The organism is Legionella hackeliae, from assembly GCF_000953655.1.
In the GTDB taxonomy this organism is placed as follows: domain Bacteria; phylum Pseudomonadota; class Gammaproteobacteria; order Legionellales; family Legionellaceae; genus Tatlockia; species Tatlockia hackeliae.
This window is the reverse complement of the sequence record NZ_LN681225.1, coordinates 2,286,371-2,344,041: the sequence shown is the minus strand read 5'-3', so window position 1 is coordinate 2,344,041 and position 57,671 is coordinate 2,286,371. Positions and strand designations below refer to the sequence as shown.

Genomic DNA, 57,671 nt, shown 5'->3' with positions numbered 1-57,671 from the left:
GCCGCTGCTACTTATGAGCGCCTTGGTTCGCCTGAAGGCGAGCTTGCCCTGGCACAGGCAGTTATTTATATGGCTGTTGCTCCTAAAAGCAATGCTGGTTATAAAGCATATAACGAAGCGATGGCTTTTATAAAAAAAGATAAATCACGTGAAGTTCCAATTCATTTGCGTAATGCACCTACACGTTTAATGAAGCAACTTGGTTATGGGCATGAGTATCGTTATGCACATGATGAACCCCACGCCTATGCTGCAGGTGAAACTTATCTTCCTGAAGGTATGAAAGAGCCTGGATGGTATGAACCGGTTTCTAGAGGGTTGGAAATGAAGATTGCTGAAAAATTAGCATTTTTAAGAACTTTAGATAAAGAAACTAAAAAGAAATAATCCAGAGAAATCGGGCAATTTAACAGTATTTTCAAAAGGAATTGTTATGCAACCTGCAATTACCGCGATAGGCATTGCCAATCCTCCCTATAAACGCTCTCAACAAGAAATCGCGGCATTAATTTGTGATGGATTCAATTTGAAAGGGGCTCAGAAGCGCTTGGTAAAAGCGATATATAAAGCTTCTGGGATTGAGCAACGATACAGTGTAATCAATGACTATTGCAAATCACCTGGTGAATTCGATTTCTTTCCAAATGAACCAGATGCACCTTTACCCTCAACAGCAAAGCGCATGCAACTTTATAAAGAACATGCTTTAAAATTGGCGTTACAAGCAATAAACGATTGTTTATCAGGCTTAGCGTTTAATAAAATAGAGATAACACATCTAATTACAGTCAGTTGTACAGGAATGTATGCGCCTGGCTTGGATATAGAGCTCGTCCAGCATCTTGAATTGCAGTCTACTACAAAACGAACAGCTATTAATTTTATGGGATGCTATGGTGCCTTTAACGGGATAAAGATTGCTGACACAATTTGTCGAGCCGACCCACATGCGAATGTATTAGTTGTTTGTGTAGAACTATGCACCATCCATTTTCAACGCGCACAGTCCATGGAAAATGTGATTTCAAATGCTATTTTTGCTGATGGGGCAGCAGCAGTACTAATTCAAGGAAAGAAAACTAATCCAATTTATCTGAGTTTGGAATCGTTTCATTGTGATTTAGTACCGCAAACGAGCCAGGAAATGGCATGGCAAATCGCTGATTATGGATTTGATATTGTTTTAAGCTCTTATGTGCCCCAAGCAATAAAGTCTGGTATTACCCAATTTTCTGAAAAGCTCCTGCAGACAGTCAATTGGTCATTTAAGGATATTGATTATTTCGCAATTCATCCAGGAGGGCTTAAAATTTTACAAGCTTGCGAAGAGGCATTAAGCATTTCTTATGAAGACAACAAGCATTCCTACGAAGTTTTGAGCAAATTTGGCAATATGTCGTCAGCGACTATTCTTTTTGTATTGAAAAAAATTTGGAATAGCCTGGAAAAACAGGATCATGGCAAGAATATATTTAGTTGTGCTTTTGGACCGGGTCTTACTTTAGAATCGATGTTACTTAAAACAGGTTATCTCGCTTAATCGATAGGGTACAGCTGCTTTATAAAATGCAGCTGTACCAAGACTAGATTACATAGTATTGAGCGGAGCTGAAACTTCTTCTACGGGTTTTTTACTGAAGAGTTGTCCAAATGCCTGAAAGCCATTTTTAATAGCAAACCCAATACCTTGTAAAATATCGAGGAAACTGCCTTGTTTATAACCATAAATTTTGAAATAGAGTCTTGCTTCTTCCTGGTTGAGATGATGCTCCATGAAGCTTAAGTCCTGTTTAGCCTCTTGAGATTTCTCGATATAAGCATTTTCAATATTATCAGAGATAAATAAGCGTAATTGGGCTTCATTAGTTAGAGGGTATAAGGTGTTCATCATGTTGTTAATTGCAGAATTCTCTTTAATAACTTTCGCATCACGATTTGAAACATCTCCTAATGCCCAATGGCAACATCTGGCCAAATTCTCAAGTGCACTCGTGTATTCAGCATAGGCTGCTTTACGTTGACCTAACTGATAGGCACCATAAGCATAACAAATGCCAGCCAATGTACCAAAAGGAGCCAGGAGGACAGAAACGCCTAAGGCGAAAGTACCCACAGTAAAACTGGTTGCAATTTGTGAGTCGATAGAATGTAACGCTTTCAGTTTGGTAGTAACTAAATTGGTGGAGTCTTCAAGTAATTTAGTATGAGTGGGATTTTTAGGATCAAAGGTTACTTTCTCTTCTTGATAGCGGGCTAAATCAAAAGCTTGTTCAAAAACATTTTTTGCAGTGGTAAAAAAAGAAAACGACATGACTACCTCCTATTTAAAAAGAGGATACTGTAGTCCCTAATTTATTCATAGACAATGATTTTTGGTGTTATTGGGGATTTTGTTACAAATCTATATAAATAAAACTCTCAATGAAAATTTAAAAAACATAGAATTTTGGCCTGTGGGACGTTCAATTCCACGGATTCGTTTAAATAATGAATCATATATTTTTGGTATGGCGGCATTGATCTTTTTTATATTGGTGTTTGGTTTGTTGCAGTTTTTTTAGTCAGTGCAACACGCTGGGCCTTCAGTTATTACACCCTGAAAAAACAACTTTATTGGCATAATCAAGAGAAATTACAAATCATCTTTGTTTTGTTAACGGCAGTAATGGGAACTATTTGGGGAGTGAGCTATTTTCTATTTTTTTTCCTACTTAAGTCAGTTACACGAGATAATTATTATTCTCCTTTTGGGAGGGATGGCTTCAGGAGCTTTGGCATCACTATCAATCTATTTGCCTGCGTATTATGCTTATTTACTACCTATGTTTCTTCCTGTCATTGTTTATAACTTTTATGTTATGGACTCCGAGCGCATTATTCTTGGGACAACGTTTGTTTTATTTATAATTATGTTGATTATTACCGCCAAAATAACCTCAGAGTTGCTTCAGGAAAGCGTGTCGCTAACAAAAGAAAGGATAATTTGATTCATAAATTAAAGAAATTGAATCAAAAACAACAAAAAGCGCTGGAAATTATTAGAAAACTATCAGCGACGGATTCACTTACTGGGCTTTATAACAGAAGATATTTTGAGATTAAATTAAAAGATGAATCTAGTCGTGCTAAAAAGAATAAACACCCTTTGAATCTGGTATTTATCGATGTTGATAACTTTAAAAGTATTAATGATAATTTTGGACACCCTTGTGGTGATGTCTTTTTAAAAGATTTAGCGGGAGTCATTAAGAATTCCCAACGTGTTAATGACTCAGTATTTCGCATACGTGGTGACGAATTTGCTGCTATTTTTGCTGATACTTCCCTGGAAGAAACAATCCAAATTTGCTCAGGAATAAAAGAACAATTTAAGAAGAATAATAAACAAAGAGAGGTCACTATCAGCATGGGTATATTATGTGTTCCTCCCGCTTCTTTAGATGATTTAGAGGAAATAGTGTCGGCTGCGGATAAAATTCTATACAAAGCAAAAAAAACAGGAAAAAATAAAATTGTTTCTCAACAATTATCCTAATTATTCTAAAATATCTAATTCATTGCCACTGCACTGGATGCCTCGGACAAGCCGAGGCACGTGGAGTTAGCGGGGACCTGCAGTCCTTCGTGCCGTGGCTTCCAAGAAGCTATCTGATGCAGTCGCTTAGGTGCCTTGGCTTCCAAGAAGCTATCTGATGCAGTCGCTTAGGTGCCTTGGCTTCCAAGAAGCTATCTAATACAGTCGCCTACGTGCCTCGGCTTGTCCGAGGCATCCAGGAATGCTGATTAAGTACAAATTTTCCTTTTAAGTATGATCTATAGTGTACACATACCACATGCCAACTGAGACTCAAAGTGAGTAAGGGCTTTAGGTTACTCTTTAACTTTTTGATAGACAGGAAACAATTTTCGGTAAAGAAAGGTTACTATTGGTGGTAGAAGTGAAAGAACAATGATGCCATAAATGACCAAGGTAAAATTTTCTCTCACAATAGGTAATGCTCCAACAAAATATCCGAGTCCAATCAAACTTCCTATCCAAAGTGTTGCGCTAATCAAATTATAAAGGAAAAAATGGGAATGGTTCATGTAACCTATTCCTGCAACGAAGGGGGCGAAAGTTCTAATAATAGGAATAAAACGAGCCATAATGATGGTTTTTCCACCGTGTTTCTCATAAAAACTATGGGTTTTTTGCAAATGCTTTTTATTCAGGAATCGTGAGTTATTGTTCGTAAATACTTGCGGTCCTATTTTTCTTCCAATGAGATAATTAAGTTGATTACCCACTATAGAAGCGACAACCAATAAAACAAACAATAAAAAAATATTTAAAGAAGAGTCAGTTTGTGCTGCAACACTGCCGCTGGCAAAAAGTAGAGAGTCTCCAGGAAGAAAAGGCAGTATCACTAAACCCGTCTCACAAAAAATAATGGTGAACAAAACAAGGTAAGTCCATGTTCCATAGTTGGAGACGAAAGAAAAGAGATAAGTGTCAATGTGTAAAAGGTAATTTAATAACTGCTGTAGGTATTCCATAGTGCTCTTCTTCGTGTTGTCACTTGATGTACTGTCAATCTTGGCGATTACAATATCATGAGTACAAACTATTGTTACAAATTATGAATATACAACTCAAAAAATGCAAAATTAAATATCATTAAATTGAGGTTAATTAATATTTGATCTCATTGTTCGTAAATATAACATACTTCGTCTCTTGCTTTATTGTTAATTCCATGATTTTTAGTTACATTTTTATTTTGTTATAAATTTTGTTAAAGTCGTAAGTAGAAAAAACTATCAACCAGTGGGTACATGGTGATAAAAGAGTCCTTATGCCGAGAAGAGTTTATTGATATACCAGCGCAAGATATTCTGGCTAGTCTGCCTTGCGGTCTTTTGGTACTGAATGCGAATGGCAAAATTATTTGGCTAAATACAGCTGCTGAGGCCTTATTAGGAGCGAATTTACGGGGTGCATCGTGGCGTGAAGTTATCCAGCAAGCGTTTGCTCCACGAGAAGATGATGGGCACGAAGTCTCTTTAGTGGATGGTCGCAGAGTACGTGTAGCTATTTCTTCTCTGGATAATTTGCCAGGACAGTTGGTTATTTTAACTGACTTAACAGCCACTCGAGTTTATGAACAAGCCAAGGCTAATCAGCATCGACTAATGTCTATAGGTAGAATGACAGCGCAATTGGCACATCAAATAAGAACTCCATTGTCCTCTGCAATCCTGTATTCAGAACATTTAGCAGCCCATCCGGAGATGGATAGTCGTTGTTTGCAATGGATTTTAAGATTACAAGAGTGTCATGCAAGCATTGAGCAACAAATTCAAGACTTGTTATTATTTGCACGGGGTGAAACTATTGAACTTTCACCAGTTCGTATACAAGACTGGTTAAATCAACTCATGGAAAGAGCACAACCCTTGATAGAGGCTCAATCTGCAAAGTTAAGTATCAATAATACGTTAATGGGGAATAAAGAGGTATTATTACATATTGAATCTTTGACCGGTGCTTTATTGAATTTGATTATTAATGCCTTGCAGGCAAAAGCAAGTTTTATTACGGTAGATATTTTAGAACCTGAAAAAAGCAAGGTACAAATCAAAGTAACAGATAATGGCATGGGAATGTCAGACGAGGTTAAATCACAAGCCTTTGCTCCATTTTTTACAACAAAGGCGCAGGGAACAGGCTTAGGGCTAGCTGTCGTGAATGCGGTAGTAAATGCCCATGACGGAGAGGTGGTACTAGATTCTTCGTCAGGGCAAGGGAGTTGTATAACGATTAATCTACCAGGATAATGGTACTTTAAACAAAGGATTTTACCCATGAGCGATGTGTTGATTGTTGAAGATGATCCTGTTTTGCGAGAGGCGCTTGCAGAAACGATGAATTTAGCAGGACATTCCTATTTATCAGCCAAAGATGGTAAAGAAGCACTAGCGATGCTTGAGCGTCATAGTCCCGCTATCGTTCTTAGCGACATTCGCATGGATAAATTGGATGGCCAACAATTACTTGCTGAAATTCAACGCCGAAACCCAGGGGTTCCGGTTATTCTAATGACAGCGCATGGTTCCGTTGAGGACGCTGTTGATGCGATGCGTCATGGGGCTGTTGATTATCTACAAAAACCCTTTAGCGCACACGCTCTTACTGAAAAAATTAACCGCTACATTAAACCACTATCAACGGATGATGATAGTCAACCCGTTGCTCAAGATCCAAAAAGCCAGGCGTTATTATCGATGGCTTTGCGTGTGGCACAATCCGATGTTGGTGTCATGATTAGTGGCGAGAGTGGCACGGGCAAAGAAGTATTAGCTCATTTTATTCATGATCATTCGCCTCGTAAACAGCACCCTTTTATTGCAATTAATTGTGCAGCAATTCCTGAGCAAATGTTGGAAGCAACGTTATTTGGCTATGAAAAAGGTGCTTTTACTGGAGCCTATAAATCGACCCCAGGTAAATTCGAACAAGCCCAAGGGGGGACCTTACTTCTTGATGAAGTGAGTGAGATGAGTTTGAGCCTTCAAGCCAAATTATTACGAGTGCTTCAAGAAAAAGAAGTAGAGCGTATTGGTGCAAATAAACTAATTCAGCTTGATGTAAGGGTATTAGCGACTAGTAATAGAAAATTATTGGATGAAGTAAAAGCGGGGCGCTTTCGCGAAGATTTATATTACCGATTAAATGTCTTTCCCTTACACTGGTTGCCACTAAGAGAAAGAGTCTGTGACATTATTCCTTTGGCAAATTATTTGATTCGTCGCCATTGCCAAAATAACCAACCTGTCATACCAGTGTTAAGTGAAGAGGCTAAAAAGGCACTTTTGGAATATAGCTGGCCTGGTAATGCCCGCGAATTGGATAACGTAGTGCAACGAGCTTTAGTGTTACAAACTCACGGTACTATCGAAGTTCCACATCTGCAGCTACCTCAACAAATTGAAGAAGTCGTGGAAAATACTGAAATAAAGAAAACAGAAGGGAAAAGTCTGCAAAATCATGAATTTGAATTGATACTGCGCACATTAAAGGAGCACAATGGGAATCGTCAGCAAGTTGCGACCATTTTAGGAGTTAGTGAGCGTACTTTACGTTATAAATTGGCTAAAATGCGTGAGGAAGGGTACTCTGTTTAAATTAGGAAATTACAAGATGTAATTACCAAAAGCAATATCATGCAATTAAGTAAAGTGTGTAATTGCTTGGGTCTTAGGAGGGCGAGTATGAGTGAGATCAATGCAGTGTCTTTATTAAACCAGTTGCGAGCAATGGCGGCAAAAGCCGAGGGTGGAACTGTTGAAGTGGGTGCACCAGCCCTACCGTTTGGTTCTGTATTACAGAACGCATTGGATGCTACGAATAATTTGCAACAAAATGCCGATGCACTAAAAGCTCGTTTTGAAACAGGCGATCCTAAAGTAGGTATCGGTGAAGTAATGGTAGCCAGCCAAAAATCAAACTTAGCGTTTGAAGCTACCTTGCGCGTCAGAAATAAGTTAGTACAAGCATACCAAGACGTCATGAATATGCCTGTTTAACAGGAGTTGAGAAAGAAGTTGATTTCTTATTAAAGGGACAGGAGTAAGGGTCATGGCATTGGCGGATAATGCTTCAACTGCGGCTGCAAGATTTGCGAGTTTATCTATTCCCCGGCAGGTAGGATTGATGCTAGGGCTTGCTGCCAGTGTCGCAATTGGTGTAGCTGTCGTTTTATGGTCAAGAGAACCAAGCTACATGCCTTTATACAACGAGATTAGTACACGAGATGCGGCCGACATCGTTGACTCGTTGCAACGTAATGGCATCCCATTTAAAGTGGATCAAAATCAAGGGACTATATTAGTACCAACCGATGAAGCACAAAATGCTCGTTTAAAACTAGCTGCAGATGGATTACCACGTGGAAGTGGTGCAGGTTATGAACTTTTTGCTGATAAAAGCACCTTCAACACCAGCCAATTTATGGAAAATGCACGCTATAAACAAGCTTTGGAGACTGAGCTTGCTCGTACTATTAGCCAATTTCATGATGTTAAATCTGCACGAGTCCATCTTGCTATTCCCCGTGAGTCAGCCTTTGTAAGAGATAATCGTGAACCAAGTGCATCAGTTTTTATTGATGTTTACCCGGGTGTGGAAATTAAAAAGCAAACCATTGCTTCCATTATTAATTTGGTTGCATCAAGTATTCCAAGCCTTTCTGCCAGTAAAGTAACGGTGGTTGATCAAAACGGACAGTTATTAAGCGAGGGTGGAGGACAAACGTTATTTACAAATACCGAACGGTATATGGAATATCGACAAACGCTTGAACAACAGTATGTACAAAAAATTCAAGATATTCTCACACCTCTTTTAGGGTTTGGACGGGTTAAAGCAAAAGTTTCAGCGGATATTGATTTTACTAACTTTGAACAAACTCAAGAAACCTATAATCCAGAATCTCAGTCGCTGCGAAGTGAACAGAAGATGGAAGAAAAACACAATGTAGATGCAACAGCCACTGGGGTTCCCGGTGCTCTATCTAACACGCCGCCTGCTAACGCTGCTTTAAAACAAAACAAGGACAATAAGAACAACAATAATAACAATAAGCAAATAACGAACGCGACTGAGACGGCTCAAGGCAATGATTACCGAGCGCAGACTACAAAAAATTTCGAATTAGATAAAACGATTAGTCACACTAAAAACCAGCCAGGCACAGTCAAACGTTTAACAGTAGCGGTTTTGGTGGATGACCGAAACGTTTTGAATCCAAAAACCAAACAAATGGAAGCCAAACCGTTGACACAAGCTGAAGTCGAGCAAATTAAAATATTAGTGGCGAATGCAATAGGCCTTAATCCCAAGCGTGGGGACAGTATTAATGTCGTGAATAGTCATTTTGTTAAACCAGAGCCAATTGATCCAATTCCTGATCTTCATTTTTGGCAAAAAGATTCATTTTGGTCAATAATAAAACAGGTTGGTGCTGCTATTTTTATATTAGCGTTAGTCTTTGGACTCTTTAGACCATTATTTAAATCCTTGATAGGGCAAAAAAGGGAAGAGGAAGAACAACCCGAGCAGGCTGAATTGACCTATCAGGCACAACAAAATTTATTACCTCATGCTAATGATTATGAGTCACAGCTAGCACTACTACGCCAAGTAGTCGATAAAGAACCCAAGCGGGTAGCACAAGTCGTAAAAACCTGGGTTGAGCGGGGATAACATGGATGGAATAGAACGGGCTGCAATTTTGCTTTTAGGTATGGGTGAGAAAAATGCTGCTGAAGTCCTAAAGCATCTTGAACCGAGACAAGTACAAAAAGTAGGGATGGCTATCTCTACTATGAGCAGTGTCAGCAAAGCCAAGATGCAAGGGGTACTGGGTGAGTTTTTAAATGCCATCGAAGATCAGACCAGTTTAACGGTGGATGCAGAAAATTATCTTAGAACAATTTTAATAAATGCCTTAGGTGAAGAGAATGCAATCCCATTTATCGACAGAATCTTAGTTTCCGACAAAGACAGTGGTCTTAATCGTCTTAAATGGTTAGATGCACGTTTAATCGCCGATGTTATTCGTAATGAGCACCCTCAGATTATTGCAACTATTTTAATCCACTTAGACAGCGAACAATCCGCAGAGGTCGTTGGCTATTTCTCCTCGGAGAAGCGAGCAGAGGTTTTGTTGCGTATGTGCACTATTGATACAGTAAAGCCAGAAGCCATTTCAGAACTGGGCCATGTCATCGAAAGGCAGCTTAGTGGACAAAAAGTAGGAAAGGCAGCGTCTGCTGGTGGCATTAAAAGTGTTGCGGATGTGATTAACTTTCTTGAAGGCTCTGTGGAAACCGATGTGTTGGACAGGATTCAAGAATGGGATACGGAGCTTTGCGATAAAATTAAAGATAAAATGTTTGTGTTTGAAAACTTGGTCGACATGGATAATCGTAGTGTACAAACGTTATTACGAGATATTTCCACGGAACAACTCATGCTAGCGCTTAAAGGGACGACTGAACCGGTTAAAGAAAAAATTTTTGGCAATATGTCAAAACGGGCTGCCGATTTGCTACGAGACGATTTGGAAATGCAAGGTCCAGTTAAGGTTAGTGAAGTAGAAAAAGCTCAGAGAGACATCCTGGCTATCGCAAGAAGCCTCGCCGAAGAAGGAAAGATTGCCTTGGGTACAAAAGGTGGCGATGAGATGATTTAGATAAGTCATCGGGGAAAGTGTATGGGGTAGTCAATCCCCAAATTATTCAATGAGAGGACGACCACGTGGACAAGGAGTTTCAACCTCTCTACCAAGAGAGGGATAAAGAGAGTTTTGACATTTGGGAACTACAAGTGCCTGAACCTGAACCAATAGTTGAAGTTGATCCTCAGAAAGAGTTTGAAGATGAGTGCGAACGGCTGCGGGAAGAAGCAAGACAGCAAGGTTATCAAGAAGGGATGCAACAGGCAGCGCTTGAACTCGAAACAAAAAGACAAGAGTTACTAACCTGGTTTAACTTACTAAAGAAGCCCGTTATTCTCCTTGATAAAAAACTCAGTTATGAGCTGGTACAAACGATTACCTGGATATGTGAAACCTGTATCGGTATAGAATTGTCAATCCATCCTGAAAAGATATTAATTCTACTTGAAGAAATTAAAAAAGAATTACCTGCTTTGCAAGGTGATAAACAGTTACTAATGAACCCAATGGATGTTCAATATTTGCGCAGCGAGCTTAATGAACAAGAAGCTGCTGAATTAAAGGATATACTCGTTGCTGATGAAAAATTGGAAAGAGGTGATTTCTATTTGAAAAGTGATTATAGCGAACTGGATGGACGTCTAAAAACGCGTTTACAGGAAATATTTAAAAAACAATTAATGGAAGCAAGTCCAACAGATAATCAAGGCGAAGATTCTCACAATGACATGTTATGAATCACAACTTATTAAAACATTAAATAACTTACGTTTAAAACCAAAATCAGGCTTACTCCACTGTGGTCGAGTGAGTCGAGCTGTTGGACTAACACTGGAGGCGCGTGGTTTTCACCAAGCAGTAGGTGCTCGCTGTTGGGTAAAAATCAACAAAACTGCGCAAGTTGAAGCTGAAGTAGTAGGATTCGATAACGAAAATGCTTATCTGATGTCTATTGGTCATACACAAGGTGTTGGACCTGGTATGCTAATTATTCCTAGCGGAAAAGTTGCTCAAGTAGGCGTGGGGTATAACTTATTAAGCAGAGTCCTTAATGGGGCTGGAGTCCCTATTGACGATAAAGAAGGCATAGAAACATTTGAAAATTATCCCTTAATTAGTCAACCGTTTAACCCTCTTAAGAGGGCTGCTATTGATACCCCCATGGATGTTGGAGTTCGAGCAATTAATGGTTTACTTACTATAGGACGAGGTCAACGCATAGGGTTATTCGCCGGTAGTGGAGTGGGTAAATCGGTACTTCTTAGTATGATGACTCGTTTTACCGCCGCTGATCTTGTCGTTGTAGGATTAATTGGTGAGCGTGGTCGAGAAGTTAAGGAATTTATTGAGAATAATTTAGGACAGGAAGGCCTGAGTCGCTCAGTTGTTGTCGCAGCACCCGCTGACGAAAGTCCCTTAATGCGGTTACATGGGGCGATGGTAGCCACCAGTATCGCGGAATATTTTCGTGACCAGGGGAAACATGTTTTGCTATTGATGGATTCTCTTACCCGTTTTGCTCAGGCTCAACGTGAGATTGGGTTATCTATAGGTGAGCCGCCTGCAACAAAAGGTTACCCACCGTCTGTCTTTGCGAAGTTACCTCAATTGGTGGAGCGCGCGGGTAATGGTAAACCAGGAAGTGGTTCAATTACTGCTTTTTATACGGTATTAACTGAGGGTGATGATCAGCAAGATCCTATTGCTGATGCAGCGCGCGCTATTCTTGATGGTCATATTGTATTGGACAGAGAACTCGCTGAGGCTGGCCAATTTCCAGCCATTAATATCGAGGCATCAATTAGTCGAGTCATGCCAAATGTGGCTACTGAACCCCAAATCAAACAAATGTTGTTAGTAAAAAAATACCTTTCTATCTATGAAAAAAATAAAGATTTAATTTTATTGGGGGCGTACTCGAAGGGGAACGACCCACAATTAGACAAAGCAATCAAATTTCGTGATAAAATTAATGAATATATCGTGCAAAATATGGATGAAAAAGTAGATTTTAATACGAGTTTGCAGTTGCTTGATGAATTGGCAGCCTTATTGAAAGAAGCTAATTAATGAATTCACGGAAAGAGCGTTTATTACGATTACTTACAATTAAGGAACAAGCTACGAAAGTAGCCATCGATAACTTAATTCGATCGCGCGAGCAATTTCTTTCAGGAAAGACACGTCATAATCAATTATTGGGGTATCGGCAAGATTATGTGGAACAACTCCATAATTTAGGTGATGCAGGATGTACAGTGGGGCGTATTCGCAATCGGATTGATTTTATTGCTCAATTGGATACCGCGTTAGGTCAAATGAACCAACATTTGGCTCAGCTTGCAAAACAACGCTCGCATTATGAAACTATTTACATGAAGGCAAAATCAGAGCAAGATGCTGTTAAGCGCTTGTTAGAACGATTGGAAGAGCAGCAACATTTGAAACAAGAACGAATGGAACAGAAAGAAAGTGATGAGTACGCACAAAAGCAATGGTATAGTAAAAATTCAACTATTAACTTTAACAAAACGCGGTGAATAAATTAATCAAAAGATGCTGGATGCCTTTGGCCATCCTAATTATTGCTGCCGCGGTTATTTCTAGCCTATTCCGTGCACTAACCCCGTGGGCAACACAATATAAAACCGATGTAGAACATCATTTGTCTACATTGCTTGGTGAACCTGTAACCATTAGCACCATGGAGACGGGATGGTATTGGTTTGAGCCTGTAATTAAATTGAATCAAGTTGAAGTATTAGATGGCAGCAAAGCGGTTCTTAAATTAAAAAAATTATTCGTAGGTATCAATATTTTTAGTTCGCTTTGGCATTGGCAAATTCAGCCAGGCGTGCTTTTCATTGATGATTTGCATCTAAATTTGCGACAGACAGATGAAGGCTGGCAAATTGATGGAATTGCTAACCGCCAAAATATGGCCTTTGATACAGAAACGCTAAAGCCTATTTTGGAGTGGATTCTAGATCAGCAAAAAATAATTTTAAAAGATGTATCTGCCCATCTTTTTTTCAAAGACGGCACAGTTATTCCTTTTGATGACCTTGATTTAAGCATTGCTAATCATTCAGGTCACTATCGCATAAAAGGCAATGCCTTTCTTGAGCAAACTACAGCGACTAAATTTGAGTTGTTAGCTGATTTGTATTTAGATGCTGATGCTTTAAATAAAACCTCTGGCCATGCTTTCTTTTCAGTACATCAGGTATTACCTGCGCAATGGCAAAAATTCCTGCCTCAAAACCGCTTTCAAATACTAGGTGGGAAAGGGGATGTCCAACTTTGGGCTGATTTTAATAAAGGAAATCTCACAAATGCGCAAGGTCGATTAAACTTTAGTCATTTGGCCTGGGCAGACACGGACACTGAAAAAGGTCAACTCATACAATCGTTGAAGGCAAATTTAGCTTGGGCGCCGCAAAATGATGGCAGTTGGCAGCTTACTGGTGATCATATTGGTTTACGCTTAAGTGGTACTTCCTGGCCAGAAAATTCATTCGTAATTCGTTATCAACAAACTACGAAAAATTATTTTATCTACATCAAAAATATACTGTTGCAATCTTTATGTTCAACGTCCATTGCTTGGCCTGAATCGATGCATACTATATTGGCAATGAAGCCTTATGGAGAGCTACACGATACACAAGTATACGTTAACAATGAGAAGATTGATTACGTCCTTTCACGTTTTGTGAATTTAGGGTGGTTGCCGAGCGAAAGTCGCCCTGGGGCGGAAAATTTATCAGGTGTAATTCATTGGCAACCCACTGAGGGGCGTTTGGAGTTCGATAGCAAGAATGCTGTTATTGTTCCTCAAAATCAGCCGCCCATTAACTTTTCTCTACTCAATGCTGCGTTTGATTGGAAAGAATTGGATCAAGGTCTGCGTGTGAGTATGGAAAGGCTTGTGTTAAGCCATTCTAATCTTTTATTTAGCGCTCAAGGTGTCGCAGATGAAGTTTCTAAAGATTCAATGGGTCCCGTTCGTTTAAAAGCGCAGTTTTCAGCAAGTAATGCTGAAGAGTGGATGCCTTATTTACCCTCCAAACACTTAAAACGAAAGCTTGATGCATGGCTTAAAAATGATATTAAACATATCGCAAAAATGACCGGTGAATTAACGCTTAATGGAAATATGAAAGATTTTCCTTTTGATACACAGCCTGGTGAATTTTCAATTAAAAGTTATTTATCTGGAGTGGATCTTGTTTTTGCACGCAACTGGCCTGTAACGCGAGAGATTGAAGCCTACCTCAATGTCACTAAACGTACTCTTGAAGCTGATATTGTCCATGCCAATCTTCAAGGCATTGAAGTGGATAAAGGAAATTTGCGTGTTAATGATTTAGGTTTGGATAGGGAAACCTTGTTGATACATACCAAAGCCGAAACAGATGCTAAAAAAGCCTTAGCCTATGTGCGTGCTTCGCCCCTTAATAAAAAATTATCGGCTCTCAATATCTTGCAAATGAAGGGACCTGTGGCTGTTGATTTACAATTGGAGGCACCACTTTACCCTGAGAATGATGACATACTGGCTTTGGGGGATATTGTTTTTAATAAAAATAATGTTCAGGTACATCATGCTATAGACGACGTAGAGTTGAAAAATTTAAGCGGGACGTTGCAATTTGATCAAGACAGCGTTTTGGATAGCCATCTTCAGGCGTTACTGTTGGGAAATCCAGTAACAATTTTAATCAAATCAGTTAAAGGACCATCGCCTTCTACGGAAGTAAGAGTGAAGGGTCAAACCAATATCTCAGTCTTACGCGACAAATTTAAATTACCTGTATTTTCTCTAATGCAAGGTTCTTTATGGTTAGAAAGTTTATTGACGATTACTGATGAACCCAGTGACTTAGATCACGTACGTATTCAGACTTCTTTACAGGGATTAAATATTGACCTGCCTCCACCTTTGGGCAAGACTAAAGACAGTAAGGTTCCTTTAAAAATAGACATAGATTTTAATTCAAAAAAAGCTGTTCGGTTGCGTTTTAATTACGATAATCGTCTCAGTAGTGATTTGTTATTCTCAGGGGTTAAGGGTGCCTTTGCCTTGCAAAAGGGAAAAATTATTTTAGGTAACACTGATACTTCAAATGATGAACAGCTGCATGGATTACAAATTTTAGGAAGCTTGCCAGAGTTTGATTTACAGCAGTGGCTTGCTGTAAAAGAAAAGATGACAACTGATAACCAGGAAATGCCAAATGCTTTAAGTCTGATTGATGTTAAACTTGAATTGGCTAAGGTCTTTAATCAAAGTTACAAAAATCTTTCGTTTAAGGCTAAAAAACAGGAAAAAGGCAATTGGGAAATTCGTTTAAATCAGGAAAAAATCGCTGCAAATCTTCGCTATCAACCGTCAAGTAATACGGTAACTGGCTTATTTGAAAAACTACATCTCGATAATGAGAAACCAGTTGATTTCAAATCAGCTTCAAAATTAAAACCAACCAATTTGCCAAATCTAAATTTGCGAGTGGCTTCATTCCAAGTCGGTGAATTAAATATTGGCGATGTATCCTTAAAAACCACCGCTTTAAAAGACCAGTGGGAACTTAATACGTGTAAGATCAAATCACCGTTTTATGAGCTCACAGCGCGAGGTAATTGGCGAGAAAACGACAAAATTAATACTACTCAACTACAAGCTGATTTACATATCACCAATCTTGCTAAGAGTTTAGAAAATTGGAAAGTGAGCCCTGTTGTAGAGGCTAATAAAGGGGATGTGCAATTTAGAGGGGGATGGAGTGGCCCAATCTATAAGTTTTCCCTGGCTAAACTTCATGGACAACTGGCTATGCGCTTTAAAGACGGTCGAATTACGAATTTAAGTCCAGAAACTGAAGAAAAGTTAGGCTTAGGAAAGTTACTTAGCATTCTAAGTTTGCAGACAATACCTAGACGTCTTAAATTAGATTTTAGTGATTTATCAGAAGATGGTTACAGCTTTGATGAATTTAGTGGAAGTTTTACAATTTCCAAAGGCGTAATGGCCACACAGGATAGCTATATAGATGGTCCAGTTGCATACGCCAGCATGAAAGGAAATTTAGATATTGCAAAACAATATTATGATCTTGATTTGAAAGTTAACCCTCATATCACTGCGAGTCTACCCGTTGTGGCAACTATTGCAGGTGGACCAATAGCAGGTATAGCAACCTGGGTAGCAAGTAAATTAATTAACCAAGGGATGCAAAAGATAAGTGGATATACTTACAAAATTTCTGGTCCTTGGCGACAACCTGTTGTGCAACAGATAAAAATTATAAAAAAGCGTAACGTTTAAAAATTTTGATACATTGATTGATAGGATTGGCCATGTGGGAGGCAATTTTAAAACGGTATTGGCAAGTTGCTAGCTTTAAGGATAGTCCCGCGAATACACCTTATTCACTGCCTTTATTGGTTTTTGTGGCTTTTTTGTTCTTTATGTTGATCATATTGCAATGGTTTATGGCCGATATGAAGCAACAATTTGAAATTACAAGTTCAATAGCGGCTGGGGGAAGTTTAATCATTGTTTATGTGATTTTTACTTTTTTACTATTAAAGGTAAATGGTAAAGTAAATCGACTAGTGCAAACCCTCACGTCATTGTTAGCATGTCATTTTATAGTACATATTTTTGCCTTGCCTTTACTCATCGTTGCCCCAGCTTTGGCTGGAGCGACACTGGGTCATAGCATTGCTCTACTCCTAGGCTTTATCTATTTGATTTTGACATTGATTTTAACAGTGTGGCAATTTTTAGTGACAGCACATGTTTATAAATATGCATTGGATGTGGATAATTTAACTTCAGTATTAGCAAGTTTTGGCTTGTTAGCGTGTAATATTTTAACGGTTTCATTTTGGCGATGAGAAAAATTATGCATTTACATATTTTGGGGATTAGCGGAACCTTTATGAGTGCCTTGGCTATATTAGCCCGTGAGGCAGGTTTCAAAGTAACTGGGTGTGATGCAAATTGCTATCCTCCTGTCAGTGACTTGTTAACGGCCAAAGGCATTGAGTGGACAGAAGGCTATGACGATAGTACCCAGGCCCTAAAGGCGGATTGGGTCATCATCGGTAATGCTATAAAAAGAGGAATGCCTGTTCTTGAAGCAGTACTTAATGCTGGAAAAAATTATACGTCCGGTCCTCAATGGTTAGCAGAGCATATACTGCCCCGCTATCGTGTATTAGCTGTTGCAGGGACTCATGGAAAAACGACAACGACCTCCATGTTGGCATTTATTTTACAACAAGCTGGTCTTAACCCTGGATTTTTAATCGGTGGGGTTGCTCCGAATTTTGATACCAGTGCTTTTCTAGGAGAGGGAGAGTGGTTTGTTATTGAGGCTGATGAGTACGATAGTGCTTTTTTTGATAAACGACCTAAATTAATGCACTACCGACCTGAAATTGCCATTCTCAACAATCTCGAGTTTGATCATGCAGATATTTATGCGAACCTTGAAGCTATCCAACAGCAATTTCATTACTATTTAAAAACCATTCCTGGCAAAGGTGTAGTCATTAAACCTCGGGATGATGCGGCTCTAAATGAGGTAATATCAAAGGGTGTATTTTCTCCAGTAGAAGAATTGGCTTTTAATGGGGATGCTACCTGGCGTGCCGAAGTACTTGATGATTGTGGAAAAGCTTTTCGCATCTGGCATAAAGGCATGCCAGTAATCGATGTAAAATGGCCTTTAATTGGACAATTTAATATTGAAAATGGTTTGGCAGCGATTGCTGCAAGTTATCACGCTGGTGTAGATATTGAAGTGGCCGCCCGTGCTCTTGCAGAATTTAAACCAGTCAAACGTCGATTAGAAGTTAAGTCAGACCGTCACGGTGTCACTGTCTATGATGATTTTGCTCATCACCCAACTGCTATTACTAAAACCATCAATGCCTTGAAACAAAGTGGTCGACATAAGCGGATATTGGCAGTTTTGGAATTTGCCTCCTACACTATGAAAACTGGCGTACACGCAGATGCGATGGCAGAAGCCTTATCCGCTGTTGATCATGCTTATGTTTTGAGTCCAGAGCATTTTAGTCTGGATAAAGTTGTCAAAGATTGGCAATGTCCTTACCAGATTCTGCCTAATCCTCATGCTATCGTCAATGCTGTGATTGAGGAGGTGCGTCCTGGTGATGCAATTTTAGTTATGAGTAATCGAGGTTTTGATAACATTCATCAAAATCTAGTGTTTCAGGTTGACTCGAAATTTAACAAATAAAGATTTAATCATTCACATATTGCAAATTCTTTGGCAGATTGTTATAAAAAAAGAAAGTTCCCAAGGATGGCTTTGGGTAGCAGGCTCGCTGTATTAGTGCGGGCGAGGGGCTTGCAGGGAGGAAAACCATGCCAATGTATGAGGATTTGCAACGCGATGCAAAAAATTTTACGGCATTATTAACTCATGCATTAACCAAACGCGCCACTTACGGAAATTTGTTTTTTACTTGTCTTCCTTCTCCAATTGCAAACCAGCAATTATTTGATGATGCCAATTTAATTCAACAAACTGCGGAATGTCTTGATTTTTATGCTGGTGTGACGCATTCGGGAAGAACAATTGATTCTAATGTAAAACATCAGGTTTTAATCGGTATCTATGTCTATGTCTGGTATCAGTATGACAGTCTTGTGCAAAGCTATCTAAACAAACCATTACTGAAATTATTTCAAGATCATCTTGGAGTAAGTTCTTTAGAACAATTTGAACCCGATTATTACCGATCTTGCCTGGATGAGTTGGATGATTTCTGCAATTGGGTTTTCGAAAAAAGAGAACAGTATCAACAAACAAACAAATTATTTCAAATTTTTCCGACTAATATGCAAGGGAGTCTTCATGTGCAGAAAAATGCTCCCGGTTTATCTTGGGGCACATTATTTTCAGGATTAATGACAAAAGTAGGGATAAAAAGCCTATTTTAAGGAGATTATATGGGTTATGAGCTTCCAAGATATCGAGATTTACACAATAAAGCGATTAAGTTGCATAATTCTTTTAATGAATTAATAAATCGTTATATTCCTCCGACATATGAACAAATTCGTCAGAAAGTAAATTCTTTGGAAGAAAAGTATAATGAAAAAGTGCGCAAAAAATCAGGTTTCTTTGTTAATACCACACCTGATTTAAGACGAGATCAGGTGGCATGTATTAGTCAGTTACTTCCTAAGTTGCCTCAAGAAGGAACTGTGCAACTTCTCAATAATGCGCAAAATATTTTATTAGGTGCGGTGCTTTATCGCTATCAACGAATAATACTTTCATACAATTCAAAATTTCTTTTCTACCTTGGTTATAGTGCTGACAATAGTTGTGTCAAACTGATTTTAGAAGAAGAATTTGAATTTGAAAAACAGAAACTTGATGCTGAAACAATTGCTACCTGTTGTGAAGCATATAAAGCTTATCTTGAACAAGAGGATGTATCCTCGGATAAGAAGAAAAAAGTAGCTGACCAATTTCCTTATATTCAGGAGGATACTGAATTTTTTTCAAAGCTTAAGGAAATTATTGTCCATGCCAGAGTGAAAGCTCGTCCAATTACTATTCAATTACAGGTCATTAGTTTTGTGCAGTCAGCTGCAGCAGCATTCAGGAGAGTGGATGAAACTGCTTTAGCAACTATTCCCAAATTGGGAATATTGGTTATGGCAAAATTATCAAAAACTCCTTTATTAACGAAAGAGCATCTTATCGAATTACTAGATGCCGTACAGCCTGGCGTTGATAAGGCGGTTAAAGAAATTTTAATATTAAGTTTGCCTGACAAAATAACTGCAAAGGGTGTATTAACAGAAGTGATAGTGCCGGATGTCTCACCAGTAAAAACTGAAGAAAGGTATATCAACTTTCAAGATTACGTTCACGCTGCTTTAATAATGAATAGTCAATATGCTCTACTTGGAGCCTATATATTAGCCATGTCTTGCCCTGTTCGAACTCCAAGTCTAAGAGACGTACTTAATGAGGGCATTGGAGCTCAAGGCCCCAACCAGTTAGATGATAATGCCAAGAAATTAGGATTAATTGCATTTCAAAATTATACCAGCATTATTGATTCTATTGATTGTAAATGTTGGCATGCTGAAAATGGATATACGTTTATGCGTAAAGAACTAAAACAACAAGTCAATCAATTCATTAAATCAGAAAAACAAGAAATAGCAGACACCACAGCTACAATCTTTTAAGCAAGAGCCATATGCAAAATATGGCTCTTTTAAATTTATTATTTCGTACCAAAGTGCAAGTGCTCTTCTTTCCAGGAGACTTTGATAATATCGCCAGATTTAAATTTTCCCGTTAATAAGGCTTGTGCTAACGGGTTCTCAAGTTTTTGCTGAATAGTCCGTTTCAAAGGTCTTGCACCATAAACAGGATCAAACCCAGCTGCAGCTAAATGATCCAAGGCATCAGGTGTAACTTCTAACGAAATATTTTGTTGTTGTAATCGTTGCTTTAACAAATCGATTTGAATAGAAGCAATGGCCGCAATTTGATCTTTACCTAAGGGATGGAAGACCACTGTATCATCTATACGGTTAATGAATTCGGGGCGGAAATGCTGACCCACAACATCCATTACTGCTGTTTTAATTTGCTCATAACTTAATTTACTTCCCATATCATGAATCAGAGAAGAACCTAGGTTTGAAGTCATTACAATAACTGTATTGCGGAAGTCGACAGTACGACCTTGCCCATCAGTCAGACGACCATCGTCTAAAACTTGAAGAAGAATGTTAAAGACATCGCTGTGGGCTTTTTCAACCTCGTCCAACAAAATAACGGAGTAGGGTCGGCGACGAATTGCCTCTGTTAAATATCCACCTTCTTCATAGCCGACATAACCAGGAGGTGCACCAATTAATCGAGCAACAGAATGTTTTTCCATAAATTCAGACATATCAATGCGTACCATTGCTTCTTCAGTATCAAAGAGAAAGCCTGCCAAGGCTTTGCAAAGTTCTGTTTTACCAACACCTGTTGGCCCAAGAAACAGGAAGGAACCAATGGGACGCTTAGGATCGGACAACCCAGCTCGCGAACGGCGGATGGCATTAGATACAGCATCGACCGCCTCATTTTGGCCAATAACACGCTTATGAAGTGCTTCTTCCATATGAAGCAATTTTTCTTTTTCTCCTTCCAGCATTTTTGCTACTGGAATGCCAGTCCATTTAGAAACAACTTCAGCAATTTCTTCTTCTGTTACTTTGTTACGTACCAGTTTGGTTTCACTTGCTTCTGTTGCTGCAACTTGAGTCAGTTGTTTTTCAAGTTCAGGAATTCGGCCGTATTGCAATTCTGACATGCGGGCTAAATCACCAGCGCGTCTTGCTGTTTCCAGCTCTATTTTGGCTTGTTCCAGGGCTTCTTTGATTTGTGTCGCCCCTTGAAGAGTAGCTTTTTCCGCTTTCCAGACTTCTTCAAGATCAGAGTAATTTTTTTCCAACTCGTTAATGAGTTGTTCTAAATCTTCCAAACGTTTTTTAGACGCTTCATCATTTTCTTTTTTGAGTGCTTCTCTTTCAATTTTTAGCTGAATCAAACGTCTTTCCAATTTGTCCAGACTTTCCGGTTTGGAGTCAATTTCCATACGAATTTGACTGGCTGCTTCATCAATTAAATCAATGGCCTTATCAGGAAGTTGTCTATCGCTGATATAGCGATGAGATAAAGTGGCTGCTGCGACAATAGCTGGGTCAGTGATATCCACACCATGATGCACTTCATAGCGTTCGTTAAGTCCGCGTAAAATGGCAATAGTGTCTTCTACACTAGGCTCATCAACGAAAACTTTTTGGAAACGACGTTCGAGGGCTGCATCTTTTTCAATATACTGACGATATTCATCCAGGGTTGTCGCGCCAATACAGTGTAATTCACCACGGGCTAGGGATGGTTTTAACATATTACCTGCATCCATAGCACCTTCTGCTTTTCCTGCGCCAACCATAGTGTGTAATTCATCAATGAAAAGAATAATTTGTCCTTCTTGTTTAGCAAGGTCATTTAAGACTGCTTTTAAACGCTCCTCAAATTCTCCACGAAATTTAGCCCCTGCAATAAGAGCTCCCATATCCAAGGAAAGTAGTCGTTTGCTTTTTAAACCTTCAGGAACCTCACCATTTACAATGCGCTGTGCCAAACCTTCAACAATGGCTGTTTTACCAACACCTGGTTCGCCAATGAGAACAGGGTTATTTTTGGTACGTCTTTGCAAAACTTGAATTGTACGGCGAATCTCATCGTCACGACCAATAACAGGATCTAGTTTTCCTTGTTCCGCACGTTCTGTTAAATCGATGGTATATTTTTCTAATGCTTGACGTTGTTCTTCAGCATTAGGATCATTCACTGACTCACCACCACGAATGTCATTGATGGCTTTTTCCAAAGCTTGACTATTAGCACCTGCCTGTTTTAGTAAGCGTCCGAGGCTACCCTCTTCATTAAGTGCTGCAAGAATAAATAATTCGCTTGAAATAAAACTGTCTTTACGTTGTTGGGCCAACTTATCAGTCTGGTTTAACAAACGTCCGAGGGCGCTCGATAGATGTATCTCTCCCCCTGTTCCTGTCACTTTAGGAAGTTTGTCCAAGGCTTGATCGATTAAGGTGCGCAATTGAGACAAATTCACACCCGCTTTTGTAAGTAGGGGCCTGCAGCTTCCTCCTTGTTGATCAAGTAAAGCTTTCATAAGATGTTCAGGTTCAATAAAACCGCTGTCCCGACCTAATGCTAACGATTGAGCATCTGCCAGAGCCATTTGAAATTTTGAGGTGAGCTTATCCATCCGCATAACAGGGCCTCTCTTTAATTGAGTGTTTAAAATACTTCTTATCTGCCGTAAAATGTGGGTTCTTTTTAAAAAATCAAGTGACTTAATACAAATGAATGATAATCCTTCCAACAATCATCCTGACTCACAAACTTTGGTAAATCAAATAGTTATTGAGTATATGCGTGATCAAAAGCGTAAACGCCGCTGGAATTGGTTCAAGCGTGCTCTTATTGCAGTGATTGTTCTGTTAATCGCCTATCGACTCTATCACTATGGTGATGAAGATAAAACGGTACGACTTAAACCTCATGTAGGTTTAATTGATTTAAATGGAACTATCTTTGATTCTGAAGCCGCTGGCGCTGAAAATTTTGCAAAATCAATGGATTCTGCCTATCAAAGCGGAGGTTTAAAAGCAATAATTATTCGCATCAATAGTCCGGGTGGCAGTCCTGTCCAGGCAGATTATATGTACAATACCTTGCAATATTATCGGCAAAAATATCCTGACATTAAAACCTATGCTGTTTGCGTTGATATGTGTGCTTCTGCTGCCTATTATGTGGCTGCTGGTGCTGATGAAATTTATGCCAATCAATCCAGCATCGTAGGTTCTATTGGTGTGTTATACAATGGCTTTGGCTTTGTTGATACGATGCAGAAATTAGGTGTAACCAGACGTTTGCAAACGGCCGGTAAGAATAAAGGATTTATGGATCCCTTCTCACCGCAGACCCCTCTACAAGTGCAGCTGCTACAAACGATGCTCGATGGGATTCATCAGCAATTTATAGATAAAGTGAAAGCCGGACGCGGTGACCGACTCAAAGTGGATGATGACACTTTCTCTGGTCTCTTCTGGACTGGTGAACAAGCTAAAGAGCGGGGTCTAATTGATGGTTTCGCCAGTAGTGGTCAAATCGTTCGCGAAAAAATGCAGCTTGAAAAAGTAATAGACTACACGTACAAACAAAGTGTGCTTGAGCGTTTTTCTAAGAATCTTGGTACGGCTTTGGCTTCTCAATTACCATTGGCGCTAGGTTTGAAACCTGGGGTTATTGAATAAATTCTTTCATCCCGCGGATTGCTCCGCGGGACTTAAGCACTAACTCTTTATAACAGGCATTAATGTTTGTAGCAGTGCCTTAAACACTTTGGGTGTTCCTGCTGCAACATCGCCTTGTTTCATGTAATCTTCACCACCATCAAGACTGCTAATTAACCCACCGGCTTCTCTTATCAATAGAGTCCCAGCAGCAATGTCCCAAGGACGCAAACCAAACTCCCAAAATCCATCAAGTCGACCACTTGCCACATACGCAAGGTCAAGAGCTGCGGAGCCTGTTCGGCGAACTCCGGCGCATTTTCCAATGAGTGCTTCAAATGTGGGTAGGTAGCGTTTTGCTAAATGAATATTGCGAAAAGGAAAACCTGTCCCTAGCAAAGCATCCGACAGTTGTGTTTTTTTGGACACACGAATACGGCGTTCATTAAGTTGAGCGCCACGCCCACGGCTCGCTGAGAAACACTCATGACGCAAAGGATCATAGACAACACCATGTTCAATACGATTTTTGACTCGATGTGCAATTGATACGGAAAAGAAGGGGAATCCATGTAAATAATTGGTCGTGCCGTCCAGCGGGTCAATAATCCATACAGAGTCCGCATCGTCATTATAAACACCGCTTTCTTCAGCAATGATACCGTGCTCGGGATAGGCCTTATGAATTGCGTTGATAATGGCTTGCTCAGCTTTAATATCAACTTCGCTAAAGTATTCTTCACTATTTTTAGCGGTAATTTTAAGTCTGTCTATTTGTTCCATATGGCGAATAATGATATCGCCGGCGAGTCGGGCAGCAGAGATGGCAATGTTTAATAATGGTTGCATGGATTTTGCTCGTTTTTACAAAATCAGCGATTCTAACACATTTTTTTTTGTACAGAGAGAAGTCATTGATGTATAGTTTGCAATTATTAAATAATTCCTGGTTTGTTGTTGGCGTCAAAAGAGAGTGTAATCTATTCTCGTTAATGATTGTTAATTCAACCGACACTTTTATAAATGAGCTAACCTGATTCCGTTATGAATTTTTCTGCAGTCCGAATAGTATTAATTGCAACTTCCCATCCTGGTAATATTGGTTCGACAGCCAGGGCAATGAAAACAATGGGATTTAGCAACCTTTATCTTGTTACACCAAAGTCATTCCCTCATCAAAAAGCGATTGAAATGGCCGCAGGAGCTGATGATGTATTGAGGGAAGCGATTGTAACTGATTCGCTGGATGATGCTTTAAAAGGATGTCAATTAATCTTTGCAACAAGTGCAAGGCCACGAGGCATTGCTTTACCTGGTTTAACGCCCTCTGAGTGTGCTACGTTAATTGCGGGTCAACCTGATGACACTGAAATAGCCATTCTTTTCGGAAGAGAGCATGCGGGATTAACGAATGAAGAATTATTACGCAGTAATTATCACATCAATATCCCAAGTAATCCGGAATACAGTTCATTAAATCTATCTCAGGCTGTGCAAATTATTGTTTATGAGTTACGTATGAAACTATTGTCCCCCTCTGCTCAAGTTGGGGTAAATCCTGATCGATTGGCAACTGCCGATGAAGTGGAACAATTCCTGGAACATTTGAAAGTCGTCATGCTAGAGACCAAATTTTTAAAACCCACGCGTCCTACGAAGCGGTTATTACAACGAATTCGACGAATATATAACCGTGCTCAACTGGAATATATGGAGGTCACAATTCTTCGGGGTATTTTAAGTCACATTCAGAAAGCTTTAAATCTTAAATAAAATGTCTTATTTTTTTAATTTCAACGCAATTACTCGTATTTATTGGCTTGCAGTAGCATATAGTTATTATGGAATCCTACCAATTTATGGACAGCGACAAACGAGGGGAATTAAAGGATGAGCAATTTGCCTATTTATTTAGATTACATGGCCACTACGCCGGTAGACCCGCGCGTGATTGAAAAAATGGTCAATTACTTAGGTCCTGATGGTGTTTTTGGTAACCCTGCATCAAGGACACATATTTACGGCAAAAAAGCAGCTGAAGCTGTGGAGTATGCCAGGCAGCAAATTGCTAATATTATTCATGCCTCCCCTGCAGAAATAGTATTTACCTCTGGTGCTACTGAAGCTAACAATTTAGCGATTTTAGGTGCAGCTCATTTTTATCAGCGTAAAGGTCGTCATGCTGTGACTATGCAAACAGAGCATAAGGCAGTTCTTGATAGCTATCATCAATTGGAGAAAGAAGGGTTTGAAGTGACTTATCTCGAGCCTCAACCTAATGGTCTACTAAATTTTGAAAATTTAAAACAAGCTCTACGTGAAGACACCATTTTAGTGTCTATCATGCATGTAAACAATGAAATTGGGGTGATCCAGGATATTGCACGTATAGGTGAGTTTTTGCGTGATAAGGGGATCATTTTTCATGTCGATGCTGCTCAAAGTGCTGGAAAACTTGAGATTAATTTAGAGCAAATGTCCGTGGATTTAATGGCTTTTTCTGCACACAAAAATTATGGTCCTAAAGGGGTAGGTGCTTTGTATGTGCGTCACAGGCCGAAAGTTCGTTTAGAGCCTCAATCCTTTGGTGGTGGTCATGAAGGAGGTTTACGTTCTGGAACGCTTGCTACACACCAGATTATTGGGATGGCAGAGGCGTTTATTTTATCCGAAGCATTACGTGTAGAAGAACAAGCCCGTATTTTGCATTTGCGTCAACAATTGTGGGAAGGCATTAAGCATATTCCTGGTGTGCATCTCAATGGTGACGAGAGTAGACGAGTCGCTGGCAATTTAAATTTAACCTTCTCAGGTGTTGAGGGAGATTCATTATTGCTGGCTTTGCGTGAACTGGCTATTTCTACAACCTCTGCGTGTGCTTCGGCCAGTTTACAACCCTCATATGTGCTAAGAGCTTTAGGACTTGATGATGAATCTGCATACAGTTCCGTTCGTATTTCCTGTGGTCGCTTTACCACTGAAGAACAAATAAAGCAGGCTATTACAATAATTTGTCGCCAGATTGGCCGTTTGCACGAAATATCACCGCTATGATGTATAATGAACTAGTAGAACATTGTTTTTTTTCACCCGAACACGTGGGAACAGTTGATAAATCAGAACCACTTACGGTTTATTATCGAAGTGGTGAAGCAGGTCGAGGTGATGTATTTGATTTTTATCTACAATGTAATGAGCAAGGTTTAATTCTAAAAGCTCGATTTAAAGCCTATGGCAATCCTTATTTAGTTGCGGCCGCAGAGTTAGTCTGTAAGCAACTTGAAGGGAATAATATCGACGAACATCCTCAGTTTGATTATTCTTGGCTCGTGGAGCAGTTAGAGATACCAAGGACTCGATATCCTGTCGCATTACAAATAGATGACGGCTACCGAGAGATTGTGAAGACAATGAAAGAGAAGTTAAAGGGGAGCGAATAATGTCTGAAGTAATGCAACATATGAGTAATTTGACAACTGGCGTTACCTTAAGTGAAGCTGCCAAGCAGCATATCCTGTCTTATCTTGGTAAGCAGAAAGAGAGTAAAGGTATTCGTTTATCGGTAAAAAAAACGGGTTGCTCAGGTTTATCTTATGTAGTCGATTATGTTCAAGCCCCGCAAGACAACGATATCGTCCAGTCTTTAACAGATGATTATGTGGTCTGTATTGATAAATCCAGCTACCCTTATTTGAAAGGCATGAAGGTAGATTACGTTAGACAGGGTTTAAATTATAAATTTGTTTTTGATAACCCTAATCAGAAAGGGCAATGTGGTTGTGGCGAAAGTTTTACGGTAGAAGAACATTAGTCGCCAATATTAATGATAAAATTCTCATTGAAATTCTACTAAGACCTGCGGCCTGTACACGGGCGCCACTTTTATTGAATCTCTAGGTCCCGCGGACAAGCCGACAAGCCGCGGGACGTAGGTAAGTAGAATCTTTAAAAGTTCATTTATATTTTCGAAATTGTGCGTTTTTAGAACACAAATTTCGATACCTTAATTTCAGTTAAAAAATCAGACAATTTTACAAAAATAAATGGTAAACTTGTTCTATTTTAGCTCTGAAAGATGTTTTTTTGATTCAATGTAAAAAAAATTTACGAAAATTTCAAACATTTCAGTTAAAAAACTGTAAAAAAATGTTACGGATGTCTCCTAAATGAGTCGTTCGTGCAAAAATTGCTTGAAAAATTCTTAAAATTTACTTAAGCTTCCCTTAAGAAATGAATATCATTAAGACAATGTTTACATACTTTGTGATATTTGATAGTATATCGATCACGATGATCAGTTTATAACTGATTAGAGTAATTCTTTTTTGGAAGTTGGAGAGGATAATGAGTGCAGTTATGCAACAAGTTGAACAATATAATGAAGCGTTAACTCAGCAAGTTGTTGGTGCAGTTAAAGGTTATTTAAACCATGTTGGTAGTAAAGACGGTAACCTCAATCTGTATCAATTAATTGTTGAAGAAGTTGAAGCTCCTCTATTTCGTACTGTAATGGAGCTGACTCGCTATAACCAATCAAAAGCTGCTAGAGTTCTTGGTGTAAGTCGTGGAACTTTACGCACTAAATTAAAGCGTTATTTTGACGACGAGTTTATTGGTACGCGTGGTTAATTCGCTTTAACATCTCTATCAAATGATAGTGAATAGCAAAAACCAGGGATTTCCTGGTTTTTTGCTATTCAACCTGCTAGTATTGCTTACAAAGTCGATCAGACAATCGCTTTTTACCTAGTGTAAAAAGAGGAAAGTCCGGGCTCCATAGGGTAAAGTGCCAGGTAACGCCTGGGAGGCGTGAGCCTACGGAAAGTGCCACAGAAAATATACCGCCTTAGCTGATGCCTAGCAGCAGGTAAGGTAAGGGTGAAATGGTGCGGTAAGAGCGCACCGCGCGATTGGCAACAGTCGTGGCAGGGCAAACCCCACTCGGAGCAAGACCAAATAGGAATCCATCCTGCCAAAAGCAGGATCATATGACCCATATGGGATTCGGGTAGGTCGCTTGAGGCCTATGGTGACGTAGGTCCTAGATGAATGATTGTCCAAGACAGAACCCGGCTTATCGATCGACTTTTTCTATTTCCTCTTGATTTATAGTTGTAACTAGACTTACTATCGCGCTTTCTAATCATTGAGTTTCAACCCATGATGCTATGTATTGATGTTGGTAATTCCCATATCTATGGTGGTGTATTTGCCGGCGAGGAAATCCTTCTTCGATTTCGACATACTTCGCAAGTGAGTACTTCCGATGAATTAGGTATTTTTCTTAAATCAGTACTGCGTGAGAATGAGTGCTCACCTGAAGCAATTCGCGCCATTGCTATTTGTTCCGTAGTACCTCAACTTGATTATTCATTACGAGCCGCATGCGTTAAATATTTTTCTGTAGAACCGTTCTTTCTCCAGGCAGGTGTCAAGACAGGTTTAAATATAAAATACAGAAATCCAGTTGAAGTGGGAGCGGATAGAATTGCAAATGCGATTGCGGCGACTCATGCTTATCCTGGTAAAAATATTATTGTGATTGATTTCGGCACTGCCACAACATTTTGTGTCATTACAGCTCAAAAAATATATCTAGGTGGCGCCATTCTGCCTGGGGTTCGCTTATCTGTAGACGCTTTGGCTAATAAAACAGCAAAATTACCTGCTGTAGAAATTATTAAAACTGAACAAGTAGTAGGTCGTTCGACCATTGAGAGTATTCAATCAGGTGTGTTTTATGGGGCTTTAGGTGCTTGTCGTGAGCTCATTACACGAATTAAAGAAGAAGCTTTTGTAGGTGAAGATGTCTTGGTGTTGGCAACGGGTGGATTTGCTTCATTATTTGATAAGCAGGAAATTTACGATCATCTGGTTCCTGACTTGGTATTACAAGGTATACGTTTGGCAGCCGGATTAAATATCTAAGTGACTATATCGCTCGTGATTAGGTATGACAAACCAGGGATGAATGAGAACCTGACATTGCGCATATCTAAAACAAGCGATAGAATCGCGATGACTTGTGTGCCTAAATGATGAGCAGTTTTATAAGGTAAAATTTTAAGTAGTAACTTCAGTTGTAACTCAATTGTATCCAAGCGATAAATTTTTAACCAGATAAGGATTTTATCCTTTGGCTGGTCACGCGAAGCAATCCGTACGATTTTCAAGCAAATTCGGTATGGATTTTTTCCCTGCATTCGCAAAGACGTTACTCACTATTTTTACAACGATGTCACGGTAACAATCTCAGAGATATGTTCTTGGGTTTTTCATTGTGCGCGCAAAAAGATCATAAACTTTGTTAAGAGGTGATTTTGCGCTTTTTTTAATAAAAAAAACTGTCTTTGGGGTTGACGCTTGGGAAATAGTGTTTCTATAGTGTATAAAAGTGGGGTAAAATACTAAAAAAGTGGAGAATTGTGGAATGCATTTTTAGCAAACCACAAAAATTAAATTATGTTTCGTGGAATCAATGCCATCACAATCGACGGAAAAGGCCGTCTTGCCGTACCAACGCGCTATCGTGACGCGTTGGCGGGGGGCAATGATAAAGCGCCTTTAGTGGTGACAATTGATACCGAGGAAACGTGTTTGTTGCTTTATCCGGCTGCTGAATGGCAAGTCATTGAGGATAAGTTGCAAAGCTTGCCCAGTTTTAATGCCGCTGCGCGTCGAATCCAGCGGCTTCTAATAGGACATGCAACCGATGTTGAATTAGATAGTAACGGGCGCGTGCTGCTCCCCCCCTTATTGAGAGATTATGCCCAACTCGATAAGCGGATAATGATGATTGGGCAAGGTAATAAGTTTGAAGTTTGGAATGAATCATTGTGGCAATCCAGACGTGAGCAGTGGCTAGCTGACGAAGCATCTGGTGAAGGTGGCGGATTGCCCGATGAAATGAAAACCTTTTCTTTGTAGTGGAAAGTATATGATGGCGCATCAATCTGTATTGTTGCATGAAGCACTCGAGGGCTTGGCTATTAAGGCGGATGGGGTCTATATCGATGGAACCTTCGGTCGCGGTGGTCATAGTCGTGCTATTTTGCAGCGCTTATCCGATGCAGGAAGATTATTTGCAATTGATAAAGATCCTGAAGCAATTGCTTATGCAAAGAAGAGTTTTTCAAATGATAAACGCTTCCATATTTACCACGGCTCATTTGCAAAGCTCGCAGATTTTGCCAAAGAAGAGCAGGTATATGGAAAAGTAGATGGCATTTTATTGGACTTAGGGGTGTCATCCCCCCAGTTAGATAATCCTGATCGTGGGTTTAGCTTTATGCAGCAAGGTCCTTTAGATATGCGTATGGATCTCAGCCAGCATTTAGATGCTGCACAATTTATAAACGAAACAGAAGCCGAAGAAATGGCAGCGATTTTTAGAGAGTATGGTGAAGAGCGTTTTGCTGGGAGAATTGCTCGAGCCATTGTTTCTGCTAGAGCGGAAACACCCATTAAAACAACAGAACAGCTTGCTGAGATTGTGAAGCAGGCAAATCCTAAATGGGAGAAACATAAACATCCGGCAACACGTGTCTTTCAAGCAATACGAATTCACGTAAATCAGGAACTCACTGATTTAACCATGTGCTTGAAAACCGTGATTGATGTTTTAGCAATTGGTGGGCGTTTGGCGGTAATTAGTTTCCATTCTTTGGAAGACCGTATTGTTAAGCAGTTTATGCGTGATAAAGCACAAGGCGATAGACTTCCAGCTTCTGTCCCCGTGCGACACGAAGAAATAAAAACGAATTTTAAAAAAATTGGTAAGGCGATAAAAGCAAGTGATGACGAAGTAAAAGAAAATGTCAGAGCTCGTAGCGCAGTTTTAAGAATAGGGGAGAAAATAGCATGAACGCAGCAGCCAGAGCGATTCATCAAAGCAATCTTTTTAGCGGACATTTATCAGATATGCGTCTCTCAAAACAACTTTGCTTTATTCTATCATTGTTATTTTCAGTGCTTATTAGTGCGTTGTCAGTTGTTTATGTAACGAATGAACATCGAATCACGTTCAGCGAATTACAGCGTCTGGAGCAGCAAGCACAGCAATTGCAGCTACAATGGGGGCAACTCTTGCTAGAACAGGCTAGTCTTGCAACTCCTGGTCGGGTTGAAGCGCTTGCAGTTGAGAAACTACAAATGAAATTGCCAGCAGATAAAGATACTTATGTGTTGCAAACACGATGAAAGCTAGAGGTGTATTGGCACGTCTAGCTGCCGTTTCATTATTTTTTATGGTGCTTTTGGCGGCGTTGTTGTGGCGTATGGTTGATTTAACCGTTCTGCATCGACAATTTCTCCAGGGGCAAGGTGATGCTCGTAGTGTTCGTGTTGTTGACATCCCAGCTTACCGAGGGATGATTACTGACAGACAAGGAACACCTCTGGCAGTAAGTACCCCGGTACAGTCGGTATGGCTGAACCCTCAAGCTTTTTCAGCTGACGCAAAGCAATTGGCTGAGCTATCACGTCTCGTTAATATTCCCCCAAAAGTATTATTGGCTCATGTTAAAAAAGCAAAAGCGCGCGAATTTTTATATTTACGCCGGCAATTACCCCCGATGATTGCTAAAAAAATTGCAGAACTTAAAATTCCGGGTATCAATTTCCAACGAGAATTTAAACGATATTATCCTGCTGGTGAGAATACTGCTCAACTGCTCGGATTCACCAACATTGATGATATTGGTATTGAAGGATTGGAGCTTGCTTATCAAGATTGGTTAATGGGATTAACTGGTAAAAAGCGCGTCCTTAAGGATAGGATGGGACAAATTATTGAAGAACTTGGGGTGATAAAAGAACCTCGTCCAGGGCATGAACTTGTTTTAAGTATTGATAGTCGTATTCAATATTTGGCTTACCATGAACTACAAAATACCTTGGAAAAATTTTCTGCGAAATCTGGATCTGTCGTTGTAGTCGATACGACGAATGGTGAAATTTTAGCAGCAGCAAATGCGCCTTCATTTAACCCTAATGCGCGCGAACGCTATACACGGGACAGTTATCGCAACAAAGCGATTACGGATACCTTTGAGCCCGGTTCTGTTATTAAACCATTCAGTATCGCCAGTGCTCTAGGGACTGGCTTATTTAAACCAGAAACTATTATTGATACTCGCCCTAGCTGGATGATAGTACATGGTCATACTATTCGAGATGTTCATAATTATGGTGTGCTCGACGTTACCGGTGTTTTGCAACACTCCAGTAACGTTGGTGTGACTAAAATGATTTTGCAAAGTCCACCTGAGCAATTAATTGGTTTATTACAACGAAGTGGATTTGGTCAACGGACAGAAAGTGGATACCCCGGTGAAAGTGATGGAGGCATAGTTAATGTTAAGGACGCTAATCCATTTGTATTGGCTACTTTAGGTTTTGGGTATGGTCTCTCCGTGACGGCTTTACAACTGGCTAAAGCCTATCTCATTTTTGCCAATAAAGGTCGTTCTTTACCTGTTACATTAATACACAACCAGGCAACAACACTGGGTGAACAAGTGTTGGATCAAAAAACATCTGAGCAAATTCTAGCAATGATGGAAGCTGTACTTGGCAATGAAGGAACTGGTAAATTAGCAAGAGTTCCTGGTTATCGGGTTGCCGGTAAAACAGGGACAGCACGTATTGCTGGAAAAAACGGTTATGAAGCAAACCGCCATATTGCAAGTTTTGTGGGTATTGCTCCCGTATCAAGACCAAGGCTTGTCGTTGTAGTTGTTATTCATGAACCAACAAAAAACAGTTATTATGGGGCAGCAGTGGCGGCTCCTCTATTTGCACAAGTAATGTCTGGATCATTGCGGATATTAGAGGTTCCTCCTGATAAAACGACGATGTGAGGTTATCAATGAAGCTAGCTGAATTAATGCATCCTTGGGCTGACATAACCCCTCCTGATTGCGACATTTTAGGTTTACATAATGATAGTCGCCAAATTAAACCAGGTTTTTTATTCTTTGCTTATCCAGGAGCACAAACTGACGGTCGGTTATTTATACCTCAAGCTGCGGCAGCGGGTGCAACAGCACTTGTGTATGAACCAGCAGGATGGTCTAGAGATCAATTACCGAGCCATTTAATTTGTATTCCTTTATCTAATCTTGCAGAAAAATTAGGCGATATCGCCAGTCGTTTTTATGGTTATCCTACTAAAGCATTAGCAGTAACCGGGGTTACTGGGACGAATGGTAAAACTACAATTGCTTATCAATTAGCACAGGCTTATGAGTTACTGGGACAGCAGTCTGCTTATATCGGAACTATAGGGCAGGGTAAGATAACAGCGCTTGAAATGCTAGGAAATACAACACCTGATGCGTTATGTCTCCAGCAACTTTTAGCGGAGTATCAAAACGATTCAATCAAGCAGGTATGCATGGAGGTTTCCTCCCATGCTTTATGTCAACATCGTGTCGATGGAATTGATTTTCATCAAGCTATCTTTACGAATTTAAGCCATGAACACTTGGATTATCATGTCACCATGGAGGCTTATGCTGAAGCAAAAACCTTATTATTTGCCAAGCCTACTCTTAAATGGGCGATTGTTAATCAGGACGATGCCTATCAACATGTAATGCAAAATGCTATTACAACATCTTCTTGTCAGGTTGTTAGCTATGGTATAAAAGAAGCTGCTGATGTGCGTGCTTTGAATTTGAATTTAAGTTTAGCAGGAACTAGTTTTGACGTTGTTTCGCCTTGGGGAAAAGTACAATTAAAAATAAATGCTTTAGGATTCTTCAACATTTACAACGCATTAGCTATCTTTTCAAGTTTAGCGGCCAATGGTTATCCTGTAGAAACTATCGCGTCGATTATGGCTAAGTTAAGAGCAGCACCAGGTCGCATGGAAATTGTTTCACAAGAGCCGTATACCATTGTTGATTATGCTCATACCCCGGATGCCTTGGAAAATGTTCTTGTTACCTTAAATAAAGTAAAAACGAATCGCATTTTTGTCGTCTTTGGCTGTGGGGGAGACAGGGATAAGACCAAGCGTCCTATAATGGGAAAAATTGCCGAACAATATGGCGACATGGTCATTATTACGAGTGATAACCCCCGAACAGAGGATCCTTTGACTATTATTGAAGAAATTGAAGCTGGGATAACCAACCGTTCAACTGTTGTTAAAATTGCTGATCGAGAACAAGCAATTGCTAAGGCACTCAGTCTGGCTGAGAAAAATGACATCATTGTGGTTGCAGGAAAAGGTCATGAGGATTACCAGCAAATTGGCAATATTCGACATCCTTTTTCAGATCAGCTGGTAATACGACAATTAATCAACAAGCAGCCCGGTTAGTTGTTGTGATTTGAACTATAACTAACCCTCAATACCCAATATACCTAAATAGCTCTTATTAGTAGTCGATTCTTTTGCAGAAACGGCAAAATCATGGCGGTGATGATGCGCTTTACGCAATCGCAAAAAGGTGGCCTCTAGCTTGTCAGCATTTTTTAAAATTTCTGTTTCAAACATTGGATTATATAAGGATAAAATATAGTCTTCCCACGTTTGGTCCACGGTCCATCTGGAAGCCTGGCTACTTGTGGGGATAGAAAATTTGGGAATAGATAATCCATAAGCCGTGTGAAGTTTTCGACTTAGCATAAAAATGGCTTCATCTTTTGCTTCAAGACTATGGCCTGCTATGTGAGGGGTGCATAATGTTGCAAAATGAATAATTTCTTCATTAATGGCCGGCTCATTGCTATATACATCAGTACAATAAATAAGAGACTCATGCTTTAGTATTTCTCTTTCATTTACAATACCACCTCGTGAAGCATTGATGACAGCGCAGCGAGGCTTTAATTTTTTTAACAATGTATCATTAATTAGATTAAAGCTTGGATGTGGCATCGTTGAATGTAGATTGGCGTGAATTGAAATTAGGTCACACTCACTGAGAGCGTCAAGCGCACAACTAACAAAATTAGCACTCTGTTTAGCTTTAGGGGGATCATAGGAAAGCACGTCTAAGCCAACAGCTTGAAGACGTTTTAATACTTTTGAACCTACTTCTCCTACACCAATTACCGCTGCCTTCGTTGGACTGAGGCCTTTAAATTTTTTAAGAAACGCCAGACTTGCAATGACATAATCGGCGACTGCAGTAGCATTACTGCCTTTAGCATCGATTAATTCTATTCCACGTGAATGAAGATAATCTGCGTCTATATGATCAGTGCCGCTGCTTGCTGTCGCCACATAGCGGAGTGCAGAGTTTTTTAATAAACCATCATTAACTTTTAGTGTTGAACGGCAAATTAAAACCTGTTGATTTTTAAGCAATTCAGGTAGGTCATTAACATCTTCATACAACGTCAATTCAAAAGGCTTCGGAAAAGCGGCAACTAAGCCTGGTAACGTGGAGTCAGCAAGAATTTTCATAAATTAAATAACGATCGAAGCAGCATAAGTGACCATTGAATTGGAGGATTAATAAGCCAACTTAAAATCCCTGTAAACATAAGAAGAAGTAAGATAAAGAATCCCCAGGGTTCTATTTTTTGATAAACATAGGCTTGCCTTGGAGGAAGAAGGCTTGCCAAAATGCGACTACCATCTAATGGTGGGATGGGTATCAAATTAAGATAGGCCAATAGCAAATTAATGATTACTCCAGCACGAGAAGCCAATAATAGAAATAGGGCAGCATTAGACGACTGAGGATTAAGGTTAATTGCTAATTTTAATAATCCAGCCCAAAGAATCGCCATTAATAAATTTGAAAGTGGTCCTGCTGCCGTAGATAGGGCGACATCACGACGTGGATGACGAAATTGAGAGTCGTTAATAGGTACAGGCTTAGCCCAACCAAAGACAAAATTAAATTGACTAACTATCAAAACAACGATGGGAACAATGATGGTTCCAATAAGATCAATATGTCGTATAGGATTAAAGCTAAGGCGTCCTAACATTTTAGCGGTTGTGTCGCCTAGACGATAAGCAACCCAAGCATGTGACGCTTCATGAAGTGTAATAGCAAATAAGACAGGCAATATCCAAATGGCTATTTGTTGGACGGTGGTTAGCTCAAGCATGCCTTTTCACTAATAATAAAATCAAACATTCTAACGATAGTTATTCATATACTCAAGTTCATGAAGAATTTCAGTAGACAATGAAGTAACTGAGAGTCGCTGCGATACAGATATAATGTCATCACTTTCTCACTGCTTTGTGTTATTTTATGATTAAAATGATCAAATATTTAATCTTTCGATGGATGGGAAGTCCAATAGGTAACTTTACCCACATAAGGACTAGACAATATATTTTTGTAATTTTGTAAAAAAATAGAGTTTGGAAACTTAGCCGTACAATGAGCTTTATTGGTTTATTAATGGTCGACGTAGAATTTTAGTTAAGCTTCCTATATTATCGAACATTTGCATTTGGTCGAAAGCTTTGTCAAAGTTACAACATGTTCTTCTACTAGCCTGCTTCTCACTGTTGCTCTTTGTTCCTGGAATTGCCAAATTACCAGTAATTGATAGAGATGAAGCTCATTTTGCTCAAGCAAGTCGGCAAATGTTGCAAACGGGCAATTATTTTCAAATTCGCTTTCAAGAAAGAACGCGTTTTCAAAAACCACCAGGAATTAATTGGTTACAGGCTGCCAGCGTTCGTTTATTTAGTGATGCAAATGCAACGAAAATTTGGCCTTATCGTATACCTTCTGTGCTTGGCGGATTGTTTTCTGTTTTATTACTTTATTTCTTTGCGCGCAACTTTGTTAATCAGCGCACAGCGCTGTTGGCTTCAGGCTTATTTATCACATCCTTGTTGTTAATTGTCGAAACGCATATGGCAGTGATTGATGCTTCTTTACTATTTTCAGTGTTATTAATGCAAGGTGCTTTATGGCATTGCTATGAGAAAGGGATCACTGGGGTGCGTGCACATTGGGGATGGGCATATTGCTTTTGGTTAGCTATGGCCTTTGGCATGGTCTTAAAAGGGGTAACACCATTAGTTGGTTTTTTAACCATCATTGCTCTGTGCTTTTTTGAAAGACGTATCGACTGGTTAGCTAGTTTACGTTTTTATCGTGGATTTTTACTTTTTTTGCTGCTGACTATGGCTTGGTTGTACATGGTTAATGAAGCGGAAAACAGTAATTATTTGATGCAGATGTTGCATAAAGATTTACTGCCAAAGTTACAAGGAGGGCATGAGTCACATGGAAAACCTCCATTGTTCCATCTTGCAATTTTACCGTTAACATTTTGGCCAGCATCTTTATTCTTATGGTTAGGTGGTATGTATGCTGTTCGTTACCGACATGAAAAAGTAGTTAAATTTTTATTGGCGTGGTTAATCCCCACCTGGTGTTTCTTTGAAATTATGCCTACCAAGCTACCGCAATATGTATTGCCTACGTTTCCAGCCATCGCACTGCTCTGCGCTTTAGCTATCGATAACATGAAGCAGCAGGATTCTCCAGGAAGGTGGCTACATTTTTTGCAATTTATGTGGGGAATGTTGTCAATAGGTTTGGCATGTAGCCTGGCTCTTCTGCCTTTTCTGGTGATGGGAAAAGTTTCTGTCGCCAGTATGATTCTTTTCACCGGATTAGTTATAATGACCATTGTTTGTGTCTATTATTCTTGGCAAGGGGCTTATCGTCGGGCAAGTTTGGCTATTTTTGCGACTGCCCTAATTGCCTATCCTCTTATATTTTCACAGCTCTTTCCTCATTTACAGCCCATATGGCTGACACGTAATGCGACAGAATTAGTGGAAAAAGGGAGTATTAGTGACGCAAAGCCTTTATTGGTAGTAGGTTTTGAGGAGCCTAGTCTAGTATTTAATTTAAACACAAAACTAGTAAAATTCCTTGACAGTGAAACGGCAGAACAGCTTATTAAAAAAGATTCCTCCCGTCTGGCTCTTATTGACCCAAAGATTTTAAATGTGTGGAAAAAAGATGGGCTGCCATTGTCTGTCAAAGCTCAGACGGCGGGATATAATTATACAAAAGGACGTTGGCTTGAGCTTATTCTGGTAACGCAACAAAAGGAGAGTAAATAAATGTCCCCATTTGATCGCTTATTAAGAGCGATGACCAATCCTGTCGTAATGATAAGTTATGTTGGTTTAATTGTTCTATGTTTTATGTATTTCGACAAACCTGTTGCCGAATATTTTTATAATCTTGAAGTAAGAAAGCATTTAGCTATCGTGGGTTGGATAACTAAATTTGGTATTGGTGCTATTTATATATCGGGTTTATTTATGCTTGCCTTATTTTTTCGTTATATCATGGGCAATCATGAATGGGCTGCTCGCACCTGGTTTTTATTTATGTGTGTTGCTATTCCTAACGCGGTGTGTGGCTTTTTAAAAATACTATTTGGTCGTGCCCGTCCTAATTTATGGATTCATAATGATTTCTATGGCTTTTACGGTTTGCAGTTCCACGCACCTTTCTGGTCTTTTCCCTCTGGCCATACGACGACAATTATGAGTTTGGTTTTTGGCTTAAGTATCATGTTTCCACGCTATTTCTACGCTTTTTTGCTGACTGGAATTACAATAGCTATGTCTCGTGTGTTACTGACCCATCATTATTTAAGTGACGTCTTGGCAGCGGGTTATCTAAGTTTATTGGAAATAGGCATTTTGCTTTGCTTCTTGCGTCGCAAATCTTGGCTGGCACCCGCCTGGGGACATGCAGTATAATAGCGAAATTTTGAAATTGTTCTTGGATAAATAATAATGCATCATAATACCCAGCAAGATGTCTCTATAATTATACCTGTTTATAATGAAGTCGATAATGTTGAAGGACTTTATAAAGAAATCGTAGCGGCATTGCCAAGCGAGCGCTTTATTTACGAAGTTATTTTTGTGGATGATGGTAGTACGGATGGAACTGCCGAACGCTTAAAAACATTATCACAAAGTTATAATAATTTACGGGTTGTTTATCATAGAAAAAATTTTGGTCAAAGCGCTGGATTGGTCAGTGGTGCTCGTGCAGCACAATATTCTATGCTCGTCACCTTGGACGGCGATGGTCAAAATGATCCCAATGATATCCCAAGCCTATTTGATCAACAGAAAGATTCACGTACTGTTGTATTGGGTATTCGTAAAAAAAGAGATGATAATACATTAAGAAAACTCTCTTCTCGTATCGGTAATGGAATCCGCCAACGTTTGCTAAATGATGACTGTCCAGATACGGGATGTAGTTTAAAATTGTTCCCCCGGGATGCTTTTTTGGCATTACCTCATTTCAATCATTTGCATCGTTTTTTGCCTGCTTTATTTAAACGAGCAGGGTTTAAATTAGTTAACTTCCCTGTAAACCATCGGTCACGTTGGCATGGTGTTTCTAAGTATGGAGTTATGAATCGATTATTTGTGGGTATTCATGATTTAATCGGCGTGCGCTGGTTACTAAAACGTCCTTGTTCCCCGGAGGTATCTAACTATGAACACTGAGTATCTTTGGCTAGCCCTTGGCTTGATTGGGCAAGGAATTTTTTCAGCTCGCTTCATAGTTCAATGGTTGGTGAGCGAGAAGGAAAAGAAAAGTATTATTCCTGTGGCATTTTGGTACTTAAGTTTACTTGGGGGATTGACGCTATTAGTGTATTCAATCTACAAACAAGACCCTGTATTTATCTTAGGACAGTCCACCGGTGTTTTTATTTATGCCCGTAATCTGTATTTAATACAACGGGAAAGAACCTCTCGTCTTGCAAAACTAACTCGAACCAGCGAGAAAGGTTTATCTTAACCTTTCCTCGCATCAATCCTTCTTTACAAGCGGCTAACCTTTATTTGTGAGCAAAAGCTTGGCCGCCTATCACCTCATTAGTTTCGGAATCGACAAGCGGTTTTTGATCTGTTATTTCGCTGATTTGGGCAAACAGATTAATCCAATAGGGGATTTGTGGACGAGTCCAAAACATTAAAGATCGCCCCTTGGGTAACACTTCCCTGGAGGGCAGTATCAGCCATACTTTTTTGATCGAGAGCTTTGTCGCGATATTGCCCAAAAGCCAATAAGAATCTGAAACAATATAATCATGTTTGTCAGGATTCGCTTTAATAATTTGTATTATTTGATTTAATGACAATTGTTTGCGTTGGGTTTGCTCTGAGTAACTGTTATAAATTAAGAGCCCAAAGAAAAGAATCTGGACAGAGATACATAAACTAATGAAGAGAATTCGTTTAGATCTTAAAGTATTTTTAAGTCGACTAAGATAGAGCAAAGGGCACAAGAATAAAATAGGTACCATCCAACGAGTTTCAAAATGACGAAAACCGCCCAGCAGAGTGATAATAACGAGTATTGGCAGGCTGAGTAAGTGATACCGGTAAAGAAGAGCATTTTTTTGTCGTTCAAATGAAGTGCCATAAAAGATGAGTGCCAAAGCGATAAGAGCGGGACCTGCAAAAAATATACTTGCCCTGATTACTTGAATTAAACCTTGAAAGTATGCAATCCCAGCAGGACTCAATTTATAAGCGCTCGCAAAACCAAGGTCTGGATGTTTCAGCAACCAGTAGATATAAGGACTGGTAACGATACCTGCCATGATCAAACTTAAGACCATATAGGGACTAATCAAACGCTTGCGATGTTCGCCTATTGAGATAGCGCTAATAAAAAAGATAATAAAGAATAATACATAGTTAAATTTTGCCAGGATACCAATGCCTATGATAACACCAAAACAACTATACCAAAGGGAGTTGGATATTTTGTGACTAATTTGAAACCAGTACCAGGTGAGACAGGCTGCGAATAAAACTAAAATGGAATGGGTGTTGTCTTTAATTAAATCTAATCCAATAGAAGGGATAAGAGCCCAAGAAGCCAATGCGCACCATGCTATCAAATTATTCTGACAATAAATTTGACTTATTAAATAGAAAAGATAAAAGCACCCAAACAGTAAACAACATTTTAAAAGGGCGACACTGAATAAATTCACACCAAAAAATTGGAAAAAAATATACTGCAACCAAGTATAAAGAGGAGGTTGATTGGGATAACCCGGGAGTAAATTTTGCGCCATAATCACTTGCTCAGACTCATCAAGCAACAGTACTGGACCGCGTAATAAAATTCGAACTAATAGAATCAGAGTGGTAATAAGTAATAAACTAATCGCAGGATGCTCAAGCCAAAATCTTTTCTTCTTTGTTTGAATATCCATATAGTTTGAACCAAAACGATAAATAAAATGTCATTATCCTAAAAAAATTAGTATTAGGCTATATGGTTAATGCAGGATTAGTGAATTCTTGATTACTTCGCATTGGCCGCAAGGAAAGTTAGTAATTAAGGTGTAAAAAATCCATCTTTTTAACAAAATGAAAAAATTTAAAGTCTGTTGTTGGTTTTTTTAGAGGCTTATTTTAATCTGTAAAACATAAGGGAATAATTATTCAAGCAGGGAGCTAGGTATGGATTTTGAAAAGCATTTAAAACTTCTAATTGCCGAGTATGCTGATTATGATGAAGCGCATTTCGTGTACAAGAACAAAACTGAAATTACATCCGAGGCGAAGCAAAAAATTGAAGCAAGTTTAATTGCACTGATTTGCCAATATCTCTCCCAAGATGGGTTAACTCCCGAAAACATTCGCTCCCATGCCAAAAAATTACAGCTTTTATTTCATCCTGATAAGTATCCTGTCAGCATGCCTCAAAGTAAATGGTTGCAAAAAACATTAAGTGTAGACCCAGTCAAAATGGCAACCTGTTTTCATCTCGTTAATATGTGTGAAAAAAAATTAACAGATCCTGAGGCGCCCGAATTTCACTTTGGTAATATTCTAACCATGGACGCCTTGATTGCACGTGTAAAACAAGATAGAGATAGAGCGCCTACCTATACACAACGCGCATTGTTAGAAAGTATTCTTGCAATGCTGACCTCCGCTGAAGATTACAATAAACAAATGAATGGCAATATATCGATTATTTGGGCGAAACGAATATCACAGTTGATGCCATATCTGACAACAGGCTATTGCCTCAGCTTTTTTTTAGAAGAATTAGCTTTGCTCTATGCCGTAACATTCACTCTATCAAAAGGTGGGAGTTGGCTTGAAAAATCTTCATCGACTCAAGGGCAAACAATAGGTTGTATGATGCGGATGTTCAGTGAGGCCATTTTTGGTGCTGTTACGGCGTTAATAGCCCGGTTAACTGAGTTAAATATTTTTATGGTTAGAGGAGCTATTAATTTAAGTATTGATGCTGGTAGCGGAGTTTATAATTTATTGACTGCTGCTCCTGCAAATACAGGTGAGGCAACAAATCAAAACCTCGCTTTGATAGTAGCTCCGCAAGATTTATTCGGAGGAATTCGTTTCAAAACTTTTGAATTAAAAGTGCTTGCAATGAGTTTAGAACTGAAATCAAAACAGTTAGAAGAGCAATGGTTTAGTGGATATCGTGCAGGGAGTTATAAAAATGCAGCGATAAAAAAAACATTAAGAGCTCTATTGCGTATCGACAAAACAGATCTTCCAGTAAATGAAAAGCTTGAGAAAGCAGCAGAAATTCTAAAAACACTTGAAAATAATAAGTATGTTAATGTGATAGGAAGTGATAGCCATAACACAATTAATATCGCTAAAACTACCTTGGATATCTTGCAAAATCCAAATGCGGAAGAAACGAAAAGCCAGCTTGCAAGAACGAATTAAAAATTAAAGAAATCTGCCAAGGGCTATTTGCATTCTGCAATATTTTGCTGATAATGCTGGCATTTAAATTTTTGAGATAATCATGGTTATTTCTGTTTATGGCGCAGGCTATGTAGGATTGGTATCTGCAGTGTGTTTTGCCAAATTAGGTCATCAGGTAATTTGCGCAGATATCAATGAGCAAAAAATTGCTCTGTTGTTAGAAGGGCACTGTCCCATTTATGAAAATGGACTTCCAGAATTATTACACGAGCAAATACAGCTCAAACGACTTCATTTTACAGCGGATCTTGCTCACGCTATAAAAATGGCGCAAGTCCATATTATTGCGACTGGAACACCCAGCCAGGCCGATGGAAGTGCTGATTTATCGCAAGTATTTGCTGTGGCAAGACAAGTTGCTCAGGAAGCAACTAGTCATGGAGTATTGATCACAAAATCCACCGTTCCTGTAGGGACAGGGGAAGCTATTCAAACTCTAGTTAATGAAGAGCTTATTGCCTGTGGTAAAGATATTACGATAGAGGTGGCCTCTAATCCTGAATTCTTACGTGAAGGCACTGCAGTTTATGATTTTTTAAATGCAGATAGAATCATTATTGGCGGTGAAGAAAAAGCCTTAACTATTTTAAGAGAAATATATCAACCTTTAGTTGAGAAGGGCATTCCTTTGCTGAGTATGAGTAGAAACTCAGCCGAACTTACCAAATATTCTGCCAATGCAATGCTTGCTTGCAGAATTAGTTTTATGAACCAAATCAGTCAAATTGCCGAAAAATTTGGTGCAAATATTGATGATATTCGACAAGGCATTGGTATGGACCCGCGGATAGGATCGCAATTTTTACAAGCCGGTATTGGGTATGGCGGCTCTTGTTTCCCTAAAGATGTTCGTGCACTTATCCAGATCGCTAAATCAATCGATATAGACACGAATCTTCTTCAGGCAATTGATAATGTAAATAATGCTCAAAAAAAATGGATTTTTAATCAATTAAATAAGCATTTTTTACACAAAATTAAAGGGCTAACGATTGGTATGTGGGGACTATCGTTTAAACCCGGAACTGATGATTTGCGTGAAGCAAGTAGTTTGATTGCTATTGATTCCTTGTTAAATGCAGGTGCAACACTAAGAGTGTATGATCCTGTTGCAATGCCTGCAGCACAAAAGTTATTAGAAAATAAGAGGGCTATTTGTTGGTGTAATTCTGCTGAAGAAGTTGTTAATGCAGGTGTAGATGCTCTTGTAATAATTACGGAGTGGCCTGAGTTTAGGAATTTTTCGTTACAAACATTAAAACAAAAATTAAATAATGCACCGATTGTTGATGGTCGGAATTGCTTTGAACTCGCTAAGGTTACTTCTGCGCAATTAGTGTATTATTCAGTGGGGCGTCCGTTGATTCGTAAAGATGCCACCCAGTAGGAGGAGTATATAAGGATGCAAGTAAAAAAAGCTGTGTTTCCAGTGGCAGGACTTGGCTCTCGTTTTTTGCCAGCCACGAAAGCAAACCCCAAGGAAATGCTACCTATCGTTGATAAACCTCTCATTCAATACGCAGTTGAAGAGGCAGTGCGAGCGGGAATTACTCATATGATTTTTATTACAAGCTCCAGTAAAAGAGCGATAGAAGATCATTTTGATAATCACTTCGAATTAGAGAAACGTCTAGAAGAGCAGGGTAAAGAAAACCTGCTAGAGTTAGTAAAAAGCGTTTCCCCGCCTGGGATTCAATTTACTTACGTTCGACAACATCAACCCTTAGGACTTGGTCATGCGGTGCTTTGTGCTGAGCACGTTATTGGTGATGATCCGTTTGCTGTTTTGCTGGCCGATGATTTAATTGACGATACAAGACTCCCTTGTTTATCCGCGATGACTGAACATTTCAAGCGTGATAAATTATCCGTTTTAGCTGTACAGCCGGTGCCTTGGCATGATGTTCAACAATATGGTGTAGTACGTGTAGTCGATGCCAACGACAATTATACAACTATACTTGGAATGGTGGAAAAACCAAAGCGAGAACAGGCTCCTTCTAATCTTGCCGCAGTGGGACGTTATATATTTACCCCTCAAATTTTTGCTTGTTTAAAACAAACGGTTGCTGATCATCATGGAGAGATTCAATTAACAGATGGTATCAGGGCATTATTAACCGAGCAAAAAGTTCAAGCCTATCAGTTTTTGGGAAAACGATATGACTGTGGTTCAAAACTCGGTTACCTCCAAGCGACAGTCGAGTTAGGTTTAAGTCATCCAGAAATTGGACAGGAATTTAAAGGTTACCTGCAAACATTAGCTGATCAGTAGAGAAGATTTTTTTAAATAAAAACTGTAAATATAAACGAAAACAAACTTGAACTTAGACCAATATCTCTGGCAAGATGCTGACAGGTAGAGATTCCAGCGAGGAACTATGAACATTGTGGTTGCAGTGAAGCGAGTAATAGACCCTTATGTAAAAATTCGGATTAAATCAGACCATACAGGGGTAGAAACACAGAATATCAAGATGTCTATGAATCCTTTTGACGAGATTGCTATAGAAGAAGCAGTTCGTTTAAAGGAAAAAAATAATGCCAAGGAAATTATTGCCGTTACTATAGGTAACGATGCCAGCCAGGAGACATTGCGACATGCTCTTGCTCTTGGTGCTGATCGAGCTATTTTAGTTCGCGCGAATAAAAATTTTTGCAGCTTAAATATTGCCAAAATATTGCAAAACATTGTGGATAAAGAGAAAGCCGAGTTGGTGTTAATGGGTAAGCAGTCCATCGATGGTGATAATAACCAAACTCCTCAAATGCTTGCCGCCTTACTAAATTGGCCTCAGGCAACATTCGTATCCAGGTTAATTATTCAAGATAAGATGATTGAGGCTACTCGAGAAATTGATGGTGGCTTAGAGACACTGGCGATGCCATTGCCAGCAGTGGTAAGCACTGATCTTCGCTTAAATGAACCCCGGTATGCAAGCTTGCCTAACATTATGAAGGCTAAGCGTAAACCCCTTGATATTATTGAATGTGACTCACTAGGGTTAACCTTGAAGGAACATATTCAAGTCATATCTACCACACCTCCTCCATCCAGAAGTGGTGGTATTAAGGTAGCTTCAGTAAGTGAATTACTCAATAAACTGAAATTTGAAGCCAAAGTGCTTTAATAGGGAGAAAGAATGAGCACTTTAGTAATTGTTGAGCATGATAATCAATCGATGCATCCTGCAACACGTAATACTCTTTCTGCGGCGTTGGAGTTAAAACAAAATGTGGTTTTATTGGTTGCTGGCTACCAATGTCAAGCTGTCGCCGAGCAAGCGGCTGCTATAGCCGGTGTTCATGCGGTTTGGTTGGTAGATAATGTCGCTTATGAGCATCAACTAGCCGAAAATATGGCGCAATTAATTATCTCTGTTGCCGATTCATTTACTTCTATCTTGGCTCCGGCATCCACTTTTGGTAAAAATATTTTGCCAAGAGTCGCTGCCAAATTAGATGTTGCTCAGGTATCGGATGTGAGTCGTGTGTTAGATAAAGATACATTTGAACACCCTATTTATGCGGGTAATGCCATTGAAACAGTCAAAACTCTAGATGCTATAAAAGTTCTTACTATTCGTACTACGGCCTTTGATAGTGTTACTGATAGTCAATCTCCTTGCTGTGTGGAACGAATTGATAAGTCAATTCATGAAAGCAGTACCAAGTTTGTTAAACATGAGCTGAGTAAATCTGAAAGACCTGATTTGGGCAGCGCTAAAATAGTAGTGTCGGGTGGAAGAGGATTACAAAGTGCTGAGAAATTTAAATTAATTGAAGAATTAGCAGATGCCTTAGGCGCTGCAGTTGGTGCTTCCAGAGCAGCCGTGGATGCGGGCTTTGTTCCTAATGATTATCAAGTAGGTCAAACCGGAAAAATTGTTGCCCCCACGCTTTACATTGCTGTTGGTATTTCAGGCGCCGTACAACATTTAGCGGGTATGAAAGATTCAAAAGTTATTGTTGCTATTAATAAAGATGAAGAAGCTCCTATTTTTCAAATTGCCAATTATGGTCTAGTGGGAGATTTATTTGAATTAGTGCCAGAATTTATTCAGCAATTAAAGGCTAATGGCTAATTGTGAAATTTAGTTCAAAGCTTTAGAAGGGTAATGCATTGTTTTTACCTGGAGCAATTACATGATCTCAGAAGGAAGAAATTATGTTTGTAGGCGTTCCAAAAGAAATTAAACCTCAAGAAAATCGAGTGGGTCTTGTTCCGGGAAGCGTGCGAGAAATCGTAAGATCGGGTAGTCATGTGCTAGTGGAGAAGGGAGCAGGTTTAGGTATTGGCATTAGCGATGAGCAATACCGAGCTTCGGGCGCTGAAATTGTAGCAACTGCAGATGAAATTTTTGAACGTGCTGAATTAATCGTCAAGGTGAAAGAACCTCAACCTATAGAATGTAAACGCTTGCGTGAAGGTCAAACCATATTTACGTATTTGCATTTAGCGCCAGATCCGCAACAAACTCGCTTACTGAAGGAGTCTGGGGCAACAGCAATTGCTTATGAAACCGTCACGCAAAATGATGGCGGATTGCCCTTATTAACCCCTATGTCGCAAGTTGCCGGACGTATGTCCATTCAAGCTGGAGCACACTGTCTTGAAATGGCTCAAGGGGGTAGTGGAGTTTTGTTAGGAGGCGTGCCTGGTGTAGCACCAGCTAATGTAGTTGTCATTGGTGGTGGGGTAGTGGGTAGTAATGCGGTTCGTATGGCTATGGGTATGGAGGCACGCGTCATTGTTATCGATAAATCGCTCTCACGCTTGCGAGAGCTTGATTTTCAATTCGGATCTAAATTAAATACTATTTACGCCACTGTTGAGTCTCTAGAACACTATGTTAAAGAAGCTGACTTGGTGATCGGTGCGGTGTTAGTTCCAGGTGCTGCAGCCCCCAAATTAGTCACAAGAGCGATGCTAAAATCCATGAGACCAGGTTCAGTTGTTGTTGATGTGGCAATAGATCAAGGGGGATGTTTTGAAACCAGTAAACCAACAACACATCACGAACCTACTTATGTAGTTGATAACGTAGTTCATTACTGTGTGGCAAATATGCCTGGTGCAGTTCCTAGAACCTCAACCTTTGCTTTAAATAATGCTACTCTACCTTTCGTAATGAGCTTAGTGACTAAAGGAGTCAAATTGGCTCTACTTAGCGATGGGCATTTGCTCAATGGTTTAAATGTTCATAAAGGCATGATCACTTATGAAGCGGTTGCTAGAGATCTGGGCTATGATTACGTTGAAGCAGCAGAAGCATTAGCGAGTTAGCAAGAGTAACGCTATTGATCTTGCGTTGGCTATGCATAGATCTTTTAATAGAGGAACAATATCGAGAGCTGCAGAAACTTGGAAATTTCGATATGAAGACGTCAAGCTGGGTGAAAACGCCATCGGATGTAAGAAAACTCGGAGGCGATCTTTTTTGCTGATCGCCGTTACGGCAAAGTCTTTTGTGTATCACAACAGTGCGGCCTCCTACTATGCATCCAAAAGATTTCTAGGCTCATTAAGAGTCTAAATTTTTAAAATAAAGAGGGCAGGACTTTTTATTAAATTACAGTTCTCATTATAGTAATCGCTTTTCCAAGATACGTATTTTTTTCAATTTCATCCCATCCTAATCGTTTGTAATAATTAGGTAAGGTTGGATCAAAGGTGAGTAAAAAAATTGAAGAAAATCCCAGTTTTTTTGCATCTGTGATGATACTGTCTATTAACATTTTACCTATTCTTTGTCCTTGATAAGATTTCGCAACAACCAATCCCCCAAGCCATGGAGTCCACTCCTCTCGAATACCATCATTTACCCTTAAACAGCTCATTCCCACTGGTATATTATCCACAAAGGCCACTTTTCCAATGGGTAATTGGTTGATATGAAGATGGTTTTGTAATTTTGAATAAATTTGTGTGAGACTGACATCCGGACACCATATTTTTCCGATCTCATCTTGCCAAATCTTTGCTAGAGCCTCAATTGTATGAGGATGTTGTTTTAAATAATCAATTTTTAGAGTCATTTATTAATTTTCTTGAAATCTTAAGTTAGGGTATTTTAATTCAAACCCTTCGTTAAGAGGTACTGTCGTTGAACACTAATTCGTTTTGGATGCCTCGGACAAGCTGAGGCAAGTAGACGGTAGAATTTATATAGCGCGTTTGTTGGGTCAAACGACCAACTTACAAATGGTGTTTCGCCGCTTGCTATTTGTGAGTATGCCCATACTTAGCATAAGCATCTGGTGTTTAATAACTCTAATCTTGGATAATTTTTATTGAGTAAGTTGAGGTCCTTGACCCAACAATTATACCTTACTCTGTCAAATCTAAATTCGCATTGGTTAAGGATAGGCACTTAATTGCTTCACTTCAATCAGAATGGGGGTATGATGATGGCCAGTTTCTGCAAAAAAAACTGTTCCGGTAACAATAATGTTCTTATTTAATAACGTGCGTTGACTTTTGTATTGCTTAGAGTTTAGTAGCAATTGAAATGTGTGGGTTCTTTCTTTTCCTTGTCCACAATAACTGTCTTTTGTGTGCAAGACCCAATAACTCTCAGGTTTATCACCTTCTGCCACGCTACTGTAATTGGGTGGGCCAGGAAACGTTTGGCTTCTAAGCTCACCAATTAACTTGACTTGCGCCCCTGCAAGTAAACAAGTAGGCTTGGCCATTGCAAAGGAGGGCAAACTAAGAGCAAACAGGAAACCAAAAATAATTTTCATGTCCTTCCTTGAAAATCTTTTGCCAGTTATCGACCGATTCTTAAACACTCTAAGTCTCAAGTGCATAGTGGCTATTTTAAAGTCTATATAAGTGTTAATTCCAGTGCAAGAGGACGGGAGATTTAAGTTGTCAGTCAAAATTGGATTTAGATGAACAAATATAGTCAACTAACTACGACATTCTAAGAAAGAATGTCGTGGTTACAAGGTTTTATAGCTTAAATGTTTCTTTTAACCATTCTTTTGCTTCTTGACTCACTTTCTCATCTTGTAAGGCAGTTGTTACAATGATAACTTTCTTATCCTCTTGGTCACCACATATTTCATCCATTAATTGATTCCAGTTTTGCACTAACTGCGATGAAGAAATTTTTCCAACTTTAGCCAGAATGTCATAAGCACGCTGTTTCAAATAAGTATTCAATGCTTTATCCATCCAAGCTACAATTTCCGGTGTTAGTCCATGCTGTTCGAGTCCTTTCCCTTCGGCAAACCCTCTTTCGAATTTTTTGGTTCGAAGGTGAGCGTATTTCTTACCATAGAGATTATTGACCCAATCCATCAATTTTTTTCCTAAATAAATACCCGTTTCGGAATCTGGATCTTCGTGTAAAGCTTTTTTAAATTCTTCCACGAGATTAAACCACGTTTCTTCAAACATTTTCTTTTGCTCTAAGGTTGAATTAGATTTCATCTCGGTCTCGAATTGGGCATATTCCTTTAATTCATTAGGAGAAAATATTTCTTTAACCCAAGCATCTTCAAGTTGCTGCGTCATTTTGTATACCTCAATTAGTTCAATAACTTTTTTCCAGGAAATGGATTTATTATTGTTGCAATCATGAGATATGCGCTCCAATATAGAGCTTGCTTGCAATAATGACTCTGCCTTCTCACGTAAAAACCTTGATTGCATGGCAAGGTTGTTGGGGACATGATCATGCTTAGTCAGTAACTGCTTGATTTGAGAAAGCTCAAAACCAAAAAATTTAAGCGCAATAATTTGTTGCAACTTTAATAAATCCTCTTCGGAGTACAAACGATAATTATTACTTTGGCGCAAACTGGGTTTGAGTAAACCAATTTTATCGTAGTGATGCAGTGCACGCACTGACACTTGAGCGAGTTTTGCAAATTCTTTTGCGTACCATTGTTTCATCGTTTTTCCCCCTTGTTTCCAAGGTTAAGGTATGACGCAACGTTATAGTCAAGCATTTAAACCATGCATTTAATTTATTACCGAGTCATATGTCTTTGATTTGTTACAAAGGACTGAAGTGTCACCCTCATGGATATTGAGGGTGACATTGTTTGATTAGAATAAATTTTCTTGAGTATCAGCGTCTGAAGATGTTTGCGTATCGTCAGAGGAGGAGGGCTCTGTACTTGGCACATCCTGCTCACGGAAATATTCAACAATAGCATTGCTTTGATTATTATTAGCTAATAAACCTGTTTTTGGATCAATCCGCACAGCGACAACGTTCTCAGGTTGAGGAAGGTCTTTCTCTGGCATATTAATCAGAGCAACCTTCATAAAGTCGATCCACATTGGTAATGCCAGATTAGCTGCATATTCATGTAGAGATTGTGGATTGTCATAACCAACCCAGGTAGTCACTACTAAATCAGGGTTAAAACCCGCAAACCAGGCATCAACCTGATCATTCGTGGTTCCAGTTTTACCCGCCAAATCAGGACGATTTAATACTTTAGCGGCATGTGCTGTACCATGCTGAATGACACCTTTTAACGCTGTGGTCATTAGAAACGCGATATCGGCAGGGATAACTCGTGGAGCCATAGTTGCTGGATCAACTTTATCTAATTGACAGTTATCACAGGCTATAGATGGTTTGGCCTGGAGAAGGATGCCTCCATTATTGTCTGTAATATGATCAATCAAATAAGGTTCAACACGAAAACCGCCATTGGCAAAAACGGCATAGGCAGCAGTAAGCTCCAAAGGACTGACTGATAAGCTGCCTAAGGCTAAAGATAGCGCCTTAGGTAACTTGTCTTTACGAAAGCCAAAACGAGAAATAAAATCGATTGCGTAATCAAAACCAATATCATCCAAAACGCGAATAGAGACTAAATTTCGCGAATGGACTAATGCATCTTTAAGGCGGGTAGGTCCATTAAAGGTTAAATTCACATTATGAGGACGCCATAAATTTGCTTGACTCGGATCGTCTACTACAACAGGAGCATCGTTCACCAACGTGGCAAGCGTGTAGCCTTTATTAAGTGCAGCTGCATAAATAAAGGGTTTAAAGCTTGAACCTGGTTGTCTTTCGGATTGTGTAGCTCGATTAAACTTGCTTTTTTGGAAATCAAACCCACCCACCAGAGCTTCCAAAGCTCCATTATTAGGATTCAAGGCAACTAATGCGGCTTCCACCTGGGGAATTTGCGATAAGCGCCACTTATTATCTTGATTATGAACATAAACGATATCACCTACTGCGACAACTTGTTGCGCTTTAGTAGGAGCTTTACCCATCCAGCCGTGTTTCAGAGCAGGTCTCGCCCAGGATAATCCTTCCCAGGGAATGGTGAAATTATGACCATGTCGAGTGGCCGCCATAGCTTCTTTCTCACCAACTGCCAAAATTACAGCGGGCTCAAGACCATTAATCTCAGGGTATTGTACCAAGAGTTTATGTAGAGAATCGGGTGACTTACTATCCACACCGCTTATTTTCGCAACAGGACCTCTATAACCATGGCGTCGATCGTAGGCGAGAAGATTTTCAGTAACAACCTTATTGGCAGTAATTTGCAGAGGGCCTTTGATCGTTGTATAAACTTTATAACCTTTCGTATAGGCTTTAGCACCAAAATGGTCATACAGTGACTGACGAATCATTTCAGCCACATAAGGTGCACTTACCTCAATGTTGGTTCCATGATACTTAGCGGTAATCGGTTGGCTAATAGCCTCTTGATATTGTTTTTCAGTAATATATTTTTCCTCAAGCAAGCGCTCCAACACATGATCACGTCGTTTTTTGGCAGCAAGAGGATTGGCAATTGGATTTTGAGTGGATGGCGCTTGTGGTAAACCGGCAACCATAGCCAATTCGGCTAAATCCAATTCGCTTAACTGTTTGCCATAATATACCTCGGCAGCCGCCCCAACACCATAGGCTCGATTTCCCAAGTAGATTTTATTCAGGTAAAGCTCAAGAATTTTTTCTTTACTCAGCTCCCGATCGATTTTGATAGCCAGTAAAATTTCATTGAATTTACGTAAAAAGGTTTTTTTACGGCTTAAAAAGAAATTACGCGCTACCTGCATCGTAATAGTACTGCCACCTTGAGATTTTGTCCCTGTCTGAATCATACGGACAGTCGCTCGACCCAAACCAAAAATATCAACACCAGGATGTTCGAAAAAGCGTTGATCTTCAGTCGCTAGAATCGCATGAATTAGCATGGGAGGAATTTCTTCGTAGCTAACCGGTATTCGTCGTTTTTCACCATATTCTTGAATCAGTAATCCATCTTGCGTATAAATCCGCAAAGGGACCTGAAGTTTCACGGTTTTTAAGGAGTCTACATCAGGTAGTTGGCTTTCAAGGTAAAGATAAAGAAAGCTTACACACACAACAACCAGGAAAAAAAGGCTAAATAAAGCCCATAACCCTTTCCGCCAGAAATATGCTGATTTTCTCATCTGATATTGTAATGTTGATTAGTTCGATAATCTGCGGATTATAGCGCTATTTTATAGCATTTGGCGAACTTCTTCTGCTTGTTTTATTTGAGCTATTAAAATATTTAAAACTTTAGGAATTATCTAACGCTTTTTTAAATAAAATTTATGCAATTGCTGAGAGGAATTTATCTCTCTCTCAGCAGTAAGAAATGCTTATCATTCATCTGGGTCTAAGGGGGAGCCAAAGGAGGGGCTTGTACTTTTTTTAGACTCCTCATCTAGAATTGACGGCATTAGAGAAGTTAAGCCATTCATCCCCCCAAAAAAAGAGTAGGCGAGGGGATGAGGGTACGTTCTCACCTGAGCTGGTTTTAAGCGTAAAGCCTGGATTTCTTTTTTTAATACCCCTACTTCTTTTTCCAACTCGGCCTTTTCCTTTAAAATGGCTTCTTGAGTCAATAATATTTCTTTATTTTCTCCCTCAAGAGTTTTTGCTGTTTTCCTGAGTTGTTCATTCTCATGCGTCAATGCCTCAATGGAATTTATGCCTTCTTGTTTTTGGCTTTCTAGAGATAATTTTTCTTTTACTAAAGAAGCATTGGTCTCTTGCAAATCAACAATTCTCGAAGTCAATAGCGCATTTTCTTTTGATAAAAAGGGTATAGCGATTTCTTGCTGATGCTCTTTAAGCAATTCTTCGACAAAACTTGAAACTGTTGCGGGTTCATAGTCGGAAAGTTGCAGAGGTTTGAGGAATGCTTTTTCAATAATATGTCCTGAATTACAAGGGTAATAACCCTCCATTATTCCACGCATGAAACCAGGTATGCGCTCTTCTTTTTTATTGTATGTAATGGGGACCTCTGTACTTTGAGACGTTCTTAACAGTAATTGGATATTAACTATCAAGGCTTGTAAATGTTGTTGTACCAGGAGTCGTTCTTCTTCACGCAAGGGAATATCCCGGTCAACTAAAGGTTTTAACTGTTTAATTTCAAAAAGAAGATAATTAAGTAAACTCAGGCGCTTCACATAATCTTTAGTACCATCATTAATAACAGTTTGTAGTGCTTCTATAAATTCTAGATGAGGTTTTTTGAGTAAGACCTTTAATGATTCTGTTTTTAATCGCTGTGATACGCCGTAATCCAGAATAACTTGAGCTAAGGAATTGATGATAGTTTGCAGTCGTGACATAGAAACTCCTTTTAACATTTACGATTGATGCTAAAAAACTAGCTAATCCACTATATGTAAACAAACCGATGAGTGCAAGTGTTGGACAGTCGGTTAAGTCAGAAGTTAATACGTCAAATTTTAGGCCTAAAATATCCATCAATTTGATTTTCAAGAAAAATATTTATTTTTTTTTGGGATTAAGTTATATTTGCCTGCATGTAAGTTGGATACAGGAAAAGAGCAACTTACTTAAGTCCAATAAGCAAAATAAGGAATTGAAGTGTTCAAGCGTCTTCGCTCACGCCCGTCTTTGGGCATGGATATAACCCCATCAGAAATTAATATTCTCCAAATATCACATGTTGCTGACAACTATTGTATAGAAAACTTTGCTTCGTCAGTATTGCCGCCCCATACGATTGTTGATAATCAATTAAGAGATATAGATGCAATAGCGCATTGTTTAAAAAGAATTACAATGACTTCTTCTTTGTCCGGTAATTTTGTCGTGTTAGCTGTACCAGACTCAGCAATTATAACGAAAACTATCCAAATAAGGGCTGATTTAGTCGACGCGGAAATAGAAGAGGCTATTTATTTTGAGCTCTGTAAATATCTTAGTTACCCTCTGCATGAAATTAATATGGATTTTGTTATACAAGGACCCTGCGCGGAAGAAAAAGGGAAGTTGAATGTTCAAATTATTGCATGTCGTTCCGAGCAAGTTAGCAAACGCGTTGAGGCTTTGAAGCCTGCTAATTTATTAGCAAAGACAATAGAGATAGAGTCCAGTGCTATTGAACGAGTGGTCCCTCTGTTAGAAAAATCAAGAACGATACAGCAAATAGCAATTTTTAAAATTAATCATTTGTATATACAGCTGTATGTCTTTAAGGAAAATAATATAGTTTTTACTCATGAAGAGAAGTTTTGCAGCACTCAATGGTTCGATCCCTTAGGGTGGCAAAATTGTGAGGATCCATTTTCCCATATTGCACCTAGTACAAAACTAGAAAATATAGACGTCATAATTCGTCAAATTAAAAAAAACTTACAATTTTTTTATTCAACCCAAATGGATTGTGTTGTTGAACACGTTTTTCTTGCAGGTGAAAAAGAACTCTTAACTAAAATCTGTCAGAGATTGGAAGATAAAATCAAAATTCCAGTATCCATTGCAAACCCTTTCAAAAACATGGAGTACTCATCGAATATTTCATTTAGGGAAATCTTAGAAAAAGCGCCATCTCTTCTTATAGCGTGCGGCTTAGCACTTCGAGGGGAAGTGTAATATGAATGAAATTAATTTACTTCCCTGGCGTGCGCTAAGAAGAATGGAATTTAAGAAGAAATTAAAATTAATAATAACGACTGGTCTACTGGTGTCAGTTATCAGTTCAACAATTCTTAATTTTTATTTAAAAAATGAAAAAGCGAAACAATCCACTCGAAATGAAATTCTTATCCGAGAAATTGAATATTTAGATAAAAATATTAAGAAAATATCGAGAATTAATGCAAACATACGCTTAATTTCAAATCGTTTAAATTATTTAACGTACATGCAGGAAAACCCTGTTTTTATTGTTCATTTTCTTGATGAGTTATCAAGAAAAATTCCTGATAATATAAGTTTGAATTCATTATCAAAAATTAATGAAAAAATAATTATATTGGGACAGGCAAAGAATCATAAAGATATTGGAGTTATGATGAGAAATTTAGCAAATAATGCCTGGGTAAGAAATGCAGAATTGATTGAGATAATGAAAAAACAATCCCAAGGAGAGGCATTTAACGAGTTCAAATTAAAAGCTAATATGGAATTTCAGGATGATTCAAATCAACAAGAAAGAATCTAAAGCGATTAAGACTGATAAACTTGTTCAGTGGTTAGTGACATACAAATTTATAAGTACTACTTTCATTGCAATTTTAATTTTTACTATCAATTACTTGCTTTTTTTTAAGGAAACTAAAGCGCAATATGAGATGCTCATAGAGCAAGAGATTAGGTTAAAAGAAAGCTTTGAGAAAAAACAAGTTATAGCAGCAACAATTGATGATTATAACAAGAAGAAAGAAATTTTTAATAAAGAATTCAATAAGGTACTTAAATTATTTCCCAAAAAGAAAAATGTCTCAGCTTTGACGGAGAATATTTTTAAATTAGCCAGAGCAAATAAACTTGCGGTGAATTTTTTT

The 57,671-nt window shown here is 39.1% G+C and carries 54 protein-coding genes and 1 other RNA gene (2 of these 55 running past the window's edge); 43 read left to right on the top strand and 12 right to left on the bottom strand.

Annotated features, from left to right (window positions below):
* Positions 1 to 387: the final stretch of a replication-associated recombination protein A gene (locus LHA_RS10375; protein WP_045106483.1), read on the top strand. 900 nt of this gene lie to the left of the window's left edge; 387 of the gene's 1,287 nt are visible here — the last part of the coding sequence; the start codon falls outside the window, past its left edge; its stop codon occupies positions 385 to 387.
* A gap of 46 nt (positions 388 to 433) precedes the next feature.
* The gene (locus tag LHA_RS10370) at positions 434 to 1,540 is read left to right on the top strand and encodes a type III polyketide synthase (RefSeq protein WP_045106482.1); all 1,107 of its coding nucleotides are present in this window, start codon (positions 434 to 436) and stop codon (positions 1,538 to 1,540) included.
* Between the two features lie 48 nt (positions 1,541 to 1,588).
* Here LHA_RS10370 and LHA_RS10365 read toward each other — a convergent pair whose 3' ends face one another.
* Positions 1,589 to 2,311 carry a hypothetical protein gene (locus LHA_RS10365; RefSeq protein WP_045106481.1) on the bottom strand — a complete coding sequence of 241 codons (723 nt, stop codon included), beginning with the start codon at positions 2,309 to 2,311 and terminating at the stop codon, positions 1,589 to 1,591.
* Positions 2,312 to 3,004: 693 nt separating this feature from the next.
* Here LHA_RS10365 and LHA_RS16105 point away from each other — a divergent pair.
* Positions 3,005 to 3,535: a GGDEF domain-containing protein gene (locus LHA_RS16105; RefSeq protein WP_158644245.1), complete on the top strand. Its 531-nt coding sequence runs from the start codon at positions 3,005 to 3,007 to the stop codon at positions 3,533 to 3,535.
* A 335-nt stretch (positions 3,536 to 3,870) separates the two neighbouring features.
* Here LHA_RS16105 and LHA_RS10350 read toward each other — a convergent pair whose 3' ends face one another.
* Positions 3,871 to 4,536: a DedA family protein gene (locus LHA_RS10350; protein ID WP_045106479.1), complete on the bottom strand. Its 666-nt coding sequence runs from the start codon at positions 4,534 to 4,536 to the stop codon at positions 3,871 to 3,873.
* Positions 4,537 to 4,815: 279 nt separating this feature from the next.
* On the opposite strand from LHA_RS10350, the gene LHA_RS10345 reads away from it, so the two are divergent.
* The 13 genes from LHA_RS10345 (at position 4,816) to LHA_RS10285 (ending at position 20,472) form a co-directional block, all read left to right on the top strand.
* Positions 4,816 to 5,817 carry a sensor histidine kinase gene (locus LHA_RS10345; protein WP_045106478.1) on the top strand — a complete coding sequence of 334 codons (1,002 nt, stop codon included), beginning with the start codon at positions 4,816 to 4,818 and terminating at the stop codon, positions 5,815 to 5,817.
* Positions 5,818 to 5,844: 27 nt separating this feature from the next.
* Positions 5,845 to 7,164, top strand: coding sequence for a sigma-54-dependent transcriptional regulator (locus tag LHA_RS10340; protein ID WP_045106477.1), 1,320 nt, complete (start codon positions 5,845 to 5,847; stop codon positions 7,162 to 7,164).
* 87 nt (positions 7,165 to 7,251) lie between these two features.
* The gene (gene fliE, locus LHA_RS10335; RefSeq protein ID WP_045106476.1) at positions 7,252 to 7,566 is read left to right on the top strand and encodes a flagellar hook-basal body complex protein FliE; all 315 of its coding nucleotides are present in this window, start codon (positions 7,252 to 7,254) and stop codon (positions 7,564 to 7,566) included.
* Between the two features lie 52 nt (positions 7,567 to 7,618).
* A complete protein-coding gene (gene fliF / locus LHA_RS10330; protein WP_045106475.1) occupies positions 7,619 to 9,244 on the top strand; it encodes a flagellar basal-body MS-ring/collar protein FliF in 1,626 nt (541 codons plus the stop codon).
* Position 9,245: 1 nt separating this feature from the next.
* Positions 9,246 to 10,235 carry a flagellar motor switch protein FliG gene (fliG, locus tag LHA_RS10325; RefSeq protein WP_045106474.1) on the top strand — a complete coding sequence of 330 codons (990 nt, stop codon included), beginning with the start codon at positions 9,246 to 9,248 and terminating at the stop codon, positions 10,233 to 10,235.
* A 65-nt stretch (positions 10,236 to 10,300) separates the two neighbouring features.
* The gene (locus LHA_RS10320) at positions 10,301 to 10,957 is read left to right on the top strand and encodes a FliH/SctL family protein (RefSeq protein WP_045106473.1); all 657 of its coding nucleotides are present in this window, start codon (positions 10,301 to 10,303) and stop codon (positions 10,955 to 10,957) included.
* A complete protein-coding gene (gene fliI / locus LHA_RS10315; protein WP_045106472.1) occupies positions 10,944 to 12,290 on the top strand; it encodes a flagellar protein export ATPase FliI in 1,347 nt (448 codons plus the stop codon). The genes LHA_RS10320 and fliI overlap by 14 nt, the downstream gene beginning before the upstream one ends.
* Positions 12,290 to 12,760: a flagellar export protein FliJ gene (fliJ, locus tag LHA_RS10310; RefSeq protein ID WP_045106471.1), complete on the top strand. Its 471-nt coding sequence runs from the start codon at positions 12,290 to 12,292 to the stop codon at positions 12,758 to 12,760. The genes fliI and fliJ overlap by 1 nt, the downstream gene beginning before the upstream one ends.
* Positions 12,757 to 16,548, top strand: a complete 3,792-nt coding sequence (locus tag LHA_RS10305; protein ID WP_256597158.1) for a YhdP family protein — start codon at positions 12,757 to 12,759, stop codon at positions 16,546 to 16,548. The genes fliJ and LHA_RS10305 overlap by 4 nt, the downstream gene beginning before the upstream one ends.
* A 32-nt stretch (positions 16,549 to 16,580) precedes the next feature.
* Positions 16,581 to 17,123, top strand: coding sequence for a hypothetical protein (locus LHA_RS10300; protein WP_045106469.1), 543 nt, complete (start codon positions 16,581 to 16,583; stop codon positions 17,121 to 17,123).
* An 8-nt stretch (positions 17,124 to 17,131) separates the two neighbouring features.
* Positions 17,132 to 18,496: a UDP-N-acetylmuramate:L-alanyl-gamma-D-glutamyl-meso-diaminopimelate ligase gene (mpl, locus tag LHA_RS10295; RefSeq protein ID WP_045106468.1), complete on the top strand. Its 1,365-nt coding sequence runs from the start codon at positions 17,132 to 17,134 to the stop codon at positions 18,494 to 18,496.
* A gap of 128 nt (positions 18,497 to 18,624) precedes the next feature.
* Complete coding sequence (locus tag LHA_RS10290) at positions 18,625 to 19,203, top strand: hypothetical protein (RefSeq protein WP_045106467.1); 579 nt, start codon at positions 18,625 to 18,627, stop codon at positions 19,201 to 19,203.
* Positions 19,204 to 19,212: 9 nt separating this feature from the next.
* A complete protein-coding gene (locus LHA_RS10285; protein ID WP_045106466.1) occupies positions 19,213 to 20,472 on the top strand; it encodes a hypothetical protein in 1,260 nt (419 codons plus the stop codon).
* Between the two features lie 38 nt (positions 20,473 to 20,510).
* On the opposite strand, the gene clpB is transcribed toward LHA_RS10285, so the two are convergent.
* On the bottom strand, positions 20,511 to 23,087 hold the full coding sequence (gene clpB / locus LHA_RS10280) for an ATP-dependent chaperone ClpB (protein ID WP_045106465.1): 2,577 nt from the start codon (positions 23,085 to 23,087) through the stop codon (positions 20,511 to 20,513).
* A 52-nt stretch (positions 23,088 to 23,139) separates the two neighbouring features.
* Here clpB and LHA_RS10275 point away from each other — a divergent pair, with 52 nt between their 5' ends.
* Positions 23,140 to 24,135, top strand: a complete 996-nt coding sequence (locus LHA_RS10275; protein ID WP_231861899.1) for a S49 family peptidase — start codon at positions 23,140 to 23,142, stop codon at positions 24,133 to 24,135.
* A 39-nt stretch (positions 24,136 to 24,174) separates the two neighbouring features.
* On the opposite strand, the gene LHA_RS10270 is transcribed toward LHA_RS10275, so the two are convergent.
* On the bottom strand, positions 24,175 to 24,963 hold the full coding sequence (locus LHA_RS10270; RefSeq protein WP_045106464.1) for an inositol monophosphatase family protein: 789 nt from the start codon (positions 24,961 to 24,963) through the stop codon (positions 24,175 to 24,177).
* A gap of 195 nt (positions 24,964 to 25,158) precedes the next feature.
* Here LHA_RS10270 and LHA_RS10265 point away from each other — a divergent pair, with 195 nt between their 5' ends.
* The 12 genes from LHA_RS10265 to LHA_RS10210 all read left to right on the top strand — a co-directional run bounded on the left by LHA_RS10265 (position 25,159) and on the right by LHA_RS10210 (position 35,443).
* Entirely contained in the window at positions 25,159 to 25,887 is a 729-nt protein-coding gene (locus tag LHA_RS10265) for an RNA methyltransferase (RefSeq protein ID WP_045106463.1), read from the top strand.
* Positions 25,888 to 26,004: 117 nt separating this feature from the next.
* Positions 26,005 to 27,168 (top strand): IscS subfamily cysteine desulfurase, encoded by a 1,164-nt coding sequence (locus tag LHA_RS10260; RefSeq protein WP_045106462.1) that lies wholly within the window; start codon positions 26,005 to 26,007, stop codon positions 27,166 to 27,168.
* Positions 27,165 to 27,554: an iron-sulfur cluster assembly scaffold protein gene (locus LHA_RS10255; protein WP_045106461.1), complete on the top strand. Its 390-nt coding sequence runs from the start codon at positions 27,165 to 27,167 to the stop codon at positions 27,552 to 27,554. The genes LHA_RS10260 and LHA_RS10255 overlap by 4 nt, the downstream gene beginning before the upstream one ends.
* Positions 27,554 to 27,925 (top strand): HesB/IscA family protein, encoded by a 372-nt coding sequence (locus tag LHA_RS10250; protein WP_045106460.1) that lies wholly within the window; start codon positions 27,554 to 27,556, stop codon positions 27,923 to 27,925. The genes LHA_RS10255 and LHA_RS10250 overlap by 1 nt, the downstream gene beginning before the upstream one ends.
* A 533-nt stretch (positions 27,926 to 28,458) precedes the next feature.
* Entirely contained in the window at positions 28,459 to 28,743 is a 285-nt protein-coding gene (locus LHA_RS10245; protein WP_045106459.1) for a helix-turn-helix domain-containing protein, read from the top strand.
* A gap of 90 nt (positions 28,744 to 28,833) precedes the next feature.
* Positions 28,834 to 29,207: RNase P RNA component class A (gene rnpB / locus LHA_RS16270), an RNA gene on the top strand.
* A gap of 67 nt (positions 29,208 to 29,274) precedes the next feature.
* Complete coding sequence (locus tag LHA_RS10240; RefSeq protein ID WP_045106458.1) at positions 29,275 to 30,042, top strand: type III pantothenate kinase; 768 nt, start codon at positions 29,275 to 29,277, stop codon at positions 30,040 to 30,042.
* A gap of 534 nt (positions 30,043 to 30,576) precedes the next feature.
* A complete protein-coding gene (gene mraZ / locus LHA_RS10230; protein WP_045106456.1) occupies positions 30,577 to 31,041 on the top strand; it encodes a division/cell wall cluster transcriptional repressor MraZ in 465 nt (154 codons plus the stop codon).
* Positions 31,042 to 31,051: 10 nt separating this feature from the next.
* Positions 31,052 to 31,978, top strand: a complete 927-nt coding sequence (rsmH, locus tag LHA_RS10225) for a 16S rRNA (cytosine(1402)-N(4))-methyltransferase RsmH (RefSeq protein ID WP_045106455.1) — start codon at positions 31,052 to 31,054, stop codon at positions 31,976 to 31,978.
* Positions 31,975 to 32,313, top strand: a complete 339-nt coding sequence (gene ftsL, locus LHA_RS10220; RefSeq protein ID WP_045106454.1) for a cell division protein FtsL — start codon at positions 31,975 to 31,977, stop codon at positions 32,311 to 32,313. The genes rsmH and ftsL overlap by 4 nt, the downstream gene beginning before the upstream one ends.
* Positions 32,310 to 33,974, top strand: a complete 1,665-nt coding sequence (locus LHA_RS10215) for a peptidoglycan D,D-transpeptidase FtsI family protein (RefSeq protein ID WP_045106453.1) — start codon at positions 32,310 to 32,312, stop codon at positions 33,972 to 33,974. The genes ftsL and LHA_RS10215 overlap by 4 nt, the downstream gene beginning before the upstream one ends.
* 8 nt (positions 33,975 to 33,982) lie before the next feature.
* A complete protein-coding gene (locus tag LHA_RS10210) occupies positions 33,983 to 35,443 on the top strand; it encodes a UDP-N-acetylmuramoyl-L-alanyl-D-glutamate--2,6-diaminopimelate ligase (protein WP_045106452.1) in 1,461 nt (486 codons plus the stop codon).
* 21 nt (positions 35,444 to 35,464) lie between these two features.
* Here the strand turns inward: LHA_RS10210 and LHA_RS10205 are convergent, their stop codons facing one another.
* On the bottom strand, positions 35,465 to 36,535 hold the full coding sequence (locus LHA_RS10205) for a 4-phosphoerythronate dehydrogenase (RefSeq protein WP_045106451.1): 1,071 nt from the start codon (positions 36,533 to 36,535) through the stop codon (positions 35,465 to 35,467).
* A complete protein-coding gene (locus tag LHA_RS10200) occupies positions 36,532 to 37,191 on the bottom strand; it encodes a site-2 protease family protein (protein ID WP_045106450.1) in 660 nt (219 codons plus the stop codon). The genes LHA_RS10205 and LHA_RS10200 overlap by 4 nt, the downstream gene beginning before the upstream one ends.
* A gap of 367 nt (positions 37,192 to 37,558) precedes the next feature.
* On the opposite strand from LHA_RS10200, the gene LHA_RS10195 reads away from it, so the two are divergent.
* From LHA_RS10195 to LHA_RS10180, 4 genes are read left to right on the top strand one after another with little or no spacing between them, the layout of a single operon-like run.
* Positions 37,559 to 39,184, top strand: a complete 1,626-nt coding sequence (locus tag LHA_RS10195; RefSeq protein WP_147292345.1) for an ArnT family glycosyltransferase — start codon at positions 37,559 to 37,561, stop codon at positions 39,182 to 39,184.
* Positions 39,185 to 39,835, top strand: coding sequence for a phosphatase PAP2 family protein (locus tag LHA_RS10190; protein WP_045106448.1), 651 nt, complete (start codon positions 39,185 to 39,187; stop codon positions 39,833 to 39,835).
* 36 nt (positions 39,836 to 39,871) lie between these two features.
* Positions 39,872 to 40,603, top strand: coding sequence for a glycosyltransferase family 2 protein (locus LHA_RS10185; RefSeq protein WP_045106447.1), 732 nt, complete (start codon positions 39,872 to 39,874; stop codon positions 40,601 to 40,603).
* Positions 40,593 to 40,901 (top strand): lipid-A-disaccharide synthase N-terminal domain-containing protein, encoded by a 309-nt coding sequence (locus LHA_RS10180; protein WP_045106446.1) that lies wholly within the window; start codon positions 40,593 to 40,595, stop codon positions 40,899 to 40,901. The genes LHA_RS10185 and LHA_RS10180 overlap by 11 nt, the downstream gene beginning before the upstream one ends.
* A 40-nt stretch (positions 40,902 to 40,941) precedes the next feature.
* On the opposite strand, the gene LHA_RS10175 is transcribed toward LHA_RS10180, so the two are convergent.
* Positions 40,942 to 42,333 (bottom strand): ArnT family glycosyltransferase, encoded by a 1,392-nt coding sequence (locus LHA_RS10175; protein ID WP_045106445.1) that lies wholly within the window; start codon positions 42,331 to 42,333, stop codon positions 40,942 to 40,944.
* A 250-nt stretch (positions 42,334 to 42,583) separates the two neighbouring features.
* Between LHA_RS10175 and LHA_RS10170 the strand changes: the two genes are divergently transcribed.
* The 7 genes from LHA_RS10170 to LHA_RS17675 all read left to right on the top strand — a co-directional run bounded on the left by LHA_RS10170 (position 42,584) and on the right by LHA_RS17675 (position 49,324).
* Positions 42,584 to 43,834: a hypothetical protein gene (locus tag LHA_RS10170; RefSeq protein ID WP_045106444.1), complete on the top strand. Its 1,251-nt coding sequence runs from the start codon at positions 42,584 to 42,586 to the stop codon at positions 43,832 to 43,834.
* An 82-nt stretch (positions 43,835 to 43,916) separates the two neighbouring features.
* The gene (locus tag LHA_RS10165; RefSeq protein WP_045106443.1) at positions 43,917 to 45,263 is read left to right on the top strand and encodes a UDP-glucose dehydrogenase family protein; all 1,347 of its coding nucleotides are present in this window, start codon (positions 43,917 to 43,919) and stop codon (positions 45,261 to 45,263) included.
* 15 nt (positions 45,264 to 45,278) lie between these two features.
* Positions 45,279 to 46,151, top strand: a complete 873-nt coding sequence (gene galU / locus LHA_RS10160) for a UTP--glucose-1-phosphate uridylyltransferase GalU (protein ID WP_045106442.1) — start codon at positions 45,279 to 45,281, stop codon at positions 46,149 to 46,151.
* Between the two features lie 106 nt (positions 46,152 to 46,257).
* Positions 46,258 to 47,007: an electron transfer flavoprotein subunit beta/FixA family protein gene (locus LHA_RS10155; RefSeq protein WP_045106441.1), complete on the top strand. Its 750-nt coding sequence runs from the start codon at positions 46,258 to 46,260 to the stop codon at positions 47,005 to 47,007.
* A 12-nt stretch (positions 47,008 to 47,019) separates the two neighbouring features.
* A complete protein-coding gene (locus LHA_RS10150; RefSeq protein ID WP_045106440.1) occupies positions 47,020 to 47,961 on the top strand; it encodes an electron transfer flavoprotein subunit alpha/FixB family protein in 942 nt (313 codons plus the stop codon).
* An 83-nt stretch (positions 47,962 to 48,044) separates the two neighbouring features.
* A complete protein-coding gene (gene ald / locus LHA_RS10145) occupies positions 48,045 to 49,163 on the top strand; it encodes an alanine dehydrogenase (protein WP_045106439.1) in 1,119 nt (372 codons plus the stop codon).
* Between the two features lie 14 nt (positions 49,164 to 49,177).
* Positions 49,178 to 49,324 (top strand): DUF4256 domain-containing protein, encoded by a 147-nt coding sequence (locus LHA_RS17675; protein WP_197541141.1) that lies wholly within the window; start codon positions 49,178 to 49,180, stop codon positions 49,322 to 49,324.
* A 120-nt stretch (positions 49,325 to 49,444) separates the two neighbouring features.
* On the opposite strand, the gene LHA_RS10140 is transcribed toward LHA_RS17675, so the two are convergent.
* The 5 genes from LHA_RS10140 to LHA_RS10120 form a co-directional block, all read right to left on the bottom strand.
* Positions 49,445 to 49,915, bottom strand: coding sequence for a GNAT family N-acetyltransferase (locus LHA_RS10140; protein ID WP_045106438.1), 471 nt, complete (start codon positions 49,913 to 49,915; stop codon positions 49,445 to 49,447).
* 321 nt (positions 49,916 to 50,236) lie between these two features.
* Positions 50,237 to 50,623: a DUF4431 domain-containing protein gene (locus LHA_RS10135; protein ID WP_052673677.1), complete on the bottom strand. Its 387-nt coding sequence runs from the start codon at positions 50,621 to 50,623 to the stop codon at positions 50,237 to 50,239.
* Positions 50,624 to 50,834: 211 nt separating this feature from the next.
* Entirely contained in the window at positions 50,835 to 51,782 is a 948-nt protein-coding gene (locus LHA_RS10130) for a MerR family transcriptional regulator (protein WP_045106437.1), read from the bottom strand.
* A 156-nt stretch (positions 51,783 to 51,938) separates the two neighbouring features.
* Positions 51,939 to 54,305 carry a penicillin-binding protein 1A gene (locus LHA_RS10125; protein ID WP_045106436.1) on the bottom strand — a complete coding sequence of 789 codons (2,367 nt, stop codon included), beginning with the start codon at positions 54,303 to 54,305 and terminating at the stop codon, positions 51,939 to 51,941.
* A 198-nt stretch (positions 54,306 to 54,503) separates the two neighbouring features.
* A complete protein-coding gene (locus tag LHA_RS10120) occupies positions 54,504 to 55,484 on the bottom strand; it encodes an alanine--tRNA ligase (RefSeq protein WP_045106435.1) in 981 nt (326 codons plus the stop codon).
* A gap of 262 nt (positions 55,485 to 55,746) precedes the next feature.
* On the opposite strand from LHA_RS10120, the gene pilM reads away from it, so the two are divergent.
* The 3 genes in view from pilM to LHA_RS10105 are tightly spaced (at most 1 nt apart) and all read left to right on the top strand, a layout consistent with a single transcriptional unit that may run on beyond the window.
* Positions 55,747 to 56,757 carry a type IV pilus biogenesis protein PilM gene (gene pilM, locus LHA_RS10115; protein WP_045106434.1) on the top strand — a complete coding sequence of 337 codons (1,011 nt, stop codon included), beginning with the start codon at positions 55,747 to 55,749 and terminating at the stop codon, positions 56,755 to 56,757.
* A 1-nt stretch (position 56,758) separates the two neighbouring features.
* Complete coding sequence (locus LHA_RS10110; RefSeq protein WP_045106433.1) at positions 56,759 to 57,328, top strand: PilN domain-containing protein; 570 nt, start codon at positions 56,759 to 56,761, stop codon at positions 57,326 to 57,328.
* Positions 57,300 to 57,671 carry the 5' portion of a type IV pilus inner membrane component PilO gene (locus LHA_RS10105; RefSeq protein ID WP_052673676.1) on the top strand. 228 nt of this gene lie beyond the right edge of the window, so the window shows 372 of its 600 coding nt (coding positions 1–372); the start codon lies at positions 57,300 to 57,302; its stop codon lies beyond the right edge, outside the window. The genes LHA_RS10110 and LHA_RS10105 overlap by 29 nt, the downstream gene beginning before the upstream one ends.

Excerpts from the sequence above, each read along its gene's own strand:
- LHA_RS10205 (WP_045106451.1), bottom strand. The coding sequence starts at position 36,535 with ATGAAAATTCTTGCTGACTCCACGTTACCAGGCTTAGTTGCCGCTTTT.
- LHA_RS10215 (WP_045106453.1), top strand. The coding sequence starts at position 32,310 with ATGAAAGCTAGAGGTGTATTGGCACGTCTAGCTGCCGTTTCATTATTT.
- ftsL (WP_045106454.1), top strand. The coding sequence starts at position 31,975 with ATGAACGCAGCAGCCAGAGCGATTCATCAAAGCAATCTTTTTAGCGGA.
- LHA_RS10130 (WP_045106437.1), bottom strand. The coding sequence starts at position 51,782 with ATGAAACAATGGTACGCAAAAGAATTTGCAAAACTCGCTCAAGTGTCA.
- fliI (WP_045106472.1), top strand. The coding sequence starts at position 10,944 with ATGACATGTTATGAATCACAACTTATTAAAACATTAAATAACTTACGT.
- LHA_RS10340 (WP_045106477.1), top strand. The coding sequence starts at position 5,845 with ATGAGCGATGTGTTGATTGTTGAAGATGATCCTGTTTTGCGAGAGGCG.
- mraZ (WP_045106456.1), top strand. The coding sequence starts at position 30,577 with ATGTTTCGTGGAATCAATGCCATCACAATCGACGGAAAAGGCCGTCTT.
- LHA_RS10185 (WP_045106447.1), top strand. The coding sequence starts at position 39,872 with ATGCATCATAATACCCAGCAAGATGTCTCTATAATTATACCTGTTTAT.
- LHA_RS10370 (WP_045106482.1), top strand. The coding sequence starts at position 434 with ATGCAACCTGCAATTACCGCGATAGGCATTGCCAATCCTCCCTATAAA.
- LHA_RS10155 (WP_045106441.1), top strand. The coding sequence starts at position 46,258 with ATGAACATTGTGGTTGCAGTGAAGCGAGTAATAGACCCTTATGTAAAA.
- LHA_RS10125 (WP_045106436.1), bottom strand. The coding sequence starts at position 54,305 with ATGAGAAAATCAGCATATTTCTGGCGGAAAGGGTTATGGGCTTTATTT.
- mpl (WP_045106468.1), top strand. The coding sequence starts at position 17,132 with ATGCATTTACATATTTTGGGGATTAGCGGAACCTTTATGAGTGCCTTG.
- fliE (WP_045106476.1), top strand. The coding sequence starts at position 7,252 with ATGAGTGAGATCAATGCAGTGTCTTTATTAAACCAGTTGCGAGCAATG.
- LHA_RS10255 (WP_045106461.1), top strand. The coding sequence starts at position 27,165 with ATGATGTATAATGAACTAGTAGAACATTGTTTTTTTTCACCCGAACAC.
- LHA_RS10110 (WP_045106433.1), top strand. The coding sequence starts at position 56,759 with ATGAATGAAATTAATTTACTTCCCTGGCGTGCGCTAAGAAGAATGGAA.
- LHA_RS10270 (WP_045106464.1), bottom strand. The coding sequence starts at position 24,963 with ATGCAACCATTATTAAACATTGCCATCTCTGCTGCCCGACTCGCCGGC.
- LHA_RS10245 (WP_045106459.1), top strand. The coding sequence starts at position 28,459 with ATGAGTGCAGTTATGCAACAAGTTGAACAATATAATGAAGCGTTAACT.
- LHA_RS10350 (WP_045106479.1), bottom strand. The coding sequence starts at position 4,536 with ATGGAATACCTACAGCAGTTATTAAATTACCTTTTACACATTGACACT.
- LHA_RS10250 (WP_045106460.1), top strand. The coding sequence starts at position 27,554 with ATGTCTGAAGTAATGCAACATATGAGTAATTTGACAACTGGCGTTACC.
- LHA_RS10290 (WP_045106467.1), top strand. The coding sequence starts at position 18,625 with ATGCCAATGTATGAGGATTTGCAACGCGATGCAAAAAATTTTACGGCA.
- fliF (WP_045106475.1), top strand. The coding sequence starts at position 7,619 with ATGGCATTGGCGGATAATGCTTCAACTGCGGCTGCAAGATTTGCGAGT.
- LHA_RS10175 (WP_045106445.1), bottom strand. The coding sequence starts at position 42,333 with ATGGATATTCAAACAAAGAAGAAAAGATTTTGGCTTGAGCATCCTGCG.
- clpB (WP_045106465.1), bottom strand. The coding sequence starts at position 23,087 with ATGCGGATGGATAAGCTCACCTCAAAATTTCAAATGGCTCTGGCAGAT.
- LHA_RS10240 (WP_045106458.1), top strand. The coding sequence starts at position 29,275 with ATGATGCTATGTATTGATGTTGGTAATTCCCATATCTATGGTGGTGTA.
- ald (WP_045106439.1), top strand. The coding sequence starts at position 48,045 with ATGTTTGTAGGCGTTCCAAAAGAAATTAAACCTCAAGAAAATCGAGTG.
- fliG (WP_045106474.1), top strand. The coding sequence starts at position 9,246 with ATGGATGGAATAGAACGGGCTGCAATTTTGCTTTTAGGTATGGGTGAG.
- LHA_RS10140 (WP_045106438.1), bottom strand. The coding sequence starts at position 49,915 with ATGACTCTAAAAATTGATTATTTAAAACAACATCCTCATACAATTGAG.
- LHA_RS10300 (WP_045106469.1), top strand. The coding sequence starts at position 16,581 with ATGTGGGAGGCAATTTTAAAACGGTATTGGCAAGTTGCTAGCTTTAAG.
- LHA_RS10190 (WP_045106448.1), top strand. The coding sequence starts at position 39,185 with ATGTCCCCATTTGATCGCTTATTAAGAGCGATGACCAATCCTGTCGTA.
- LHA_RS10180 (WP_045106446.1), top strand. The coding sequence starts at position 40,593 with ATGAACACTGAGTATCTTTGGCTAGCCCTTGGCTTGATTGGGCAAGGA.
- LHA_RS10285 (WP_045106466.1), top strand. The coding sequence starts at position 19,213 with ATGGGTTATGAGCTTCCAAGATATCGAGATTTACACAATAAAGCGATT.
- LHA_RS10165 (WP_045106443.1), top strand. The coding sequence starts at position 43,917 with ATGGTTATTTCTGTTTATGGCGCAGGCTATGTAGGATTGGTATCTGCA.
- LHA_RS10150 (WP_045106440.1), top strand. The coding sequence starts at position 47,020 with ATGAGCACTTTAGTAATTGTTGAGCATGATAATCAATCGATGCATCCT.
- LHA_RS10170 (WP_045106444.1), top strand. The coding sequence starts at position 42,584 with ATGGATTTTGAAAAGCATTTAAAACTTCTAATTGCCGAGTATGCTGAT.
- LHA_RS10120 (WP_045106435.1), bottom strand. The coding sequence starts at position 55,484 with ATGTCACGACTGCAAACTATCATCAATTCCTTAGCTCAAGTTATTCTG.
- LHA_RS10210 (WP_045106452.1), top strand. The coding sequence starts at position 33,983 with ATGAAGCTAGCTGAATTAATGCATCCTTGGGCTGACATAACCCCTCCT.
- rsmH (WP_045106455.1), top strand. The coding sequence starts at position 31,052 with ATGATGGCGCATCAATCTGTATTGTTGCATGAAGCACTCGAGGGCTTG.
- LHA_RS10275 (WP_231861899.1), top strand. The coding sequence starts at position 23,140 with ATGTGGGTTCTTTTTAAAAAATCAAGTGACTTAATACAAATGAATGAT.
- LHA_RS10200 (WP_045106450.1), bottom strand. The coding sequence starts at position 37,191 with ATGCTTGAGCTAACCACCGTCCAACAAATAGCCATTTGGATATTGCCT.
- LHA_RS10265 (WP_045106463.1), top strand. The coding sequence starts at position 25,159 with ATGAATTTTTCTGCAGTCCGAATAGTATTAATTGCAACTTCCCATCCT.
- LHA_RS10365 (WP_045106481.1), bottom strand. The coding sequence starts at position 2,311 with ATGTCGTTTTCTTTTTTTACCACTGCAAAAAATGTTTTTGAACAAGCT.
- galU (WP_045106442.1), top strand. The coding sequence starts at position 45,279 with ATGCAAGTAAAAAAAGCTGTGTTTCCAGTGGCAGGACTTGGCTCTCGT.
- LHA_RS10135 (WP_052673677.1), bottom strand. The coding sequence starts at position 50,623 with ATGAAAATTATTTTTGGTTTCCTGTTTGCTCTTAGTTTGCCCTCCTTT.
- LHA_RS10260 (WP_045106462.1), top strand. The coding sequence starts at position 26,005 with ATGAGCAATTTGCCTATTTATTTAGATTACATGGCCACTACGCCGGTA.
- fliJ (WP_045106471.1), top strand. The coding sequence starts at position 12,290 with ATGAATTCACGGAAAGAGCGTTTATTACGATTACTTACAATTAAGGAA.
- LHA_RS10345 (WP_045106478.1), top strand. The coding sequence starts at position 4,816 with ATGGTGATAAAAGAGTCCTTATGCCGAGAAGAGTTTATTGATATACCA.